Below are 57,185 nucleotides of genomic sequence, written 5' to 3'. Positions count from 1 at the left end.
TGTTACCGTAAGAAACACCCGACTTACCAGCCGTACCATTTTGGTTACCAGCCAGATCCAGCGTAGTTTCAGCCTGGAACAGGGCCTTAACGCCGTTGCCCAGATCTTCACTGCCCTTGAAGCCCATCAGCGAGGAGTTCGACTGAACTTCCATAACGCTACCGTCAGCGTTGTAACGAGCCTTGCTGTTCGAAGCCGTAATACCCTGAACCGACAGGTCAGCAACACCGTAGATGGTCACGTTGGTTTGTGCGAAGGCAGCGGTCGACAGGCCGGCAACTGCCAGAGCAACGATTTTCTTTTGCATTAGAGATTCTCCTCTTAAGATTGATGGCACCAGCTGCGCTGGAACCAGGAACCTCTCATCGGATGAGTGGTTGATCGGATTGTGGAACACCGCGCAGGGCAAAGCAACTTAAATACAACAGATTTGGTCTGAGAGTGTTGTTTTGTTGCAACAATGCAACACTTGTGGCTTTTAGACCCCAGGCGCATTCGCCAACGTGCCGGGTGCCCGATCAAAAGCAGCCTTTTCTTTAAGCCAACCTTTAAGCCCTTCAGACAAGCCCATGGCTTCAGCCAGCCGCTTTAATCTATTCTGGTTCAGCATGCTTATATCTAGGTCTAGCGGTGGCGGTGTCATGTGGCTTCTGCTGGTTGCACCCAGATACAGCCAATCCAGAAATGCTTTTTCTGGGGTGGCTCGCTGGTAGGGCAGCTGTTCAAGACAATCGTCCAGCAAGCCGGCCAGATGAATCAGATCGAATGGCATGGCCTGAAATGTAAATAGGCCACCCTGCGTTTCAACCGTGCCGGTGCTGGGTCGGGCAAAACCGTAAGTGCTTTTTCCGCTTTTTAGCTTTGCGGGCGGCAAGGCAACCACGCAGGTGACCCAGGATGTGTAGTTATTCAATACACCGGCATCGCCCAAAACTTTTTGTAGGCTAACGATGGCGCCACGACAAATGGCACCGGCCGCTTCATCTAACTGCACTGCAGGATTAACCAGCGCATTGATAAACAAGCCGCGGCGCACGGTTTTGAGGAGGCCGCTTTTTTTCATGTAGGCGATCCAGCGTTTTTGGGTGGCTTCAGAAGCGGCGATACCGGCCATTGCAAACCACTGCACGAGCTCACCGCTCGTTAATACCCGAGGACAATCCGGGTCGCGTAGAATCTGCAACGCGAGGTCGAGCTTAAAAGCCATGGCAAATCTGCTCAATCGCGCCAGCGACATCAGCACACCAGGTCGCCCATGTTTCTTCGGTGACCTCGTCTGCGGTGGCGCGCCCGACGAACGGCAACAATTCTGTTTTGAAGGCGTTGTAATGAATGCCGCCAACCTTGGCCCACACCGCTGTAGCAAATTCATGCAGCGGCTCAGGCTCAACCAAGTCATGCAGACCTTCTGGTGTCGCGCCTACGTCAAGCATGCGTTTGATGTCGTACACATCACGGGGCACATTCCGCTCCGGACTCATGAGCGCCGCGATCTTGGTAGCCAGCAATACGTTGAGCGGGTAGACACTCATCGTGATGGGTGCCAGACGATAAGACGGCGGTGGCTTTAATGGCAGCGCTGTCTTATATTGATCGGCAAAGCTTTCGTGCCGACCAGAGGCTTCTGCCTTAAAGCTGAAAACGGTCCCGAGCAATGGCGAGCGGCTGAAAGCCTAATAGGGATGGGTCGATAACCTGCATTTTATGTAGCACTCAGGCGAACAACCTTGCCAGCTCGACACCCGGCTCTGGGGCACGCATAAAGATAATGAGCAACTTTTTTGATTAACCTTGATTTTGTAGCGCTAGACGCTACAATGCAACTCATGATTAAAGCATTCAGACACAAAGGACTCAAAATGTTCTTTGAGACCGGAAGCAAAGCGGGCATTAGACCGGACCATGCGCCGCGGCTCGCCCGTCAACTACGACAACTCAATGACGCAGCAGGCCCTGCAGACATGAACATCCCCGGCTGGCGACTGCTCCAACTTTCTGAAAACCGTGATGGCCATTGGTCGGTAACGGTTAATGGCAACTGGCGAATGACCTTTATGTTTGAAGCGGAAGATGCCGTTCTGGTTGATTATCAGGACTACCACTAAAAGGAAACCATAATGAGCAGAATGTTTAACCCACCCCACCCCGGTGAAACTTTGCGAGAGGATGTACTGCCAGCGCTCGGACTAACAGTCACTCAAGCAGCGCTTGAGCTCGGCGTTAATCGCGTGACACTGTCACGCGTTCTCAACGAAAAGGCCGGCATTAGCGTCGACTTTGCGCTACGCCTTGAGGCTTGGCTTGACGGGCCCAGCGCCGAAAGCTGGCTCAAGGGGCAACTTGCTTACGACCTATGGCATGCAACGCAACAGGCGAAGCCGACTGCCGTGGTGCGCCACGCCGAACTGGCTGCCTAGTCGTCGGCAAATAACCTAGCGAGTTCCACACCCGGCTCTGGCGCCCGCATGAAAGCCTCGCCTACCAGGAAGGTATTAATGTCGGCATCACGCAGCACCTGCACATCAGCCGGCGCCAGGATGCCGCTCTCGGCCACGACGATACGATCTGCCGGGATACGGTCTTTCAAAACCAACGTTGTATTGAGCGACACCTCGAAGGTGCGCAGGTTGCGGTTATTAACCCCAATGAGCGGGGTTTTAAGGGTGAGCGCACGCGTAAGCTCTTCCCCATCGTGCACTTCAACCAGCACGGCGAGACCCAGGCTCAAGGCATAAGCCTCCAGATCATGGAGCTGTGCATCGGTGAGTGCGGACACAATCAGCAGAACGGCATCCGCACCAATGGCACGGGCTTCGGCGATCTGCCAGCGGTCAATGATGAAGTCTTTGCGGATCACCGGCAGGTCACACGCGGCGCGTGCCTGCTGCAAATAGGTGTTGGCACCCTGAAAGTAATCCACGTCGGTCAGCACCGATAGACACGCCGCGCCATGCGCGGCATACGAGGCGGCAATGGCTGCCGGATCAAAGTCTGCGCGGATGACGCCTTTAGACGGGCTGGCCTTTTTAACTTCGGCAATCACCGCCGGCTGCTTAGCGGCAAGCTTGGCTCGAATGGCCCCGACAAAGTCATGCGGTGCCGGCTGCACTTTTGCCCGCGCTTCCATGTCGGCCAAGGAGTGCCGGGCATAACCGGCTTTGACTTCGACTTCTTTGGTGGCGATGATTCTGGCGAGGATGTCGCTTTTTGTGTTCATACTGTCTTCTTATAGGGTGTTCGTGCAGGCGACAAATTCGTTGAGTTTCTTCAACGCCGCACCAGAGGCGATGACTTCACGGGCTTGCGCCACCCCCGCAGCGATGCTGTCGACCCGGCCGGCCGCATAGAGCGCCGCGCCCGCATTCAACAGGACGATATCCCGCGAGGGGCCTGCCTCATTGGCGAGCACGGCGTTCATGCGGGCAATCGATTCAACCGGGTTGGCTACTTGCAGCGCACTAATGGGCGCCCGCGACAAACCAAAGTCTTCCGGCGCGATCTGATATTCGTGGACTTCGCCGCCCTTCAGCTCGCCGATCAGTGTGGGGCCGGCCAACGACACTTCGTCCAGACCATCCAGCCCATGCACCACCAACGCACGGCGGCTGCCCAGGCGTTGCAGCACACGTACCAGAATACCCACCAGATCGGTATGGAACACACCGAGCAGCTGCGTGCCGGCATGGGCCGGGTTGGTAAGCGGGCCGAGAATATTGAAGAGCGTGCGCACGCCCAGCTCTTTACGCACCGGTGCCGCATGCTTCATGGCGCTGTGGTGATTGGGCGCAAACATAAAGCCAATACCCGTTTGAGCAATGCTCTGCGCCACCTGCGCTGGGGACAGATCCAGTTTGGCCCCCAATGCTTCCAGCGCATCGGCACTGCCGGACTGGCTTGAGACGGAGCGCCCGCCGTGCTTGGCCACACGCGCACCCGCCGCGGCCGCGACAAACATCACGGTCGTGGAAATATTAAAGGTGTGCGCACCATCCCCTCCGGTGCCCACGATATCCAGCAAGTTATCCGCATCATCCACTGTGACGCCGGTGGCAAACTCCCGCATGACGGCCGCCGCTGCCGCGATCTCTTCAATACTTTCTTTCTTGACGCGCAAGCCGATAAGGATGCCGGCGATCATAACGGGCGAAACTTCCCCCGACATGATCTGGCGCATCAGCGAGGTCATTTCTTCATGAAAAATCTCGCGGTGCTCAATCAGGCGCTGCAGGGCCTCTTTGGGGGTAAAGACGGTATCGGTGGTCATGCCTAGTTTCCCTTGTGTTCCTTGAGAAAGTTATCCAGCATGCGGTGCCCCTGCTCGGTGAGAATGGATTCCGGATGGAACTGCACCCCTTCCACCGGCAGCGTTTTGTGGCGCACGCCCATGATTTCACCGTCTTCGGTTTCTGCGGTGATTTCCAGGCAATCCGGCAAAGTGGCGCGCTCAATGGCCAGCGAGTGATAACGCGTGCAGGTAATGGGGTTGGGCAGACCGCGGAAAACACCGAGATCTTTATGGAAGACCGGCGAGGTCTTGCCATGCATCAGCTGTTTGGCATGAATGATTTTGCCGCCGAAGGCTTCACCGATGGCCTGATGGCCCAGGCAGACGCCCAGCAGCGGAATCTTGCCGGCATAGGCTTTAATCGCGGCTAATGACACGCCGGCCTGAGCAGGCGCACAGGGCCCCGGAGAAATAACGAGATACTCGGGCTGCAGACGGCCAATCTCTTCCACCGTAATGGCATCATTGCGAATCACTTTGACCTCCTGGCCCAGTTCTCCAAAATACTGAACGAGGTTGTAGGTGAAACTGTCGTAGTTGTCGATCATCAGCAGCATGCTGTCCGTATCCCTTTGATTCTCATGGATCTCGATGCGAATATCGGCATCAATACCCACGTTAATACCTTCTTTTAAACTGCGTATCCCACGCCCTGCGTGAAGCAAGTATTATGCCCTGTTTCCGACACCTGATATCGTGCCTTTGAATTTCAGCTCGGTGATCCAAAGTGTTCAACGCGTGTTGGGTACTATGGGCCTTCAGACGGCTGTTACACTCTGTTACAAAAGCCTGGGGCAATGCCCAACCGTTTAAGTTGTAAAATTGAAACATCCGTGCCGTAGCCTTCTTAACGCTTTTCCCCATTATTTACTTTACAGAGATCTGACCAATGACATCACCGTCCTCCAAGAATACTGTCATGAAAGCTGCCATTTACGCGTTTGCCGCAATGTCATTGGTTGCTTGCGGTGGCAGCAGTGGATTGTCGCAATCCCAGAAATCCGGCTTTCTGACATCGGCTGAATACAATCGGCTCCAGGAAATTGACACATCAACACCTGGCGTAAAACTCTACCGTTACGTGAGTCCTGATTTTGATAGAAGCAAGGTCAAGGGCGTGATGATTGACCCGGTGATTCTGTATCAGACGGCACTCAAGCAGCAGGGTCAGAAGGGGCTGTCGGATGAAACCATCTACCAGACTCGTATGACACTTGACAAAGAGCTGAAGGAGCGAGCATCCAGAAGATTTAATGTCGTCACCGAGCCTGGCCCGGGCATTGGTCGGCTTACGATCGCTCTGACGGGTGCCGTTGTTGAAGGGGATAGCTTCAAGCCCTGGAACGTTGTGCCGATTTCTGCCGTGATGTTTGCTGCTCAAAAAGCCAGTGGCCTGGATTCGAAAACTCCGTCCTTCGTCGTTGAAGCCAAAATGCGCGATAGTGTGACCGGCAAGGTATGGGGTGAAGGCGTGTACGTGATGTCGGGCGAAACCTTCCGAATGGAATCCAGCTCGCCAGAGGCCTTCCAGAAGCTGGCCATTGACTGGGTCACCACCGCCGTTCGCATCTCGGCAGGCATGTCCGGAAAGTAATCATGACTCGCCGCTGCGTCTTCTTTGCGCCAATGAGGTCGCTCCGTTAGAAACAGTATCAATAACTGATCACTTTTATTATGGACTACCCCAAACTTGGCGCTTGGATAGGCGCAAGCGGCCTCCTTTCTGTTTTTATTTTCTTCAGTATCATCTCGGCCGTTTTTCTGGGCAGATACGTGGGGCACCGCAGTCATCACAAGAGCAACGGTGAGAAAACCGCCACGGATGACACCTTGATCAGTGCCATCCTGGGGCTGATGGCCCTTGTTTTGGCATTCACTTTTTCCGGTGCCGCAGGGCGAATGGATCAACGCGAGCGCCTGATCGCGGCCGAAACCAGTGCCATCACTAGCGCATATTCTGCATTGCGATACATCAACGCAACGGATCAGGAGACGATTAGACCCCTTTTCAGGGAGCTGGCCGCGCAGCGTGCCGTGCTTTTTAACCATGTGACGGACTCCCCTCTGTTTCTTGATCGTCAGAAAGATATTGATGCGACAATCAATCGGATACAGGATGCCGCGTATAGTGCTTCACTGAAGGTGGCACCGGAAGCAAAATCGCTGGCCACAGAGTTTGTTAAATTGGTCAACGCGATGAGCTCGGCATACTCTAACCAGTTGCAGGCCATGTGGTTCCACCCTCCCAGAATTATCTGGATGACACTCATACTGCTCATCCTTATCGGCTCTTTTCTGGCAGGGTACAAGATGGGCATCGCCCAGCGCCGTGAACGCTTACTGTCCGTGATGTTTGCCGCGTTAATTTCCTGCGCTGTTTACCTGATTCTGAGCCTGGAGTTTCCGTTGTTGTTCAATGTGACCCATCTGGAAAACGAAACCCGACAGGCCCGTGTTTTGCAGGACATGCTGGCTCGACCGGCCCCCTTACCCGCCCCCTTACCCGCCCCCGGAAACGCTCAGTGATGCAGCGGCTTTTTTACTCGGCACTCATCGGGCTTTTGTGTTTATCACTGGCTGGCTGCGGATCATCACCCCGCAAACCGGCAATGTCTGACTTGAACATTCAGGCAGCGCAGATTGATGGCCTGTCAGAGATCCGTTTTGTCCCCAGCACCAAAGCGGGCATCGATGCGTATATGCGGGAGTTGAAAATCATTGTGCCTAAACGAGGTCATGATGAAAGCCGCGCATCGAATTACTTGTCGTTGTCAGGCGGCGGAGACAATGGTGCGTTTGGCGCCGGACTTCTCTCCGGTTGGAGCCGCCAGGGATCTCGGCCTGAATTCGACCAGGTGGTGGGCATCAGCACAGGTGCCCTTGTCGCTCCATTTGCCTTTCTTGGCACCGCGTATGATGAACGCCTGAAGACCGTATTCACGACCACGACGCCCGCGGACATTTACAAGGACCGTAACCTGATCTCGGTCTTGATGGGCGAATCCCTGGCAGACAACACTCCCCTGTTTCATTTGATCCGCAAGACGATTGACGCGGATACGCTCGAACACATTGCTGCGGAATATGAGCAAAAGGGACGACTCCTGCTACTCGGGACCACCAACATTGACACAGGACAGCTGGTTATCTGGAACATGGGCAAAATTGCATCTTTGCGCACCGAGACCGCCGCATCCTTATTCCACCGGATCATGCTGGCGTCGGCTGCCGTGCCTGGGGTTTTTCCACCCGAGCTTTTTGAAGCGACCCTGGATGGTAAGGCGTACCATGAGCTCCATGTCGATGGCGGCTTATCCGTTCAAATCTATCTGTATCCCGCAGCCGTCAGTAAGGCCGCACAGGAAAGTGGCATCGTTAAACCACGCAAGCGTCAGGCTTACATTATTCGTAACGCCAGGATTTCTGTCGAACAGACCAACACGGAGGTCAGCAGCCTTGGCGTATTAAGCAAGTCCTACAAGAAAATTCTTCAGGCGCAGGGTGTGGGCAACCTTTATCAGATTTATCAGATTGCGAATCGCGACAAGGTGGGTTTCAACCTGGCGTTTATCGGTGACGACTTCAATGCGCCGCATCCCACCGAGTTCGATCAAGAATACATGCAAGCGCTGTACGACTATGGTTTTAACAAAGCGCTGGCTGGCTATCCCTGGGGCAAAAGCCCACCGGGCTTTGATCAAAGCACGCGAGAAGACATCGACGCACTAAGCCAGCAACCCAAAGCCAAGCCCTAACGCCCCGAACAGGGCGGTTGGTTACGTTGGTGGCACCCCATGATTGAATAACTTTGATTTCTTGGCCTTGACTTCGGGGATTTAGTCTCTATACTGTGAATTGTTGCGGTGCACAAAACGTATTTTCTGCTCTGCACCGCGAAAGATTTTTGCTTTGAAACCCACAGAAACATCCACTTTAGGAGCATGACCATGAACCAGAACCTGAACCTCGACCAGATCTTCGCCTCGAACAAGGCCAACATCGACCTGCTGCTGTCGGTTGCCCAGACCGCCCTGTCGACCGCTGAAAGCCTGGCCGCTCTGAACCTGCACACAGCTCGCGAAGTATTCGCCGACAACGCCAAGAACGTGAAGACCCTGCTGTCGGTAAAGTCGCCGCAGGAAGCCGCTGCACTGCAGGCCCAACTGGCCCAGCCGGCTGTTGAAAAGGCCGTATCGTACTCGCGCAGCGTTTACGAAATTTCGACCGGCGCTGCTGAAGAAATGAACAAGCTGTTTCAGGGCAAGTTCGGCGAGCTGAACAAGGCTGCCCAGGATCTGGCCCAGAAGACTGCCTCGGCAGCCCCGTTTGGTTCGGATGTTGCCATGGCCGCTGTGAAGCAGGCCGTTGCTGCCGCCAACTCGGCTTTCGACAACCTGAACAAAATGGCCAAGCAAGCTGCTGACGCTACGGAAGCCGGTGTGAACACGGTAACCAACGCTGCCGTTAAGGCCGCTGCTAAGGCTGCCAAGTAATCAGGCACTGCCTCATTAATGACAAGGGCTCGCCACGGCGAGCCCTTGTTGTTTCTGGTGCTGGCGATTAAACGCCCACACCGATCTTGGGTACCAGCCCGGCTTCAGCCAACTCGGCCGCACGAATGACGGCGCGCGCCTTATTCTGGGTTTCCTGCCATTCGGCATCCGGATTGGAATCAGCCACGATACCGGCACCGGCCTGCACGTTAAGAATGCCATCCTTGATTACCGCCGTGCGAATGGCAATGGCCAGATCCATATCACCACTGAAGCCCAGATAACCCACCGAACCGGCATACACACCGCGTTTGACCGGCTCCAGCTCATCAATGATTTCCATGGCACGGACTTTCGGCGCCCCGGATACGGTGCCGGCAGGGAAGCTGGCTTTGAGCACGTCAATGGCGCTCAGATCCGGCTGCAGATCACCCTCGACGTTCGACACGATGTGCATGACGTGCGAGTATCGTTCGATAAGCATGCGCTCGGTGAGTTTGACGCTGCCGGTGCGCGCCACGCGACCCACATCGTTACGCCCCAGGTCCAGCAATTGCGTGTGCTCGGCACATTCCTTTTCATCCGCCAGGAGATCGGCAGCCAATGCCGCATCAGCTTCGGGTGTTGCGCCACGCGGACGGGTACCGGCAATCGGGCGTAGGGTAATTTTTGCTGGCTGACCGGCGGCCTGGTTTTCCAGACGAACGAGAATTTCCGGGGACGAGCCAACCACGTGAAAATCACCGGCGTCCACATAGAACATATACGGTGACGGATTCAAGGCACGCAGAGTGCGGTAGAGCGAGAGCGGATGTGCATGGAACGGCTTGGTCATACGCTGCGACAACACCACTTGCATGATGTCGCCTTCGGTGATGTAGTCCTTAGCTTTGAGCACGGCGGCTTTGAAAGCCTCTTCACCAAATAGCGAAACCGGCGGCTGCGGCGCGCTCTGGGCTGGGCCAACTTCCGGCGCCACGGCCGGTGCATGCAGGCGCTGCTGCAGCCCTTCTAGCAGCTCACGCGCGGTGGCAAAGGCATGCGGCTGTGCCGGGTCGGCATAATGCACCAACGTCAGCTTGCCCGAGAGGTTGTCGACGATGGCCAGCGTTTCCACCAGCATCAGCAGAATGTCTGGCGTCCCCAGCGGATCGGGGTGCGATGCCTGGCTCAGACGCGGCTCGATATAGCGCACGGTGTCATACCCGAAAACACCGACCAGACCACCGCAGAAACGCGGCAGCCCGGGTTGGTGCGGCACCTTGAAGCTATTTTGATAGGCGGCAATTTCCGTCAGCGGATCAGCCACTGTGCGGGTGTCGATGACCTGACCGTTGTGCACCCGGGTCAGCTCGTGACCGGTAAAGCTCAAGCGTGTATGCGCCGGCAGACCGATAAAGGAATAACGCCCGAAACGCTCGCCCCCCTGTACCGATTCAAACAGAAAGGTATAGGGCGCATTGGCCAGTTTGAGATACAGCGAGAGCGGGGTTTCCAGATCTGCCAGGGTTTCCAGCGTCACCGGAATACGGTTGTAACCCACCTCAGCCAGGTTCTGGAAGGCGGCTTCGGCGCCCGGATCCGTCACACACAACAGATGATGGTGCGAAGTCGTTGTCATACAGCGTCTCCTTGCAGTCGCGAGGGCAACAGACGCGCCAGCGCCTCCAGGCTATCCACCAGCACATCGCAATCTTCGGCTTTGATCGGGTAGCCTTCCGCATAACCGTAGGTCACGCCGGCCGCGGCACAGCCAGCGGCTCTGGCTGACTCGATGTCATTGGCCGAATCACCCACATGCAGGTTGTGCGTCAGGGAAACATCCATCTCGACACAGGCACAGATCACGGGATCGGGTGCCGGTTTTTTATGCGGGGTCGAATCACCACCGACAACGGCCTTGAAATACGGTGCCAGGCCCGTCGCCTGCAGCAGCGGCAAGGTAAATTTGACGGGCTTATTAGTCACCACGGCCATGGAATAACCCGCCGCCTGCAACAGCACCAGGCCTTCACGCACGCCTGGGTATACCTGAGCATGACGGCCATTGATATGGGTGTAATGACGCAGATAGGCTTCGAGACCCTGGTCGAACAGCGCCTCATCCGGCACGCTGCCGCTGGCATCGTCCGTCAGACAGCGGCGCACCAGCGTCTGGGTCCCACGGCCGACAAAACGGCCTATCTCATCGATTGAGCGATCCGGCAAGCCCAGTTCGGCAAGCATGGCGTTGCAGGCCTGGTGCAGATCAGCAATGGTGTCGACCAGCGTACCATCCAGATCAATGGTGAGGCTACGGACGGCACTCAGCGGTTCACGGGAAAATGACATCGCTTAGACTCCGGCCAGCTGTGCACGCATGGCGGCGATGATAGCGGCGTAATCGGGTGTATTGAAGATCGCAGAACCGGCGACAAAGGTATCGGCGCCCGCGCGCGCGACTTCAGCGATGTTATCGATCTTGATGCCACCGTCGATTTCCAGCTTGATGGCCCGACCCGTCTGTGCGGTGTAGGCATCCAGCTTGGCGCGCACGGCTTTCAGTTTGTCGAGCGTCGCCGGAATAAAGGACTGGCCGCCAAAGCCGGGGTTCACCGACATCAGCAGCACCATATCCAGACGATCCATCACCCAATCCAGCACATCAATGGGCGTTGCCGGATTCAACACCAGACCGGCCTTGCAGCCCTGCGCACGAATCAGGCTCAACGAGCGATCCACATGGGCAGAGGCTTCCGGATGAAAACTGATCCAGTCAGCACCGGCCTTGGCAAAGGCTTCAATCAGACTGTCGACCGGCGACACCATCAGATGCACATCAATCGGTGCCTGGGTATGCGGGCGAATGGCTGCGCAGAACATCGGCCCCATGGTGAGATTGGGGACGTAATGGTTGTCCATCACATCGAAGTGAATCCAGTCCGCACCGGCAGCGATGACGTCACGAACCTCTTCACCCAGACGGGCAAAGTCGGCAGAGAGAATACTGGGCGCGATGGTGTACATGAGAGGCTCGCTGTCGATTGCGTGAGTCGTTTCGTGATACGTTAAGTCGCTAAGCGCTTAGCTACGGTAGTCCGCATTGATCTTGACGTAGTCGTAGGAGAAATCGCAGGTCCACACCGTGGCCTGTGCCGCGCCTCGTGCCAGATCAATGCGGATGGTGATCTCGGCATCGGCCATGATGGCAGCGCCCTGATCTTCGGTGTAAGCCGCCGCACGACCACCCTGCTCGGCCACCAGCGTTTCACCCGATTGACTGGCCAGCCAGACACGAATGTTATCGACATTCAGATCGGTAATACCGGCATAACCGATGGCCGCCAGGATCCGGCCCAGATTGGGATCGGAGGCAAAGAAGGCGGTCTTCACCAGCGGCGAATGACCGATGGCATAGGCCACGGCACGACATTCTTCGCGTGTTTGACCGCCGCTGACGGCGACGGTCATGAACTTGGTCGCGCCTTCACCATCACGCACGATGGCTTGCGCCAACGTCTGGGCAACGGCCAGCAGTGCTGCGGACAGCTCGGACCAGCCGGCTTCCTGTCCGGTGCTGAACTGCACGCCAGATTGACCGGTGGCGATGGCCACAAAGGAATCATTGGTCGACGTATCGCCATCCACCGTGATCGCGTTAAAGGACTCGTCGGCGATGCCTTTCAGCGTTTCGGCCAGCAGCGCCGGTGCAATACCGGCATCGGTACCCATGAAGCCGAGCATGGTCGCCATATTCGGCTTGATCATCCCGGCGCCCTTGGAGATGCCAGTGATCGTGACGGTTTTGCCGTTGATGCTCAGCTGACGCGATGCGGCCTTGGCGATGGTATCCGTGGTCATGATGGCATGCGCTGCCGCATGCCAGTGATTCGGCGCTAGGTCCGCCATGGCTCCCGGCAGACCGGCCACCAGCGTATCGACCGGCAGCGGCTCGAGAATCACCCCCGTGGAAAATGGCAGAATCTGGCTGACCTTGACCTGCAGTAGCGCGGCCAGTTCAGCACACGTTCTATTCGACGCGGCCAGACCCGTTTCGCCCGTACCCGCATTGGCAATGCCCGTGTTGATGACCAGGGCGCGGATATCGGCATTACCGTGTTCGGCCAGATGTGCACGGCACACCTGCACGGGTGCCGCACAGAAACGGTTCTGTGTGAACACGCCGGCCACGCTGGCACCAGCGTCAATCGCAATGACGGTCAGATCCTGGCGGTCTTTCTTACGGATTCCTGCGGCAGCCACACCCAAACGGATACCGGCCACCGGATGCAGCGCCTCAGGCGCCGGCGTCTGGTAGTTCACAGGCATTACAGCAGTCTCCCGTGGCAATACTTGAATTTCTCGCCCGAACCACAGGGGCAGGGCGAATTACGATTAATGGTTTCCGGGTCATACGGATTGCCGTCCTGATCCACGAACACGCCCGGCTCGCCATGCTGATAATCCAGGTTTTCCGGCGCAGCGGCATTGGCTGCCGCCGCGGCTGCATCAATCTCTTCTGCCGACCCGATACGCACCGTCATCAGCACGCGCGACACTTCACGACGCACGGCGCTCAGCAGGCTGTCGAACAGCTCGAAGGCTTCACGCTTGTATTCCTGCTTCGGATCTTTCTGTGCATAGCCGCGCAGATGGATCCCCTGACGCAGATGATCCAGCGCCGACAGATGCTCACGCCAGTGCGAATCCAGGCTCTGCAACATGACACTGCGTTCAAATCCGGCAAAGGCTTCGGCATCGACCAGCGCCACCTTGGCGGCATAGACGTCATCAGCAGCGGCAATCAGGCGCGCTAGCAAGGCTTCGTCATCCGGCGCATCGTCGGCTTGGGCCATCTCGGCCAACGGCACACGCAGCTGATACTCGGCTTCGAGCAGATGCGCCAGCGCCGGCAGATCCCACTGTTCATCGATGGAGCCTGCCGGCACGTAGGTGCGGAACACTTCTTCCAGCAGCCCGTGACGCAGCGCGGTCATGGTGGCGCTGATTTCGGCCGTTTCCAGCAGTTCGTTACGCTGGGTGTAGATGACGCGACGCTGATCGTTGGCCACGTTGTCGTATTCGAGCAGCTGCTTGCGGATATCGAAGTTGCGACCTTCCACCTTGCGCTGCGCCGATTCCAGCGAACGCGTCACGATGGCGTGTTCAATCGGTTCCCCTTCCGGCATCTTCAGGCGATCCATGATGGCCTTGATGCGATCACCCGCAAAAATGCGCAGCAATGAGTCATCCAGCGACAGGAAGAAGCGCGAACTGCCGGCATCGCCCTGACGACCCGCGCGACCCCGCAGCTGGTTGTCGATACGGCGCGACTCATGACGCTCGGAACCGATAATATGCAGGCCGCCGGCCGCAATCACGGCGTCATGGGTTTTCTGCCATTCGGCACGTAGCGCGGCAATCTTCTGCTCTTTGGCATCGGCCGACAGTGATTCGTCGGCATGGATGGCATCGATGTCTTTGCTGATATTGCCACCCAGCACAATGTCAGTACCACGGCCCGCCATGTTGGTGGCAATGGTGATCACCCCCGGCTTACCGGCCTGGGCAACGATCTCGGCTTCGCGCTCGTGCTGTTTGGCATTGAGCACCTGGTGAGCCAGCTTTTCACGCTTGAGCAGATCCGACAGCAACTCCGAGTTTTCGATCGAGGTGGTGCCCACCAGAATGGGGCGACCCGCCTCATGCTGGTGACGGATATCGGCCACGATGGCGTTGAACTTTTCCTGCTCGGTCCGGTAGATCTGATCCTGGTGGTCTTTGCGGACCGCCGGACGATGCGTCGGAATCACCACGGTTTCCAGGCTATAGATCTGCTGGAATTCGTAGGCCTCCGTGTCAGCCGTACCCGTCATACCGGCCAGCTTGCCGTACATGCGGAAGTAGTTTTGGAAGGTAATCGAGGCCAGCGTCTGGTTCTCGTGCTGAATTGCCACGCCCTCCTTGGCCTCAACGGCCTGGTGCAGGCCGTCCGACCAGCGACGGCCGCTCATCAGACGACCAGTGAACTCATCGACAATCACCACCTCATCGTTCTGCACGACATAATGCTGATCGCGATGGAACAGGTTGTGAGCGCGCAGTGCGGTGGTCAGGTGATGCATGAGCAGAATGTTGGCGGCTTCGTACAGGCTATGGCCTTCGGCCAGCAGCCCGGCTTCAATCAGCACGCGCTCGGCGCTTTCGTGGCCTTCTTCCGTCAACAGAATCTGATTGGCTTTTTCATCCACCCAGAAGTCACCCGGGCCATCTTCCTGTGCGCAACGTGTCAGCCCCGGTGCCAGGGCATTCATACGCACATAAAGCTCGGTATGATCTTCGGCCTGGCCAGAAATAATCAGCGGTGTGCGTGCTTCGTCAATGAGAATGGAGTCGACTTCATCGACAATGGCGTAATGCAGCTTTCGTTGCACACGGTCCTGCACGTCGTAGACCATGTTGTCGCGCAGATAGTCAAAACCGAATTCGTTGTTGGTGCCGTAGGTAATGTCACAGGCGTAGGCCTCACGCTTTTCGAGCGATGACATCTGCGCCAGATTGCAGCCCACCGTGAGCCCCAGCCAGGTATGCAGGCGCGCCATCCATTCAGCATCGCGGCGCGCCAGATAATCATTGACAGTCACCACATGCACGCCGTTGCCGGCCAGCGCATTCAGGTAGGCCGGCAAGGTCGACACGAGGGTCTTGCCTTCGCCAGTCCGCATTTCGGCGATCTTGCCGTAATGGAGGACCATGCCGCCAACCAGCTGCACATCGAAATGACGCATGCCGAGCACCCGCTTGCTGGCCTCTCGCACGACAGCAAAGGCTTCCGGCAGGAGCGTATCGAGGGTTTCGCCGCCGGCGAGGCGGGTGCGGAATTCAGGGGTCTTGGCTTGTAGCGCGGCATCATCCAGCGCTGCCATTGCCGGCTCGAGGGCGTTAATGCGTTCGACCTGTTTGCGGTAGGTTTTAAGCAGGCGGTCGTTACGGCTACCGAAGAGCGATTTGAGCAGGCCAGAAATCATGAGAAGGTTCCAGTAAATATCCTTGCAATTTTAGCATGTTGAGCGCCCCTTTCCTGCCAGAAAGCTTATGGCAGGCGCTTGGCAGAACATGGGGCCAACCCGGCGCTCATCGACTACGAAAAGCGTCGCAAATCGCGCCAAATTGCCCCCATATTCTGCCCGGAACCCTGTTTAGGGTTCTTCCAGAAAACCACAAACCTTGGCCCAAGGGCATCCTGATCCAAAGGTTAGCCCGATTTACGACGCTTTTCGTAGTCGATGAGGGCGCCTTTGGTCAGGATGCCCTCGGCTAAATACTGTTGGTACACCTTCTTTGATCACGGCTTGCCCACCCACTTACCGTGAGGCATACCGCAAGCCCGGCTTTCATGGGGCGCAAGCGCCCAAATCCAGCCAAACTTGCTGCATACCTCACCCTCAGCTACTCTAACCATATGTACCCCACCCGCAGCCAATTTAAGAAACCTGCCCTGCGCGCCCTCTCCGATGTCCTGGAATATGGCGGCAGCGCCCGCAGCCAGGCCGAAGCCACAGCAACGCTTGGCGGCCTGATGCAACACGCGCGGACGTTACAAACACTGCAGGATGTGCTCATTCGTACACTGCCACCCGCCATGGGCCGGGGATGTCGGGTGGCCAATCTGAGCGGCGACACGATCAGCGTCCTATGCAACCATCCCAGCCTGGGCGCTCGCCTACGTCAGATGGGCCCCAGCCTGGTCAACGGCTGGCGTCAGGCCGGCTTTGCCTGCAGCGCACTGGATGTCCGAATTCGGCCAGGGTTGCCGGAAGACAAGCCGCAAACCCCGTTTCAGCGGGCGCCGCTGTCGGCCAATGCCGCAGCCAGCCTTGAGGCGCTGGAAAGTACCATTGGGGATTCGGACCTCAAAGCGGCGCTGGCGCACCTGCGCCAATCCGCCGACAACCACTGATCAGGTGGTCAGCGCGTAAGCCTGCTGCATCCAGCGCGTCACACCTTCCGGGGCAACGGCCGGCGGCACGAAAGACACGATCTCGTAAGACTCGGCATCGGCCAGTACGGCGCGCGCCAGTTTGTTGTTGAGATCGTGGCCGGATTTATGGGCGGTAAATTCGCCAATGATCGGATGGCCGATCAGATACAGATCGCCAATCGCATCCAGCACCTTGTGCTTCACGAATTCATCGTTGTAACGCAGACCATCCGGGTTCAGGATGCGGTATTCATCCAGCACCACGGCATTTTCCAGGCCACCGCCCAGCGCCAGACCATTCTCGCGCAGGAATTCGACTTCCTGTGTAAAGCCGAAAGTACGGGCACGCGCGATATCACGCGTGTAGCCCTGCTCGGCAAAATCAAAGCTCACCTGCTGACCGGTTCGGTCGATCGCCGGGTGATTAAACACAATGGAGAAATTCAGTTTGAAACCATCGTAGGGTGACAAACGCGCCAGTTTGTCGCCTTCCTGAATTTCAACAGCCTTTTTGATGCGCAGAAAACGCTTGGGCACCGGCTGTTCCAGAATACCGGCCGACTGGATCAGAAAGACAAACGGCGAGGACGAGCCATCAAGAATCGGCACTTCGGCCGCGTCGATATCCAGCCAGACGTTATCGATCCCCAGACCGCACAACGCCGACATCAGATGTTCGATCGTACCGACGCGGACACCTTCCACATCCAGGCACGAACACATGCGGGTATCGCCAATCAGCAGCGCACTGGCTTTAATCTCAACCGGGGTTTCCAGATCCACACGACGGAAGACGATGCCCGTATCCGGCGCTGCGGGACGCAGCGTGAGCGTGACTTTGCGACCCGAGTGCAAACCCACGCCACTGGCGCGGATGACTGATTTAACGGTGCGCTGACACAACATCTGGGACATGGTTGCTGAATCCGGACAGACTACTTGAAACAAAGCGTTGACAAAAACTTGGGGGGACGGAGCCCTAACTGGCTAATTCTAGCACAGACCAGGGCCCCTTCCGACGGAGGCACAACAGATTACTGCTTTAACTTCAGCAGGTTAACCATCGATTCGGGGGCCTGCGCAGGGCCCCGGACCGGAGACAGTTGACCTGTTTAGAACAAGGCCGAGGATTAATCGGCTTGCTTACGCAGAAATGCCGGGATGTCGTAGTGATCCACACCCTGCGAGACAAAGGCTTCGACCTTCAGATTGCTGGCAGCCGGTGCGGCCACCGTGGTCTGACGTGCCGAACGCATACCCGGCGGCAGATCGTACTGGCTGAAATCACCAAACGGCGTGGCATCACCGGTACCCGTAGCGCGCATCGGCTCAATCACCGTGAACGATTCACGGGTCGGCTTGGCGGCGCGGGCTTTCTGACCTTCCAGACCCGTAGCAACCACGGTCACGCGCAGCTGGTCACCCATCGATTCATCAAATACGGCACCGAAGATGATTTCGGCCTCGTCCGACACGTGATCACCGATGGTGGCCATGACTTCGTTGACTTCACGCATCTTCAGCGATTTGGAGGCAGTGATGTTGACCAGCACGCCCTTGGCCCCCGCCAGCTCGACGCCTTCCAGCAGCGGGCAGGCCACAGCCTGTTCGGCGGCGAGGCGCGCACGATCCATGCCTTCAGCGACCGCGGAACCCATCATGGCGCGGCCCATGGCCCCCATCACGGTACGCACGTCTTCAAAGTCAACGTTGACCAGACCCTTCAGGGTAATGATCTCGGCAATACCGCCTACGGCGTTACGCAGCACATCATCCGCCGCATGGAAGCAGGCTTCCATTTCAGCATCGTCACCCAGCACATCCATCAGGCGATCATTCAGAATCACGATCAGCGAATCCACATGCTGTTCCAGTTCGGCGATACCCGATTCGGCAGCCTTCATACGCTTGCCTTCGAACATGAACGGCTTGGTAACCACCGCAACGCTCAAAATACCCAGTTCACGCGCCACTTCGGCAACGATCGGTGCCGCACCCGTGCCCGTACCACCGCCCATACCGGCGGTGATGAACACCATGTGGGCGCCACGCAGCATATCCTTGATCTGCTCGCGCTGCTCTTCGGCAGCGGCACGACCGGCAGCTGGTTTAGCGCCAGCGCCCAGACCCGAGGCGCCCAGTTGCATGCGATGACCGGCCAGGCTGTTGTTGAGCGCCTGGGCATCGGTGTTGGCGGCAATGAACTGCACGCCATGCACATTCTCACGGATCATGTGGTCGATGGCATTACCGCCCGCGCCGCCTACACCGATCACCTTGATGATTGTGCCGTTTTCTTCTTTCTCGATAATTTCAAACATAACTGCCTCCGTTATTAAAGCGATAAATCGTGTTGGGTAAGAACTACCTGGTATGACTGATGCTGTTGCTTGCTACGTTGCTGCCTTTGCTACGACTTCCCGATCCCGAACTGCGCATACGGCACCGGAAATTCTTGGATTAAAAATTTTTCTCGAACCAGGCGCGCATCGACGAGAAGACGTCCTTGACACCGCCGCCCTGCTTTTCACGCACCTGCTGTCCACGCTTGCGCTGGTTATAGGCTTCGAGGATCAGACCAAAGGCCGTCGCGTAACGCGGCGACTTGATCACATCGACCAGCGGGCCGCTGTACTTCGGCTCGCCCAGGCGCACCGGCATGTGGAAAATCTCTTCACCGAGTTCGATCATGCCCGGCATCGACGCTGAACCGCCGGTGAGCACGATGCCCGATGACAGCACATTTTCGTAACCAGAACGACGCAATTCAGCCTGCACGATCTCGAACAGTTCTTCGACGCGCGGCTGGATCACATCAGCCAGTGCACGGCGCGACAACTTGCGGCTGGGGCGATCATCCACACCCGCCACTTCGATGACTTCTTCCGGGTTAGCCAGATCAGCCAGCGCACAACCTGAACGACGCTTGATGTCTTCGGCGTCGCGCGTCGGTGTGCGCAGCGCCATGGCGATATCGTTGGTCACCTGGTTACCGGCAATAGGGATGACGGCTGTATGGCGAATCGCGCCCTGAGCCCAGACGGCGATATCGGTCGTACCACCACCAATATCGATCAGGCAGACGCCTAGATCTTTTTCATCTTCGGAAAGCACCGCGTAGCTGGAAGCCAGCGGTTGCAGCACGAGGTCGTTCACATCCAGGCCACAGCGTCGGACGCACTTCACAATATTCTGCGCGGCTGAAATGGCACCTGTGACGATATGCACCTTCACTTCAAGACGCATGCCGCTCATCCCGATGGGTTCACGAATACCATCCTGACCGTCAATCACGAACTCCTGTGTCAGGATATGCAGGATTTCCTGCTCTGCCGGAATCGGCATGGCACGCGCGGTTTCGATCACGCGATCGATATCACCCGGGCTGACTTCCTTATCCTTGATGGCCACCATGCCGTTGGAGTTGAAGCTGCGGATGTGGCTACCGGCAATGCCGGTATACACATCCTTGACCTTGCAATCGGCCATCAACTCGACTTCCTGAATAACCTTGGAAATTGCCTGTACGGTGTCTTCGATGTTGACGACCACACCGCGCGACAAGCCGCGGGCCTCCTGGGCGCCAACCCCCAAGACATTCAACCGACCATCGGAAGCCACCTCGGCAACAACGGCGACAATCTTCGATGTACCGATGTCGAGACCGACAATCAGTTCTTTGCTCTCTCTGCTCATGACTTGCCCTTACGGTCAGAAGAAACGGAAGCAGCCGGCGCTGCGGGGTAACGCACAGCGACACCTGCCGGATAACGGAGATCAACCACCGACGGTGCTACCGCACGATTGCCAATCAATAGGGGATACAGTGCTACGAAAGTCTCTACCTGTTCATCGGCGCTATTCAGGGTGCGCTCGCGACCCAGTTCCAGTCGGGTCCCGTTATCGAGACGCAGGCTCCACGAGAGGCGCGAACTCAGATCCAGTTGACGGATCGTGCGGCCGGTTGGTTCGAGCAGTGCGCTATAATGCACGTAGCGCGCCATGAGTTCATTGCCGGTATCCAGGGGGCCTTGCAGCACAGGCAAATTCATACTCAGGTTGCCCAGTGAGCTCTCTGGTACTTCGAAGACTTCACCATCACGATTCAGCCACTCGGAAGTCGTCCGGGTGCCTTCGTTGCCCCAACGGGCCACCGGCGTCTGCTCATCGATATCCAGCGACAGACTCGCAAAGCCCTGTCGACGCACATCGGCACGATAAACCCAGGGCTGCTGTTCGACGCCCTGACGGATAGCCTTGAGATCCACCGTGAAGAAATTGCCGCCGATGTATGGCGCAATCCCGGCGCGGATATCTTCAACCTGGACACGCACCAGCGGCTTGCTTAACACCACGTCACGCACCGGAAAAAACGGCATCCGGATGACCATCAGTACGCCCGAAACGAGGATGAGCAGCAGCCCCAGGCCCCAGAGCAGGCCGGACAACCGGTTCATCAGGTCAGGACGGTTCCAGATCATGATGTCTGATTCCTCAAGCGCCTACCGGTACCGCATCGAGGGCTGCCATCGCAGCCACCGTCAGTACCAGATGGTCGTAATCCACACCGGCGGCACGTGCGGCCATCGGCACCAGGGAGTGATCCGTCATGCCGGGTGCCGTGTTGGCCTCAAGCACATAAGGTGCACCGGCCGTATCCAGCAGAAAATCAATACGCCCCCAACCACGGCAACCCAGTGCCTCAAAGGCATCGACGGCCAGGGATTGCATGTGCGCCACTTGCGCTTCCGGCAAGCCACAGGGCACGTTGTACTGCGTGTCGTCCCGGTTATACTTGGCTTCGTAATCATAGAATTCGGTGGCCGGGACAATGCGTACCGGCGGCAGGGCCTGCAAGCCGGCCGGCGTTTGCCAGACCGCTACCGTAAACTCGCCACCGAGCAGCGCTGTTTCTGCAATGACCGAGCTGTCATGTCGTGCGGCGTCCTGCCAGGCCGGCAAGAGCGCCTCGGGCGTCTTCACCTTGGTCACCCCTACGCTGGAGCCTTCATGGACTGGCTTGACGAAGAGCGGCAGACCCAGTGCATCAATCACTGCCTGCGCATCCGTGTCTGCGTCGATCAGCCGATAGCCGGGCGTTGGCAAACCAGCGGCTTGCCATACCAACTTGGAGCGCCACTTATCCATGGCCAGCGCCGATGCCAGTACACCGCTGCCGGTGTAGGGCAGGCCGATCATTTCCAGAAAACCCTGCAACGTGCCGTTTTCACCAATGCCACCATGCAGGGCGATGAACGCACGGTTGAAGCCGGCATTCTCCAGCGCGGACAGTGGCGTCTCGGCGGGGTCGAACTTGTGTGCATCCACGCCCTGACGTTGCAGCGCTGCGAGGACACGACTCCCACTATTCAGCGACACATCACGTTCAGCGGAAACGCCACCGAACAGGACAACGACCTTACCGAGCGATTGGGGATCGATCACGCGAGACATGATGTTAAGACCCTGAAACAGAAGTTGAAGACAGTGCGTCACCCACGATGCGCACTTCACGGATCAGTTCAACGCCGGTCGCTGCGGCAACACGTGCCTGCACCGTCGTGATCAGCATTTCGATATCGGCCGCCGTGGCGCTGCCATCGTGATTGACGATGAAATTTGCATGCTGCGTACTGACCTCAGCACCACCGATCCGCAAGCCCTTGAGTCCGGTCGCTTCGATCAGACGTGCCGCAAAATCACCCGGCGGATTGCGGAATACCGAACCGGCATTCGGCCAACGCAGCGGCTGACTGGCCACGCGCTTTTCGAGCAGCGTACGAATCGTTTCTCGCGCGGTGGCTTTATCCTGTGCCGGGAACTTGAACCAACCGGCTGCAAAGACTTCTCCTGCGGCAGGATCATTCAGAGCGACCACATGACGATAGCCGATCTCGTAGTCAGCCGCCGTGCGGATATGGCGCTGCCCCTGACGATCAATGGTGCACACCTGCACGACAAACGGCCAGGTCTCGGCACCATAACAACCCGCATTCATCGCCAAAGCACCACCCACCGTCCCGGGAATGCCCGCCATAAACGCGGCATTGCCACCCAGATTGGCGGCAAAACGAGCCACCTTCGGGCTGGCAACCCCCGCTTCGGCATAAATCACGTCACCCACCTCGGCCAGGGTTTCTACACGCAGTGTATTCAGTGCGGCGTGCAGGAACACGACCGTGCCATTAAAGCCGCCGTCACGCACCAGCAGATTACTGCCCAGGCCGGCAAACAACACCGGCTCTGAGGCCGGCAGCTGACCTAGCATGACGACCAGATCATCCAGATCCGCCGGCGTATAGGCCTGACGCGCAGCCCCCCCCGCCCGCCACGACACATGACTTGCCATGGCAACGTGCTCAGCCCACTGACCGCGTAAGGCGACCGGCGCTGGAGCGAAGTGGCGGGGTTCGTTCATCATCATTGCTCGGCAACCGCGCCCAGGGCTTCAAACAGTTTCGCTGCGGTGCCACCAATCGAACCGGCCCCCATGGTCAACAGCACATCCCCATCGCGCAGCGTATCAATCAGCGCCAACGGCAGATCATTCACCGACTCCACAAACAAGGGCTCTACCTTGCCGGCTACCCGCAATGCCCGGGACAGAGCACGACCATCGGCCGCCACGACGGGCGCTTCACCGGCGGCATAGACTTCGGTCAGCAGCAGTACATCCACTGTACCCAGCACCTGGACAAAGTCTTCAAAGCAATCGCGGGTGCGCGAGTAGCGATGTGGCTGGAAGGCCAGCACCAGACGGCGGCCCGGAAAAGCGCCACGCGCAGCGGCAATCGTGGCCGTCATTTCGACCGGATGGTGCCCGTAGTCATCGATCACGGTGACCTTGCCACCCGCAGTTAGCGGCAACTCGCCATAACGCTGAAAGCGCCGTCCAACACCGCGGAACTCACCCAGCGCCTTGACGATCGATTCGTCGGAAGCCCCCACTTCCGTCGCCACGGCAATCGCAGCCAGGGCGTTCTGTACGTAATGCACACCCGGCAGATTCAGGGTAATCGGCAGGCGCGACACCGAACCATTGCGGCGCACGGCCGTGAAGTGCATACGACCATTGTCGGCCCGCACATCCTCGGCACGGATATTGGCCTGTTCGTTGAGACCGTAGCGCACGATCTGCTTGGTCACCCGCGGCATGATGTCATTCACATTAGGATCATCGGTACACAGTACGGCCACCCCGTAAAACGGCAGACGTTCCAGAAAATCGACGAAAGCCTGTTTCAGTTTGCCGAAGTCATGGCCATAGGTTTCCATGTGATCGGCATCGATATTGGTGACCACCGAGATCACCGGCGACAGCCGGAGGAAAGAGGCATCGGATTCATCGGCCTCGGCCACCAGAAAATCACCCTTACCCAGACGGGCATTCGCGCCGGCGGCATTGAGGCGGCCGCCAATCACGAAGGTCGGATCAAAGCCGCCCTCACCCAGAATCGACGCAATCAGGCTGGTCGTGGTCGTCTTGCCATGCGTCCCGGCCACCGCAATGCCCTGCTTCAGGCGCATCAACTCGGCCAGCATCTGGGCGCGCGGCACAATCGGGATGCCCGCTGCACGGGCGGCAACCACCTCGGGGTTATCGGCCTGCACGGCCGTCGACACCACAATCGCATCGGCACCCGCAATATTGGCTGCCCGATGGCCAAGCACGATGCGTGCGCCCAGCGCACCCAGACGCTGGGTGACAGCACCGGCCTGCATATCCGAACCGCTGACCGTGTAACCTAGATTGAGCAGCACCTCGGCAATACCGCTCATGCCGGCGCCACCGATACCGATGAAATGCAGATGATGAATCTTGTGTTTCATGCGGCGAGCTCCTCACAAATCGTGGCAACGGCCTGTGCCGCTTCCGGACGCGCCAGCGCACGTGCAGCCGTTGCCTGTTGGGTCAGTTCGGTACGCGATTGGCGCAGCAGTTGTGCCAGGCCCGCCGGTGTCAGCGCGTGCTGCACCACGCAATGGCCAGCGGTCACGCCCTCGTGACCCCGCACCAGAAACTCGGCGTTCACGCGCTGGTGGTCATCCACGGCATGCGGGAAGGGCACCATCACACTGGCCACGCCAGCGGCGGCCAGTTCGGCCACTGTCAGCGCACCCGAACGGCACACCACCAGATCCGCCCAGGCCAGCGCTGCGGCCATGTCATCGATGAACGGCTGCACATCGGCATTTACGTTGATCGCCGTGTAGGCGGCACGCACCGACTCAAGGTCGCGCGTACCGGTCTGATGACGCACCTGCGGACGTTCAGCGTCGTTCAATTCCGCCACCGCCTGGGGCATCTGCTGGTTCAGCGCCTGCGCACCGAGGCTACCGCCCACCACCAGAATGTGCAGCGGCTGACCGTCACGTTCACGATAACGAACCGAAGGCTCAGCCAGTCCGGCAATATCGGCGCGTACCGGGTTACCCACCCATTCGGCTTGCGGCAGCGTTTCCGGAAAGCCGCTCAGCACACGTGTGGCGATGCGGCTCAACACCTTGTTCGCCAAACCGGCCACGGCGTTCTGTTCGTGGATGACCAGCGGCACCCCTGACAGACGCGCCATCACACCCCCGGGGAACGTAATGTAACCGCCCATGCCCATCACCACATCCGGACGCACCTCTTTGATCACCCGACGTGCGGCCAGACAGGCGCGCAGCAGATTGACCGGCAGCATGAGCTTGCGTGCCATGCCCTTGCCGCGCACGGCCGTGAATGCTACCCAGGCGCATTCGTAACCCCGGGCCGGCACCAGCTTGGCTTCCATGCCGTTCGGGTTACCCAGCCAGACAATGCGCCAGCCCTGCTGGCGCAGCACATCGGCCACGGCCAGCGCCGGGAAAATATGGCCGCCAGTTCCGCCCGCCATCACCAGGAGGGTTTTCTGAACCGTCATGGTCGACGCCCCCGCATCATCTGACGGTTTTCCCAGTCGATACGCAGCAGAATGGCAATCGACAGACAGTTCACCAGAATGCCCGAACCACCAAAACTCATCATGGGTAGGGTCAGGCCTTTGGTCGGCAGCAGACCCATATTCACCCCCATGTTGATGAAACCTTGTACGCCGATCCAGATGGCAATCCCTTGCGCCACGAGCGCCGGGAAGCAGCGATCCAGCTTGAGGCACTGTTTGCTGACCATGATGATGCGCTGGATGAGCAGACCGAACAGCGCAATCACGACGACCACGCCCACAAATCCGAGTTCTTCGGCAATCACGGCCATGAGGAAGTCCGTATGGGCTTCCGGCAGATAGAACAGTTTTTCAACGCTGGCACCGAGACCGACCCCGAAGAACTCACCACGACCGAAGGCGATCAGTGAATGCGACAGCTGGTAACCCCGGCCCAGGGCATCCGCCCAGGGATCCATGAAACCGAAGATCCGGTCTCGTCGGTAGGGCGACACGATAATCAAGATGGCAAAGGCGACCAGCAGCAGCAGAATCAGAATGACGAAGGGCTTGATCTTCATGCCACCTAGAAAGAGGATACCGAAGGCAATCGAAATGATCACGACAAAAGCACCGAAGTCCGGTTCTTTGAGCAGCAGCGAGCCAACCAGCACCATCGCTGCGAACATCGGCAGGAAGGCCTTCTTCAGGCTATGCATGACGTTCATCTTGCGTACGGTAAAGTCGGCGGCATAGAGCACGACAAAGAGCTTCATCAGCTCGGAAGGCTGCAGATTGACCACGAATAGGGGCAACCAGCGACGCGCACCGTTGACATCGCGCCCGAGCCCCGGAATCAGCACCAGCATCAGGAGCACAATACCGCCGAGGAACAGGTAGGGCGACCAGCGCTGCCAGGTCTGAATCGGCACCTGGAAGGCCGCACCGGCCGCCGCCAGACCGATGGTCAGGAAGATAGCGTGACGGATCAGGAAGTAGTTCGGATTACGACCGAAAATACGACTACCCTCGGCAAAGGCGATCGAGGAGGAATACACCATGACCAGGCCGATCAGCAGCAGCGCCAGGGCACTCCAGACCAGCAGCGGATCGACTTCGGACTGCTCTTCCGGAGAATTGATAATACGCATCAGACGGTTCATGCCGCCCTCCCGTCTTTCACTGCGGCACAGCTGCCCAGCGTCGCCACAGCCGCAACAAATACGGCGGCGCGCTCGGCATAGTTGCGGAACATATCCAGGCTGGCGCAGGCCGGCGACAGCAACACGGTATCGCCCGGTAGCGCCTGATCAGCCAGCCAGCGGGTGGCCGTCGGCAGATCTTCAAAGCGCCGTGCAGGCACATCGGCCGGCAGATGAGCGGCAATCGCTGCGGCATCCTTGCCGATCAGCGCCACGGCTCGGGCCGCGCGTTCGATCACCGCGGCCAACGGCGCAAAGTCCTGGCCTTTGCCCTCCCCACCCAGCAGCAAGGCGAGCTTCTTCGTGGGTTGCACCGGATCAAACAGGCCATCAATGGCCGCCAGGGTGGCGCCCACATTGGTTGCTTTCGAGTCATCGACGTAACGCACATCGTCGATCGTTGCCACCAACGTCACACGATGCGGCAGACTCCGGAACGAGCGAACCCCTGGCAGCAGATCGGCTAAAGATTTCCCGGTCGGCAGCACCACCGCACACAGCGCCAGCGCCGCCTGCACATTCAGCGCATTATGACGACCCAGCAGCGGCAACGCCGCGGTTTCAATGAGACGCTCGACGCCACGCACGATCCAGCCGTCCGCCAGACCAAAATCAGCGGCGCGGGTCGGCGTATCGTCGCCGATGCTCTGGGCCAGCGACTGATTCAGGCCATAGGCATCGGCCCACGGATCCGCCCGGTTCCGGACCGGATGGGCGCAATGCTGGTACACATGCGCCTTGGCGGCCGCATAACCCGCCATGGTGACATGGCGATCCAGGTGATCTTCACTCAGATTGAGAATGATCGCGGCGTCACTGCGCATACACTGTGTCGCTTCCAGCTGGAAGCTCGACAATTCCAGCACCCAGACCTGCGGCCAGACACCATTTGCCGCGCGTACCATGAAGGCATCCAGCATGGATGGCGAGATATTGCCGCAGGCCACCGCATCGACACCTGCGGCATTGAGCAGATGGGCCGCCAATGCCGTCGTCGTGGTTTTGCCATTCGCACCGGTGATCGCCAGAATCTTGCTGACAGGACAGCACGCGTTACAGGCAACCAGGAAGCAATCCACCTCGGACCAGACCGGGATACCCCGTGACTGCGCAGCAACCACCAGCGGGCTATCAAAGGCGACGCCTGGCGAGAGTGTCAGCAGATCAACATCCGCCAGACAACTTTCGATCAACACCCCTTCGAGGTCCACACCGCGGCTGCGCCACTCGGCATCCGGCACGTTTGCGAGCAGTACGGCAACGCCGGGCGGCTCGGCCCGCGTGTCCACCACCGCCACCTGCGCACCCTGCTGATGCAACCAGCGCGCCATGGCCAACCCGGATTCACCGAGGCCGACCACCAGCACGCGACGACCCTGTAGGTCTGCCGGTTGGGTTTGTGAGGAAGGAAGCGCGAGCGTCACGATGATGGCTTTAAAATTAACGGAGTTTCAGGGTGGAGAGGCCCAGCAGGACCAGAACGATGGTGATGATCCAGAAGCGCACAACCACCTGGGTTTCTTTCCAGCCCCCCAGCTCGTAGTGGTGATGCAACGGTGCCATCCGGAAAATGCGTTTGCCCTTGGTGGCCTTGAAATAACCGACCTGCATCATGACGGAGACGGTTTCGGCCACGAAGACACCGCCCATGATGAACAGCACGATTTCCTGACGGACAATCACCGCCGTGGTACCGAGCGCTGCACCAATCGCCAGCGCGCCCACATCCCCCATAAAGACTTCCGCCGGATACGCGTTGAACCATAGGAAACCCAGGCCCGCACCAACCAGTGCACCGAGCAGGACACAGATCTCACCGGCACCCGGCACATAAGGCATGAACAGATATTTGGCATACACGGCATTACCGGCTACATAAGCAAAGATCGTGAGCGCCGCTGCCACCATACAGGCCGGCATGATGGCCAGGCCATCCAGACCATCGGTCAGATTCACGGCATTCGACGTACCAACGATCACCAGATAGGTCAGCACCATAAAACCCACCAGCCCCAGAGGAATCGCCACGTCCTTGAAGAAGGGCAGAATGAGTTCGAACTGTACCGGCGTGTTTGCGGTCAGACCGAGAAAAACGGCAGCGGTCAGACCGATCACGGATTGCCAGAAGAACTTCCAGCGGCTGGCCAGGCCTTTGGGATCGCGATACACCACTTTGCGCCAGTCGTCATACCAACCGACGGCACCCGTACCCAGGGTCACCAGCAGCACGATCCAGACGTAACGGTTTTCCAGATCGCCCCAGAGCAGCGTCGACAGACCGGTGGCGATCAGGATCAACACGCCACCCATGGTTGGTGTGCCTGATTTGACCAGATGCGTCTGCGGTCCATCGGTGCGGACGGCCTGACCGATCTTCTTGGCGGCGAGCCAGCGGATCACGGCTGGGCCCGCCACCCAGCTGATGACCAGCGCAGTGAGCGCTGCCAGCACGGTGCGCAGCGTCAGGTAATTGAAGACGTTGAACGCCCGCACATCCTGAGCCAACCATTCCGAGAGCCAAAGTAGCATCGTTATTTCCTACGCGTTTTCAATCAGTGCATTCACCACGTTTTCCATCCGTGCCGAACGCGAACCTTTAACCAGAACCCGTGAGCGCTTGCTCAGCATCGGCCGCAGCGCAGCGACGAGCTCTTCCTGTGTCTTGAAGTGTTTTGCCCTTTGCGGGCAGGCATTGCCGTAAGCGGCAACCGCCGAGACCGAGAGCGGACCAACGGCATACAGGGCACCCACACCCTGCTCGGCCGCATAACGACCGACTTCGGCATGCAGCGCTGCGGCGTCCGGACCAACTTCCCCCATGTCGCCGATCACCAGAACGGTGTCGCTATCCGAGGCACGGGTCGTCAGGACATTAACAGCCGCACGCATGGAATCCGGGTTGGCGTTATAGGTGTCATCAATCACCACCGCGCCGGCCACACCACACTTCTGTTGCAAACGGCCTGCCACGCCATCAAATGCCCTCAGTGCGCCTGCCATCTGCGCCACATCCAGACCCGCGGCATAACCGGCCGCCATGGCTTGCACTGCATTACTCGCGTTATGGCTACCCGCCAGCGGCAGATTCACCGCCATCGCGCCTTTGGGCGTCTGCACGATCAGGCTCTGCGCCGTCGATCCCGCCGCCGCTTCGATGGACGTGATGGCAAAAGCTGGTGCCGCTGCAACAGCGGCATCGGTGATCTCATGCGCACCGACCGTTGTGCCTAAAACTCGACGACCGGCACGGATCCGGTTGAGCCACGACGACGCGTGCGGATCGTCCAGATTGACAATCGCTGTACCGCCTTCCGGCAGCACATCGAAGAGGCTGCCTTTTTCATCGGCCACACTAGCCAGAGAACCCATCCCCGCCAGATGCGCACGCTGCGCATTGGTCACGACGGCAATCGACGGTTCTGCCAACTGCGCCAGGGCGGCGATTTCACCCGGATGGCTCATGCCCAGTTCAATGACGGCATAGCGATGCTGCGGCCCCAGACGCAATAGCGTTAGCGGTAGACCGATCTCATTGTTGAAATTGCCCAAGGTACTAAGCACCGCCTCATCACCCGCTTCTTCGCGGAACAGATGACTGATCAGCTCCTTGGTCGTGGTCTTGCCGTTCGAACCGGTAACGGCGACCACTGTTAACTGATAGCGCTCCCGCCAGGCCTGGCCCAGCACACCCAGCGCATGGCGCGTGTCATCACACACCACCAGCGGCCAGCCATCCAGTGCCGGCGAACTCAGCACCGGATGCCCAGCCTCAACGACGGCCGCAATGGCTCCGGCCTCGCGGACATCTTCGAGAAATTCGTGGGCATCAAATTGTGCACCACGCAACGCGACAAACAGATCCCCCGGCTGCAAGGTGCGGGTATCGGTTGAAACGCCCTGCACCATCTCACTGCCACAACCCTGCGGCAGATGTGCCGACAACCAGTCGGTCACCAGCGACAGCGGTACCGCTTCGGCCAGACGCACGGAGCGCATTGGTTTATTCATGGCGCTCATATCAGACCACCTCCCGGGCTACCGACGGGGGGCGGCTTGCCCACAACGCCAGCGCCTTGCGCGCGTGTACCGTATCGTCAAAGGGATAGCGCTGACCGCGGATCTCCTGATCCAGCTCATGGCCTTTACCGGCCAGCAGCACCACATCGGCTTCTGTCGCCTCGGCGATCGCGTTGGCAATCGCTGCCGCCCGGTCTTCGATCACCACCGCCTCCGGCACACCGGCAACAATGGCGCGAATAATCTCGGCAGGGACTTCCCAGCGCGGATTATCCGAGGTCACCACGACATGATCAGCCCCCTGGGCGGCGGCACGCCCCATCTCCGGACGCTTACCCGGATCACGATCACCACCACAACCAAACACACAGACCAACCGACCACCACGCGCCGTAGCAACATCACGGAGCGCCGCCAGAATATGACGCAACGCATCTGGCGTGTGGGCATAATCCACCACCACCAGCGGCATATGTTCGCCCCCCTGGCAGGCCATACGGCCGGCCGGCGGCTGCAGACGCGCGAGGTGCACGACAATTTCTGCCGGGCTCAGGCCCTGGGCGATCAATACTGCAGCAACCGCCAGCAGGTTCGACAAGTTATGACGGCCAATCACATGCGCCACCAGCGGGAGGCGCTCGTCACCGAACACCAGCGTGGCACTCAGGCCCTGCGCCGTCGGCACCACCGCATCGGCGCCCACCCAGTGCACCGATGCCGGCAGATCCGCCGGACGCGTACTCAACCCATAGGCCAGCACCAGGGATGCCGTTGTGCCATCGAGCAACTCACGGCCAAAGGGATCATCGTAATTAATCACGGCAGCCCGCAGATCCGGCCAGCCGAACAGACAGGCCTTGGCCGCCGCATAGGCCTCCATGGTCTTGTGATAGTCGAGATGATCCCGTGTCAGATTGGTGAATACGGCGCAGTCCACATGGCTGCCAGCCATGCGCGCCTCCGCGATCCCGATCGAGCTGGCCTCAACCGCACAGGCCGTGGCACCGTCTTCGACAAAATCGGCCAGCAGATGGGCGTATTGCGCAGCATCCGGCGTCGTGAAGCCGGTCGCCACCATGGCCTCCGGATAACCGGCGCCCAGGGTACCAATCACTGCACAACGGCCCGGCATGGTTTGTGCCAGCCATTGTGTAATCGTCGTTTTGCCATTGGTGCCGGTTACCGCCAGCACGCGCAGCTTTTCACTGGGGTTGCCGTAAACCTGCTGGGCAACGGGGCCCACCAACGCATGTAGCCCACTCACAGCAACGACCGCCGCACTTCCAAACTCGGCGGCGCACAAGGGCAGATCATCGGCCCATAGCACTGCACAGGCACCATTGGCCAACGCATCGCGCACATAAACCGCACGCGCACCGGATTCCGGCACTTCCGCCACATACAGATCACCGGCACGCACACGACGGCTATCGGCACAAACACCCGTAGGGCGCAGACCTTGCGCCAGCAACCAGCTCAGCACGTCTTCACGGGTCGAAAGCGGCGACATCAGCGCGCCCCTTTCTTTTTGTCTGGCGCTGTAGCATGCGCTGTCGCCGCCCCATACGATGCACTCTTCACGATCGCCGGCACCGTGTCCTGGTCCTGTGGCACGCCGAGCGTGCGCAACGCGCCGCCCATCACTTCCGAAAACACCGGACCGGCGACTTCACCGCCGTAGTGCGCACCCACCGGCTCATCAACGACGACACCGACCACCAGCCGCGGGTCGGACATGGGGCCAATGCCGACAAAGGACGCCAGATATTTATTGGCGTAGCGACCATTCACCAGCTTGTGCGCTGTCCCGGTCTTGCCGCCCACACGATAACCAGGCACAGCCGCCTTGCGCGCCGTCCCTTCCGGGCTGACCACCATCTCCAGCATCAGGCGCAACTGACGGGCCGTTTCCGGCGAGAACACGGGTTGGCCGGCAACAGCACCCGTCGTCTTGAGCAGCGAGAGCGGCACCACATCCCCGTCACGCGCAAACACCGTGTATGCATGCGCCAGCTGGGCAACGGTCACCGAGACCCCGTGACCGTAGGACATGGTCGCCTGCTCAATCGGCTTCCAGGTCTGCCATGGGCGCAAGCGGCCACCGACCTCACCCGGGAAACCAAGGCCCAGCGGTTTACCGAAGCCGACCTTGCTCATCATGGTCCACATATCTTCGGATGGAAAACCCAGGGCAATCTTGGTAGCACCGATGTTTGACGATTTCTGGATCACCTGCGCCAGCGTCAACGCACCATAGGGGTGTGCATCACTGATCGTTGCCGACCCGATCGTCATTTTTCCCGGCGCACAATTAATGATCGAGTCAAATTTATATTTGCCGCGATCCAGACCCAATGCCGCAATAAAAGGCTTCATGGTGGAGCCCGGCTCAAAGCTATCGGTGACAGCCCGGTTACGTAGCTGACCACCCGACAACTGCGAGCGGTTATTCGGGTTATAGGTCGGCCAGTTGGCTAGCGCCAGAATCTCGCCAGACTTAACGTCCGCCACAATCACACTGCCACCCTTGGCATGAAACTTTTCGGCGGCATTACGGAGCGCATTAAAGGCAATGAACTGGATCTTCGAATCAATCGCCAGCTGGATATCCTCACCATCCTGCGGCGGCCGCTCCGAACCGATTTCTTCGACAATCTGGCCACGACGATCCTTGATCACCGTACGCTCACCGTTAGCGCCTATCAGGCGGGATTCAAACGCCAGCTCCACACCCTCCTGGCCTTTATCTTCTTTACCGGTAAAGCCCACCATGTGGGCCACCATGTCACCGGCCGGGTAAAAACGACTGTATTCGCGGTCCATCTGGATCCCGGGCAGCTTCAAAGCCGCAACACGGGCAGCGCTCTCTGGCGACACCTGATGCTTCAGATAGACAAAGTTTTTCTCGCCCGTCAGCTTTTTCTCGATCTGACGCGGATCCATTTCCAGCAACTCGGCCAGCGCTTTCAGCTGATCCTTATCCAGCTTGGCATCGGCGGTGGCCCATACTGCTCGCATCGGCGTCGATTGCGCCAGCATGTCGCCGTGACGATCCAGAATCTTGCCGCGCGAGGCCGGGATATCCAGTACGCGACGGTAGCGCGCATCGCCGCGCTCCTGCAGAAAATCTTCATTGATAATCTGCAGATAGAAGGCACGACCTACTAACGCCAGCAAAGCCCCGAAAATCAGGGCTGATACCAGATGAATGCGCCAGCCGGCCAGCTGATCCTTCAGCACCGGACTCTCGGTAAAGCGATGATCCTTGCGGCTCATTGCGCCCCTCCGAGTTTCTGCACCTTCTTCATATCCGGGGGCTGCATGCCGAGTTTTTCGCGGGCAATTTTTTCAATGCGCGTATGCGCCGCCCACGACGACATTTCCAGTTGCAGCTGACCGAATTCCACTTCCAGATTGTGTGAGCGCTCGCGCTCCTGCTCCAGCGCCTGCAGACGCTTGCGCGCCTGGTGCTGACTGGTGATCACGCCAATTGACGAGACCAGCACGACCACGATGAGCAAAAGATTGAGGCGGCGCATAATCGTCAGGCCGCCAGCTTTTCGGCAACGCGCATGATGGCGCTACGCGACCGCGGGTTCACCGACAACTCGGCAGCGCCGGCTTTCACGGGCTTGCCGATGATCGCCAATTCGGGCTTGGGCAGCTGGGCCACAGTCAGTGGCACGCCCTTGGGCGGCTCGACGGGCTTGGCACCCGCCTGCATGAAGCGCTTCACCACACGATCTTCCAGCGAATGGAAACTGATCACCACCAGACGACCACCCGGTTTGAGCAGCCCCATGGCCTGCGGCAACGTTAGCGCCAGCTGGCCGAGCTCCTGATTGAGATAAATCCGTACAGCCTGGAAGGTACGCGTCGCCGCATCCTTGCCGGGCTCACAGGTGCGCACGCACGAACGTACAAGCGTTGCGAGCTCCCCTGTTGTGGTGAGAGGACGCTCGGCCCGAGCAGCCACAATCTTCTTTGCAATCGAGACAGCAAACCGTTCTTCGCCATAATCTTTGATGACCTCCGCCAAAGTTTTTTCGTCGACTTCTGCCAGCCAGGCTGCAGCCGTCTGGCCGCGTGTTGTATCCATGCGCATATCGAGCGGCGCATCAAAACGGAATGAGAACCCACGGGATGCCGTATCAAGCTGGGGAGAGGAGAGCCCCAGATCAAACAGCACCCCGTCTACCCGGGCCACATCAAAACCAACCTGCGCCGCAGCGGCAGCCATGCCGTCAAACGCGGTATGCACCAGTGTGAAACGCGGATCGTTAACCAGCGCCCCAGCGGCAATCGCCTGCGGATCCCGATCCAGCGACAGCAGTCGGCCGTTCGGGCCGAGCTGCGACAGAATCTTGCGTGAATGACCACCTCGTCCGAAGGTGGCGTCGATATAGCAACCGTCCGGGCGAATCGCCAGCGCCTCAACGGCTTCGTCGAGCAAAACGGTCTCATGAAATTCGGACATCGGGCTGGCGGCTTCTGCGGTGGCGGAGACACTGGGGGCGCGAGGTGCCGGGCTGCTCACCTCGACGCGGGTTGTCACAGTGCGAAGTCCTCGAAACCGGCCGGCGGCTCGGCAGATTGCAGCACCTCAACGGCGGCGGCGTTTTGAGCTTGCCAACCGGCATCGCTCCACAATTCGAAGTGAGATCCCAGACCCACCATCCAGACTTTGCGCTCCAGGCCAGCAAATTCACGCAACTCTGGCGCCACCAGCAAACGGCCGGCCGAATCCATGCCTTCTTCGCGGGCATTACCAATCAGCACACGCTTCAGCGCTGCGGAACGGGTATCAAAACTCGGTGCTTTCAGGATGCGATCCCGAATCGGCGTCCACGCAGGCTCTGGATACAGCAACAAACACTTGTGCGGATGCGCGGTCAGGATCAGACCACCCGACTCCGCAGTTACTTCACGCCCAGCCAGCGCAGCCGACAGCGCGCCACGGTGACGCGCCGGAATGGCGAGCCGACCTTTGGCATCAAGCGTCAGAGCGATAGCACCTTGAAAGGACATGGAGCGTTTTCTGTGTCGTAAAACCGGTGAAGACAGGGAACGGGGACGGGCAGGAAATCACTGATATCCCACTTTTCCCCACTTTTTTCCACTTTAGAGAACAAAGAACCCTCGGTCAAGGGGTTTTTTCACATTTTTTCTAATGACAACAAGGGGTTAGCGCACTTTTTGTAGCCGATTGCCGCAAAAAATATTCATATAAATCAATGGGCCAAAATCGGCACTTAAAGTACCTGATGAAGAAAGCCCACAAAGTTATCCACAAAAATATTTTTCGCGGGACGCAAAAAAAATCGCCACCCCGTTTTGGGGATGGCGATTCATCGATTCAGCAAAATCAGCGTGGAAAGTCGCCCGATAAGCCGGGTTCTGTGCACAACCGGGAGACCCCGGCTGCGTGGCAGCCATTCCTCTAGGCGATCCGTTACCGGAACGCTCAAGCAACCTACCCGGAAGCGACGCGAGCCACGCCATGCTTCCCTATTTGGTCTTGCTCCGGATGGGGTTTACCGTGCCGTCCGGCGTTGGCCCCGGACGCGGTGAGCTCTTACCTCACCCTTTCACCCTTACCTGGCGTCTGACGCCATCGGCGGTTTGCTTTCTGTTGCCAGCAACAATGAGACGGGACGAACCGGACTCAGACACTCACTATTGCTGCCCACTGCTGCCAGTGGGACTTTCCGTCACCTTACGGTGCCCGGCCGTTAGCCGGCATCCTGCTCTGCGGAGCCCGGACTTTCCTCCCCGCACCTTGCGGTACGCAGCGGCTGCCTGGGCGACTTCCCACACGCATTATACGTGGGAAGCCAATGGACTCAGACGGCGAAACCGCCGAAGGTCCAAGGCAAGGTATTACCGGCCTCTAAGGGCACCAGCGTGTCGCCGTTGATATACGGATATCCGGCGGCCACTACGCTCGGTGCGCGACGCAATACCACCTTGCGTTCATTCACCGGCAAGCCGTAGAAAGCCGGCCCATGCAGGCTGGCAAAGCCTTCCAGCTTATCCAGCGCACCCACGGCATCAAAGGCCGTGGCATACATCTCCATGGCCTCACCCGCGGTGTAGCATCCGGCACAACCACACGAGGCCTCTTTCGTCAGCTTGGCATGCGGTGCCGAATCGGTGCCCAGGAAAAATTGTACCGAGCCTGAGGTCGCCGCTTCAACAAGCGCTTCGCGATGTGTCTCGCGCTTCAGCACGGGTAGGCAGTAGTAGTGTGGTCGCACGCCGCCCTGGAAGATGGCATTACGGTTATAGAGCAGATGGTGCGCCGTAATCGTTGCGCCCACATTGGCGCCCGCGCTGCGCACAAAGGCCGCAGCATCCGCGGTGGTGATGTGCTCGAAGACCACGCGCAGATCCGGGAACTTATGCATCAAGGGCTTGAGTACTTGTTCGATAAATTCGGCTTCACGATCAAAAAGATCAATCGCAGGATCAGTCACCTCACCGTGCACCAGCAGCGGGATGCCCTGTGCGGCCATTTCGGCCAATGCCGGATAGGTCTTTTCGATGGCCGTCACACCGGCATCCGAATTCGTGGTCGCGCCCGCCGGATACAATTTCACAGCCTTCACAAAACCGGAGGCTTTGGCTTTGGCAATTTCTTCGGGGCTCGTGGTATCGGTGAGATACAGCGTCATCAGCGGTTCAAAATTTGAGCCGGTTGGACACGCCGCCAGAATGCGCTCACGATACGCCCGTGCCGCCGCAACCGTAGTCACTGGCGGCCGCAAATTCGGCATGATGATCGCGCGGGCAAACTGGTGTGCCACATGCGGCACCGTTACCTTCAACGCATCATCATCACGCAGGTGGATATGCCAATCATCCGGTTGGCGAAAAATGAGTTCGTTAATGGCAGCGGTCACAACAGCATCCTTGAGCTTATTCGTTAATCACAGCATTTTACGCCCGCCACAGCCCTCTCGGACAATCAGTCTTTGAGCGCCAGCGCCCGCTGATAGAGCAGGTCTTTGGGCGCACCGGTCAGCCGCTGGGCGATCTGCGCCACCTGCTTGGTGGGCAAGCCGGCGGCAACCAATGTCTGTACAACCTTTTCAGCAGCTTCATCCAGACCAACGGCCGCCGCCTTCTGCTCCACCGGCGGAAAAATCACCAACACAAACTCACCACGCGCATGATTGGCGTCGCTTTCCAACCAGTCCACCGCTTCGCCCAGAGGCAGGCGTACCGATTGCTCGAAGACCTTAGTCAATTCACGCCCGATCAGGATTTCGCGCTCAGCGCCAAACGCTTCTGCCAGAGCAGCCAGCGTCTCATCAATGCGATGCGGTGCCTCATAAAAAACCAGTGCCAGATCATCGCTTGCGCGCGCTTTCCAATCCGCTAGCACCCGCAAGCGCTCTTGCGTTTTCGTTGGCAAAAAGCCCGCGAAAATCCAGCCGCCGCCCGCATGCGTTAAACCGGCAATCGACAAGGCCGCCGCCGCCGCACAGGCACCGGGCACCGCTACTACGGGCCAGCCTTCAGCGCGCAAAGCCGCAACGACCCGCCCGCCCGGATCAGAAATCGCCGGCGTACCGGCATCACTCACCAACGCTACCGACTGCCCTGCCGCCAGATGCACTGCAATCTTCTGGGCAGCCCGTTGTTCGTGATGTTCATCAGCCACCAGCATCGAAGCGCCACTACCCACATGACGCAATAGCGTTGCCGTGCGCCGCGTATCTTCAGCCGCCACCACCGCCACCTCGCGCAAAATGCGTGCCGCGCGTGGTGTCAGGTCTTCCAGATTGCCTATCGGTGTCGCCACGACAAAAAGTGTGGCCGTGCTGTTTCCCGGCGATTGCGTTAGAGTAGCCATTGAAATTTGAGAAATCATCTTGATTGGATATGCGGATGCCACAGCAAGATACCACGCTCACGCCCAGGCAAGTGACCGGCAACGCGGCCGAGGATCTGGCGTCCGCCCATCTGACGCGCGCCGGGCTAAGCATTCTGATGCGGAATTATCGCGTGCGCGGCGGCGAAATTGACTGCATCGCACTGGATGGCCAGACCCTCGTTTTTGTTGAAGTGCGGCTGAGACGCAATGCCCGATTTGGCGGCGCGGCGGCCAGCATCGACGCCCGCAAACAGCACCGCATCATTCATGCCGCCCGCTGTTATCTGCAACGCTATCCACGACAAGCAGAACGCCCTTGTCGCTTTGACTGTGTGCTGCTGGATAGCCTGGACGCCAATCAACTAACGTGGATTAAAGATGCCTTCCAAGCCGACTAAGTGCCGACACAACCGGAGGTGTCGCTGTATTTTGCACGCCTTGATCTTTGCCTTTGTACTTTCTGGCACAGCGCGTGCTTCCCCACCAGAGCAAACGCCAAACGCTTCCGTAACACAGCTGGGCCAGGCAACCTTACTGATTCAATCATCCCCGCTCGCGGGCAGCCAATTTCATGACTTACCCGAAGTGGTGTCGCAAATTAAGGTTGGCGATACGCTCACACTAAAGCGCGACCCCGCCAACCCACACGACCCTAACGCGATTCAGGTGCTGTGGCAGGGTCATATGCTGGGCTTTGTGCCGCGCCGGGAAAATAAAACCGTGGCGCGCGCCATGGATCGGGGTGAACCCCTGGTTGCTCGTGTCGTCGGGCTTCGCCCCGATGAGTCACCCTGGCGGCGCTTACGTTTCGAGATCGGCATCCGTCTCTCCCGTTAGCCAACCGCGCGGCCATGTTAAGATCTTGCCAACTTTTCAGCCCCAGCATCGGGTCATTTCAAGTGCTTGATCCCAGGCACGCCAGGACCCAGCGGCAATGGCCCACCCGTGACGGAGTTCCCCATGGATTTGCAAGCCCGCGTCAAACGCCACTTTGAAGACAGTGCCCAAACCAAACTCAAGGCCGCCGAAACCCTGAGCGCACCAGTCGCCACCGCGATCGACACCATGGTCCAGGCGCTGATTGCCGGCGGCAAGATCCTGGCCTGCGGTAACGGCGGTTCGGCCGGCGATGCCCAGCACTTTGCCGCCGAACTGGTGGGCCGCTTCGAACGTGAGCGCCAGGAGCTGGCCGCCATCGCGCTGACCACCGATACCTCGATTATCACCGCTATCGCCAACGACTACGCCTACGATGTGGTGTTCTCCAAGCAGGTACGCGCGCTCGGCCATCCGGGCGATGTCCTGCTGGCCATCTCCACCTCCGGCAACTCGAAGAATGTCATCGAAGCCATCAGAGCCGCCCATGAGCACGACATGACAATCATCGCCCTCACCGGCAAAGGCGGCGGTCAGATCGGTGCCCTGCTGCGCGATGGTGATGTACATCTATGCGCCCCTGCGGACCGCACCGCCCGCACGCAGGAAACCCACCTCACCATCATTCACGCACTCTGTGATGGCATTGACGTCTCGTTACTCGGAGAAGACGCATGAAAGTACCCGCCAAGCGCACCATCGTCACAGCCCTGGCGGCTGTCTGCCTGACCACCCAGCTAACGGCCTGTATAGAAACGGCTATCATCGGTGCCGTGGCCGCGAGTGCGATCGTGCTGGCTGATCGTCGGTCCGTTGCCGCCTACTCCAAAGATGCCTGGATCGATATTCAGGCCGCTTCGCCACTGGGCGAGATTGGCTCGGCGAAAGACACCCACATCATCGCCAACGCCTTCAATGATCGGGTTTTGCTAACCGGTGAGGTGGCAACCGACGCCGATAAACAGAAGGCAACAGATGCCATCAAAGTCATTTCGGGTGTCAAAGGCGTGGACAATCAGCTGGTCGTTGGGCCGGTGACATCGCTCGCGGTTCGTAACAACGATAGCTTTATCACTTCCAAAGTGAAAGCACGTCTGGTGAATGACCAACCGGAGCTAGGCAACGCCATGAAGGTGGTTACCGAAAACAGTGTGGTTTACGTTTTCGGGATGCTGACACAAAGTGAGCTGGAGCGCGGCGTTGAGATTGTGCGCACCACGGCAGGCGTTCAGCGCGTCGTTAAAACCTCGTTAATCACCATCCTCGAAGAACCCAAGGCTCAGGCGCTGGATCAAAACGCCCGTGATGATGCCGCAAAAACTCAGGGGACAGTGACACCGCTACCTGGCGGTGATGCATCAACACCGCCGGTCACGCAGCCAACCACCCAGGCCGTCAATTAAAACCGCGTCACAAAGCCGCGGCCCAACGCCCGGGGATCAAACGCCCTGCAGCAAGCGGGCTTCGGCCGCAGACACTGCATTCGGGCTGCCCAACAAAACCACCACATCGCCTTCCTGGATGCGGGTCTCCGGACCCGGTTCGAGGCCACGAATGCCATGGCGACGAATGGCGCTGACCTCCACCTCTAGCAGCGCCAGGTCCTCCAGGCTTTGACCCACCGCGAAGGCCCCCGGTTCGATCATCACCGAAAACATGCGGGCGGACTCGGCATCGGTTTCTTCCGGTTGATCCGACATCCCCTTAAAGAACCCGCGCAATAACCGATAGCGGGCATTCCGGGCGTCGCGGGCACGGCGCATCACGCGATTGAGCGGCACGCCCATCAGCAGTAAGGCATGCGACCCCAGCATCAGGCTGGCTTCCTGGGCATCCGGTACCACCTCTGCCGCGCCCGCCGCCACCAGCCGCGGCAGATCCCGTTCGTCTTCCGTCCGGACTAATACCGGCAGATCTGGTCGCAACTCGCGGCAATAATGCAGAATCTTTTCGGCTGTCGGCGTATCAGCAAAGGTAATCACCACCACGCTGGCACGTTTGACCCCGGCGGCAATCAGCGTCTCGCGGCGACCGGCGTCACCAAAGATCACCGACTCGCCGCCCTTGGCGGCCTCCCGCACCCGTTCCGGATCCAGATCCAGCGCCACATAACCGATATGTTCCTGCGCCAGAATCCGGGCCAGCGACTGACCGCTGCGGCCAAAACCGCACAGGACCGCATGTTTCTGCGTTGCCAGGGATGCCGCCGCCAGCTGCGTCAGTTGCATGGAACGGGCCAGCCATTCCCCGGCCGAGAAGCGGATCACAATGCGATCACACCAATACACAATGATCGGCGCCAGCATCATCGAAATCAGCAATGCCGCCAGCACAACCTGAATAATCGGCCGTGGTGCCAGCCGCGCCGTGGCAATTTCCGTCAGCAGCACAAAGCCGAATTCACCACCGGCCGCCAACCAGAGCGCCGAACGCAAGGCGGTCGACTGACTGCCGCCAAACAGACGGGACAGGACAAACACCACGAGCGCCTTGATCAGCACTACGCCCACCACCAGGGCCAGGACCAGCCACAGGTTTTTCCAGATCACGGTCGGGTTCAGCATCATGCCGATCGTCACGAAAAAGAGCCCCATCAGCACATCCCGGAACGGCTTGATATCCTCTTCCACCTGATGCCGGTATTCGGTTTCGGCAATCAGCATGCCGGCCACAAAGGCCCCCAGAGCCAGTGAGAGCCCCGCTTCTTCCGTCACATAGGCCAATCCCAGCGTCACCAGCAGCACGTTGAGGACAAAGAGCTCGGAGGATTTACTGCGTGCCACCACATGAAACCAGCGACGCATCCACTTCTGGCCAAGGAATAGCACCACGCCAAGCACCAGACCGGCTTTGAGGAGCGCCACACCGACCTCCACCGCCATATCGGCGGCCGGCTGACCCAGTGCCGGAATCATGATCAGCAAAGGCACCACCAGCAGATCCTGCGCCAGCAATACGCCCATCACTTCGCGGCCATGCGGTGCCTGCAGCTCCCGGCGCTCGACCAGCAATTTAGACAGCACCGCCGTCGACGACATGGCCACGGCCCCCCCCAGCGCCAGTCCGGCCTGCCAGTTGAGTCCCGTCAACATGGCCAATCCACCGGTCACCGTCATCGTTACCAGCACCTGCGACATGCCAAAGCCGAACACCGTCTTGCGCATGGTAAACAGGCGCGCGAGTGAAAACTCCAGCCCGATCGAGAACATCAGGAAGACCACGCCGAACTCGGCCAGTGTATTGGCGGCCTTCACATTCTTCAGCAAAGACAGGGCATGCGGTCCGATCAGCAGCCCCACCAGCAGATAGCCGAACATCGGCGGCATATTGATCCGACGTACGAGGATCACGCCAAACACCGAGGCGGCAAGCAGCATCAGAACCAGAGACAACGTAGACATAAAGGCAGCGGGACCAGAGGACACCGGATCCACGAATCCGGTTTGTTATACTCGAACACAATCATACCTCTGCCGCATGACATGTCTGCACACCCAGCCGCCAGTGCTTTAAATAAATTCACCCCCGCCGACCGCGACAGTCTTCTCGCGCTGGCGCGAGGGGTGCTGCGCACCGAGGCCGAAGCCCTGCTGGATCTGGAGCCCCGCCTGGGCGACGCCTTTCTGGCGGCTGTGGCACTCATTCTGCACAGCCCGGGCCGGGTCATCGTCTCCGGGATGGGTAAATCCGGCCACGTTGCCCGCAAAATGGCCGCCACCCTGGCCTCCACGGGGACCCCCGCCTATTTTGTGCACCCGGCAGAAGCCAGCCATGGCGATCTCGGCATGATCACCGGTGCTGACGTCTTTCTGGCGCTCTCGTACTCCGGCGAAGCCGAAGAATTGCTGAGCATCCTGCCCGTATTACGCCGCCGCGGCACACGCGTCATTGCCCTGACCGGCAATCTCGATGCCACGCTGGCCCGGGAAGCCGATATCGCGCTTGACGGCAGTGTCGTGCGCGAGGCCTGTCCGCACAATCTGGCACCCACCGCCAGCACGACCGCGGCACTGGCCCTGGGCGATGCCCTGGCCGTCGCCCTGCTGCAGGCACGCGGTTTCAGTCCTGAGGATTTTGCCCAGTCGCACCCGGGTGGTGCGCTGGGGCGCCGTCTACTGACGCATGTCCGCGACGTCATGCATCCGGTCGCAGCACTCCCCGTGGTAACACCAACCAGCTCGCTGGCGGATGCCGTCCTCGCCATTTCACGCGGCGGACTAGGCATGACGGTGGTCTGCGACGCCGACAACCGGGTCCTCGGCATCTTTACGGACGGCGATTTACGCCGCGCCTTTGAAAGACAACTGAGCCTGCAAACCGTCTCCGTCAGTGATGTGATGACGGCCAACCCCAAAGCCATCCGCGCCGACAAACTGGCCGTTGAAGCCGTGGCGCTGATGGAGCAGTACCGCATCAATCAGCTGGTGGTCACTGACAACGCCGGCCACCTGCAAGGCGCACTGAACATGCATGATCTCTTCCGGGCCAAGGTTGTCTGATGTCGGACGCCGTCAAAAACCTCAAATTCATGGCCTTCGACGTCGATGGTGTCATGACGGATGGCACCCTCACCTTTCTGCCGGATGGTAGCGAAACCAAAACCTTCTATACCCTGGATGGTGCCGGCATCCGCATGCTGCAGAAATCCGGCATTATCGTCGGCTGGATCACCGGCCGCTCGTCGCCAGCCGTCGAACACCGCGCCCGCAATCTGGGCATCACCCACCTGGCGCAAGGCGTCAGCGACAAACGCACGGTTTACCACACCTGGCTGACCGAAGCCGGACTGGACTTCTCTCAAGCCGGCTTTATGGGAGATGATCTGATCGATCTGGCGGCCATGCAGGCCTGCGCCTTTGCTGCCGCCCCGGTCAATGCGGTCAAGGTGATTCGCGAGGCCGCGACGCTGGTCACTGAAGAACACGGCGGCCGCGGTGCCGTACGCACCGTCTGCGAATACATCCTGCAGGCCCAGGGCAAACTGGACGCCTTTCTGACCAGTGGTATTCACTAGAATGTTCTGGCGCGCCCACCCTAACGTTGCTCACCCGGTACTCAGGGATGTGCTGACAGCCGCCTTCCCCATCGGGCTTCTGGCAATTCTGGCTGCAATGTCCTACTGGCTAGCCGTTGTATCCTCGGCCGACCCGGTCGATGTGGGAGGCCGTTTCCGCCACGACCCGGACATGTTTGCCAAAGACTTTGATGCGGTCAGTTACGACAGCACCGGACAACGGAAAGCCGGCCTGCGAGGTCGCGAAGCACGCCATTTTCCGGATGACGAAACGTCGCTCATTCAAAGCCCCTTTCTTCAGAGATTTTATAACGCCGGTCCGGCAACCACCGTCACGGCAAACCAAGCCATCATCAATAGTGATGGGTCTGAAGTGGATCTGACGGGCGATGTCCGTGCCTTCCGCCCAGCGCAGAGCGGTAAAGCCGCCATCACCCTGACGGCACCGCACATGCGCGTGCTGGTCGATGAAGAGCGCGCGCGCACCCCCGGCTTTGCCCGCATTCAACAGGGTAGCTCCTGGATCAGTGGCACCGGCTTTGAGGCTGATAACGTCACCCAGACCTACCAGTTCCGTAGTGATGTGACCGGTTCCTACAAACGCTGATGATGAAGAGTTCTCGTTTCTTGCTGACGCTCTGTCTGATCAGCCTGATGGCCAACGGCCAGGCACTGGCTGATCGGAACGACGGTACCAAGCCGATGAACTTCAGCGCTCAGAGTGCCAACATGGACGATCTGCGCAAAACCTATCATTACGTTGGTAGCGTGCGCATGACTCAGGGGTCGCGTCTGTTGACCTCGGATAAGGTGAGCATCAAACAGGACGCAGCGGGCTTCACTAAAAGCATTGCCTATGGCTCCGCGCAGAAACCGGCCCACGTCAAACAGCGCGAGAACGATGGCAAAGGCTGGATGGAGGGCTGGGGTGAACGCATCGAATACGATGATCGTACCGACAAGTTCATTTTCTTCGACCAGGCTCATATCAAAACATCGACGGATGACGCCAAAGGCGATGTCATCATTTACGACAATGTGACCGAGCGCTATCAGATCCTGGCCAAAGGCCAGCCGATTCCGGATATCAACAAGGCACTGCCCGCACAAGCCGGCGTGGCACCGCATCCACCAAAACCCTCCGGCTGGACCCCAGCACCGAGCAAAGCCACCCTGCCAACAGACAGCGTGCCGCCCGTCAGCACGACGCCGGACGGACGCGCCAAAGCGGTCATCACCCCCGGCAAATAATCATCGGGGGTGTGAACCAACCCTCAATCCGGGCGATAGCACCAGGTCAGTTGGCGCCGATCCACCTCGGCAATGATTTCGGCCAATGCCTGTTCAACACGTGCTGCCGGACCATTGACGCCCAGCTCCAGATGGCGTCGCACGCCATCTTCCGTAAGCGATGGCAACGAAAAGAGTTTCAGATCCGGATACGCCGCTACAATGCGCTCCATCAGATCCAGCAGCGCACTTTCATAGGCGCCCTCTCCCGTCAGCAGAATCGCCCGATCCACATCCGGCGCCGTGCTGAAGTAGGCACGGTAGTAGGTATCGAGCACCCATGCCAGCATCGGATGCGCCATCTGCGGAAAACCCGGCACAAAGTAGTGCTGATACATCATGAAGCCCGGGATGCGGTTAAACGGGTTCGGAATAATCGCCGAGCCCACCGGGAACGTGCCCAGCAACAGACGTTGCTGCGTCACGTCCTCGGCGGCAAAACGGGCGCGGATTTCTCGCTCGGCATCCGGATGCAGGGCGAGCCCCACGCCAAATGCCTCTGCCGCGGCCTGCCGGGTATGGTCATCCGGCGTATTACCGATCCCGCCAAAAGAAAACACCACATCACCCGCCGCACGGGTGCGCTCGAAAACCGACGCCAGGCGCGCACGGTCATCGCCCAGATACTCGACCCAGGACAACCGCAAACCACGCGCCGCCATCACCCCGGCCAGCCAGCTGAAATGCTTGTCCGTCCGCTTGCCGGACAGAATCTCGTCTCCAATAATCACCGCGCCAAATGTTGGCGTCTTGTGTTCCGGGTTAGGCACAGAGGGTTTCATGGCAGACTTTCACGGATTGTTTTTGTACTTGAGCGCATCACGACTTCACCTTCAACCACCTCGCCGGCGCCATCCGACTGACCACGCACCAGGCTCAGCGCTTCCAGCGCCGCGACGGCAAACATCAGCGCCGTAAACGAGGCCGCAAAAAAACCGAGAATCGGAATGTGCGCCATGAGCGCCCCAACCGCCCCCAGCACCAGGAAGCTGCCGCGAAAGCGTTTGCGGATGGCCGCCAGCTCCGTGTCATTGGCAAAATTGGTCAGCGCATCAAAGGACAGGGTTCGTGCATTGAACCAGGCCAGCCAGCCCACCGGCAGCACAAAGGCCAGCCCCGGCACCAGCCAGAGCGGCAGGGTCAACAGCCAGCCGGCCAGATATACGGCGGTACAGAACGTACTGACCCAGGCCGACTGTAGGACCCGATCCGAGCCGTGACGTCGTAATTGCGGATACGTGCTCTGGCCCAACCAGGCAGTGAGCTGCCCGACGATCAGCAAGCCTGAAACCAATGCCGCCAGCCCGTAACTGATGGCAAACAGCATCAACCAGGCCGCGACCCAGGCAAAAACATCCGCCACACCGGTCCAGCCGATACTCACCAACCAGGAGGCCGGTGCCATGCTCAGAAATTGTGCTGACAAAGGCTGCAAGGCCGTCACCAGCAACAGCACCAGGCTGCCCACGGCAATAGCCACCGGGATGGACAACAACTTCCACAGGGCCGGGTTACGCACCGCGGTCAGGCTGCGCCAGAACACCCGTGTCACAAATACCAGATCCAATCCGCTTTCCTTTCTAGGCATGGCTCAACTGCTGCCATGCTTTTTCCAGACGCTTCACCGACACCGGCAAAGGCGTTTTTAATTCCTGCGCAAACAGACTGACCCGCAACTCTTCGAGTTGCCAGCGAAACTGGTTCAACCGGTCATCCTGCACGCCATGACGCGCCAGATCACGCGCCCGCCGCTTATAAGACTGCCACAAATGGGTCCATTCAGCGAGTGCCGCCTGATCACGCGTCAGCGCTGCTGTCCCACCGCTTTTAAGACGATCCAGCCGGATACTATGCGCCTTGAGATACCGCGGCACGTGCTGCAAATGCTCCCGGTCGATCTCGCGTACAAAGCGCGGTGTGATCAGACGATTCAAATGGGCATCGATATCGGTCACCACCGCCGGCCAGGCTTTGGCCGTCAGCAATTTTTTCCGCAGGCTCGTCCACTCATCCAGAATCTGGCGCACCAGGCGCACCCGTTCCTGAATCAGCAAACCCAAGCGCTCCCGCCCCCGCTGAGCCGCTGCCGAAAAGGCTGCTGCATCACGCGGCCACTCGGCCTCTTTATCCGACAAGCAGGCTTGTTGTAGTGCTGCCCACAAAATCTGCTGGACCAGCGCTGCGACATCACCCAGTGGCATAAAACGCATGCCGAGCTCGCTATCTTTACGCAACTGCTTTTCGAAACCTTTCCAGGGTTCATGCAACGCCAGGGCAAAGAGGCGCAGCAAGCCCTGCCGATGGACCTGTCTGGCCGCGTCCGGCGAATCATAAACCCGGATGGAGACCGATTCGCCATCGTCTTGCAGCGCCGGGTAGCCAGTGACCGTCTGACCATCCACCACGAGCTCCATGAGCTCCGGCAGCGCGCCGAAACTCCAACTCGTGATACCCGCAGTCTGCCTCCCGGCAGTCGTCACATCACCGGTCGGTACCGACTCACGAATCGCCGCATCGTCGGGCACTGAATGCGACAGAGGGTTGTGGGCCTGCACCGCAGCCTGCGCCGATGCACTGAAGGCCTGCCGCGCCTCCTGCGCCCAGCGGGCGCGTAATTCACTCAGGCTGCGTGACTGATCCCGTTGCCGGCCATCGGCATCGACCAGACGGAAGTTCATGCGCAAATGGGCCGGCAGGGACTCCGGTGCAAAGGCATCCGGCGTCAACGTCCAGCCACGCGCATTCAAACCGCGCTCGAACAGTATGTGATGCATCAGCGCCGCCAGCAACCCTGTCCGGCCTTGATCGCGCTTTTCGCCCGTTGCGGCATGTGCCGCGATGAACTCGTCGGCGAATGTCGGTAACGGCACCAGCTTACTGCGATAAAGCTGTGGCAGCTGTTTAAGGAGTTGCAACACCTTGTCGCGCAGCAGACCTGGCACCAGCCACTCGCAGGCATCCGGCGAGAGACGGTTCAGGTGGGCCAGTGGCAACGTCAGCGTCACACCATCATCGGATGCACCGGGCGCAAAATGATACGACAGATCGTAGCGCGCGCCACCGATCTCGATCTCCGGCGGAAAGTTATCCGTCGTCACACCACCGGCCTCATGGCGCATCAGGCCATCACGGTCCAGATACAGGCATTTCGGATGCGCTTTTTCCGCCTCACGCCGCCAGGCATCAAAACCGGCACCGTTCACGATATCGGCGGGGATACGGGCATCGTAAAAAGCCTCGATCAGGGCATCATCGACCAGCACATCCTGGCGCCGCTGTTTATGCTCGAGCTGTTCGATCTCGGCAATCAGCTTCTGATTGTGCTTATAGAACGGCCAGCGATTGACCCAGGCCGCATCAATCTCGCCGGCGACCAGGCCTTCCCGGATAAAAATCTCGCGTGAGGCCGCCGGATCCAGCGGACCGAAATGCACGCGGCGTTTAGCCTGCAGCGTCAGACCGTAGAGCGTGGTGCGTTCATTGGCCACCACCTGCATGGCTTTCTTTTCCCAATGCGGTTCGCTGTAACTCCGGCGAACCAGATGTGCACCGATCTGCTCGATCCATTCCGGATTGACGCGCGCCACACACCTTGCGAATAGACGCGAAGTTTCTGCCAACTCCGCCGCCACCAGCCACTTGCCGGCTTTCTTTTGCAGATAAGAACCCGGATGCACGACAAAACGTACCCCGCGTGCGCCCAGATAATCGCCCTTCTCTTCCGACTTGCAACCGATGTTACCGAGCAGGCCGGTGAGCAGGGCACGATGAATCTGCTCATAGGTCGCCGGCGCGTTATTGAACTTCCAGCCAAGTTCGGCAGCCAGCGTATGCAGCTGGCCATGAATATCCCGCCATTCGCGCAAGCGCAGAATCGATAGAAAGTTTTTCTGGCAGAGCTGCGTCAGCTTGCGCGACGAATGGTGTTTCATCGCCTCGTCATACCAGGCCCAGAGTTTGAGCCAGGCCGTAAACTCCGACGTCTCTTCCGGGCCGAACATAATCCGCCGATGCGCCTCGTCGGCGGCCTGCTGTTGCTCCGGCGGTCGCAAACGCGGGTCCTGCGCGCCCAGCGCACTGGCAATAATCATCAGCTCCGTCAGACACTGGTTTTCGCGCGCCGCCAGCACCATACGCCCCAGCCGCGGATCGAGCGGCAAGCGCGCCAGATCGCGGCCACTGTGCGTCAGTTGCTGTCGCCCATCGGCAGCAACCGCCACCGCACCCAACTCCTGCAGCAGCAGCAAACCATCCTTGATGGCCTTATCGGGCGGCGGCTCGATAAACGGAAACTGCGTCACATCGCCGAGCTTCAGATCCAGCATGCGCAAAATCACGCTGGCCAGGGATGAGCGCAATATCTCCGGGTCAGTAAATTCACTGCGCGCTTCGAAATCCTGCTCATCATAGAGCCGGATACAGATGCCATCGGCCACCCGGCCGCATCGACCGGCCCGCTGGCGCGCCGCGGCCCGCGAGATTTTTTCGATCTGCAGCTGTTCCACCTTGCTGCGGTAGGAATAGCGCTTGACCCGCGCCAGGCCGCTGTCGATCACATAGCGAATACCCGGCACCGTCAGTGAGGTTTCCGCCACGTTCGTGGCCAGGATCACTCGGCGGCCGCTATGTCCGCGGAAAACACGGTCCTGTTCTTCGGCCGACAACCGCGAATACAACGGCAGAATTTCGGTATGGGGCGGATGCCGCTTGCGCAGGACTTCTGCCGTTTCACGGATTTCCCGTTCTCCGGGCAGGAAGACGAGGATGTCACCGCTGCCCTGACTCTGCCCGACTCGGGATAACTCATCCACGGCATCGCTGATGGCGTCGTAGAGTCGATCCTCATCTGCTTCGCGCTCCTCGCGGGCACTGCGCTCGCTACGTTCTCCGCGCTCCGATGCGGCACCGGGCTTGGCACTCATGCCATTGTTGCTACCCGATCGGTCCCGCGGATCCTCGATCGGGCGCCAGCGCACCTCCACCGGATACAGCCGCCCCGAGACCTCAATCACCGGTGCCGCTTTACCGTCCAGGGCAAAGTGCTGCGCAAAGCGCTCGGCATCAATCGTCGCCGATGTAATAATCACTTTCAGATCTTTGCGTTTCAGTAGCAAGCGCTTCAGATACCCCAGCAGAAAGTCGATGTTGAGGCTGCGTTCATGCGCCTCATCAATGATGATCGTGTCGTAAGCCTTGAGGAGCGGATCCTGTTGCGACTCGGCCAGCAGAATGCCATCGGTCATCAGCTTGACCAGTGAATCTGCCGCTGTCCGATCCTGAAAACGCACTTTGACACCCACGCCTTCACCGACCCGGGTATCGAGCTCTTCGGCCACACGCCGGGCGACGGAGCGCGCCGCCAGGCGTCGTGGCTGCGTATGACCGATCAGCCCATGCACGCCGCGCCCCAGTTCCAGACAGATCTTGGGTAACTGGGTGGTTTTACCCGACCCGGTCTCACCGCACACAATCACCACCGGGTGCGCGGCAATAGCTGCGGCAATCTCCTCTTTACGGCCACTGACCGGCAACGCTTCGGGAAACGTAATTTTCCCAGCCATCTGCGCCAGACGGGCCTCGCGTGCCACAATTTTGGCGGCCTGCCGTGCGCCATGCGGTGTGATCTGCGATGCTGCTCGCGCGTCTCCCGGTTGAGACGCGTTGGCATGAGACGGTGTGGCTTTCATAGGCTGTATTTTAGCGGCCGCAGGCGCTCTGACACGATGCGATCAGGTAAAATACAACGCAATATTTTTCTTTCTGCGACCCCATCGTGAGCCAAGCCCCACGCACGCCCTCCGCCGCCAAGGCCACCGCAACCGCGGAACATACGCCTGCCACCAACTTTCTGGTGCACGTGGTCGAACAGGATCTGGCCGACGGCAAATATGCCGATCGCCACTGGTCTGGTCACCCAGGCCCGGCAGCACAACAGCAAAGCGGACCGCTCGACCCTGCCGCCATCCGCACACGCTTTCCACCAGAGCCCAACGGCTATCTGCATTTTGGTCATGCCAAGTCGATCTGCCTGAACTTCGGCCTGGCCGAGCGCTTCGGTGGTGCCTGCCACATGCGCTTTGACGACACCAATCCGACCAAGGAAGAGCAGGAGTACGTCGATTCGATTATCGAATCCGTCAAATGGCTGGGCTTTGGCTGGCAGTTCCAGAACGAAACCAATCTATATTTCGCCTCCGACTACTTTGACTTCCTCTATGGCTTTGCCGAAAAGCTCATCGAAGCCGGGCATGCCTATGTGGATGAACAAAGTGCCGATGACATCCGTCTGAACCGCGGCACGCTGACGCAACCTGGCACCAACTCGCCATGGCGCGATCGCCCGGCTGCCGAGAGCCTGGATCTGTTCCGCCGCATGAAAGCCGGGGAGTTTACCGATGGCAGCCTGGTACTGCGCCTGAAAATCGACATGGCGTCCAGCAACATGAATCTGCGTGACCCGCTGGCCTATCGTATCCGTCATGCGCATCACCACCGCACCGGCAACGCCTGGTGCATCTATCCGCTGTACGACTTCACCCACGGTGTCTCGGATAGCCTGGAAAACATCACGCACTCCATCTGTACGCTGGAGTTCGAATCCCATCGACCGCTCTATGACTGGCTGAACGAGCGCCTGGCCGAGCTGGGTTGCCTCAACACGCCGCTGCCGCGCCAGTACGAATTCTCACGCCTGAACCTGACGTACGTCGTGCTCTCCAAACGTAAGCTGATCCAGCTGGTGGATGAAGGCCACGTGCAGGGTTGGGATGATCCGCGGATGCCCTCGCTGGTCGGTGCCCGCCGCCGTGGTTATACCCCGGCCGGTTTCCGTCTGTTTGCCGAGCGCATCGGTGTGTCGCGCTCGGATTCGCTGATTGACTACAGCGTCCTCGAAGACTGCATGCGCGAGGACCTCAACCTGGCCGCCGAACGCCGCATCGCCGTGCTCGACCCGATCAAACTGGTGCTGACCAATTACCCGGAAGGTCAGTCCGAAATCTGTCACGCGCCAAACCATCCGCTGAAGCCGGAGCTCGGCAAACGCGATCTGCCGTTCTCGCGTGAGCTCTGGATCGAACGCGAAGACTTTGCCGAAGTGCCCCCCAAAGGCTTCCATCGTCTCTATCCGGGCAACAAGGTACGCCTGCGCTACGGTTACGTCATTGAATGTACAGGTTGCGAGAAGGATGCCGATGGTAATGTGACCACAGTATACGCCACCACCTTCGAAGACTCGAAGAGCGGCACCCCCGGGGCCGACAACTACAAGGTCAAGGGCAACAGCCACTGGCTCTCCGTAGCACATGCCTGTGCCGCCGAAGTGCGCATGGTTGATCGCCTGTTCGCACGCCCCAACCCAGGCGGCAAGCTCCCTGACACACCGGAAGGCGTGGAACGTGATTTCCTTGAGGATCTCAACCCCAACAGCATCGCCACCATTCAGGCTCAGGTAGAAGGCGGTCTGACGGATGTGACACCGGAAACCGTGCTCCAGTTCGAACGGCATGGTTACTTTGTGGCGGACCGTTTCGACACACAACCGGGTAAACCGGTCTTCAACCGTACCGTGACCCTGCGGGATTCCTGGGGCAAGGCCTGAAGCCTGCAACCTTCAAGGCGCTTAGAACTGTTCGTCCGGCCCCAGTAAGCGCCACTGCCCCACTGGCAAGTTACCCAGTTTGACCTTGCCGATGCGAATGCGTTTGAGGCCAATCACCTTGATGCCAACCAGCTCGCACATGCGACGGATCTGACGTTTACGCCCTTCACGAAGTACGAAGCGCAACTGATCTTCGTTCTGCCAGTTCACCTTGGCCGGGCGCAATTTTTTGCCGTCGAGAGACAAGCCGTGGTTGAGTAATTTCAGCCCATCCGGCGCCAGGCGACCAGAAACCCGCACCAGGTACTCCTTATCCACGTTGGAATCATCGCCGATCAGATGTCGGGCAATACGTCCATCCTGCGTCATCACCAGCAGGCCGGTTGAATCCACATCCAGTCGACCGGCCGGTGCCAGATTGCGCAGCATGCCATGCGCGAAAGGCTGTTGCCGGAGCGTGGGATCTTCAGACCAACGCGAAGCCCCGCCAATGAGCTGTACGGCTGGCGTACAGCCAGGTTCCGGCTGCCCAGAGACATAGCCTACCGGCTTATGCAGCAGAATCGTGGCGCGCCGGGCCTGGGCGCTTTGCGCCGATTGCTTGAGTTCGATACGCACATCGGGCAACACCTTCGTACCCAGGGTGTCGACCACGGCACCATCCACCAGCACCCAACCGCGCTCGATATAGCTATCGGCCTCGCGACGCGAGCAGAGCCCGCGCTCGGCCATCAGCTTTGAGAGGCGGACAGGTTCAGTCATGCAACTGGAATTATTTTGTGCCCAAGAGTTCGACTTCAAAGACTAGCGTTGCATTTGGCGGAATCACACCACCGGCACCACGGGCACCGTAGCCGAGTTCCGGCGGAATCGTCAGCTTGCGTTTGCCGCCAACTTTCATACCGACCACGCCCTGATCCCAGCCTTTGATGACCATGCCCTGACCCAGCGGGAAGACGAACGGATCATTACGATCCTTGCTCGAATCAAACTTCTGGCCATCCGTCAGCCAGCCGGTGTAATGCACGGTGACCATCTGACCCGATTGTGCCTCAGCACCGGTACCGACTTCCAGATCTTCAATTTTCAACGACGACATCTTCTTCCTTTCAGAGCACGCGCTCAATACACCCCCCAGGCCAAGTGCCAGGGATCCTTTTAAAGTCTTTGACAGAAATAGACGGCGGTTCATCAGCAGGCACACCCATCATGCGATTTCGGTGCGCCTTCGGCATCCGGACCTTCGATCAGTACATAGGCCAGTGCAGCATCCATCGTTTGTGCATGCTGGTTGAACCAGGGAACCAGCTCTTCGGCCAGACGACGGCCTATGGCGTAATCACCACCGGCCACCATACTGCGCACCTGCTGCACAATCGCCAGAACCCGATCATGCTCGCCGATGTGGCAGCCTTTGGGTGGGAAATTGGTGCTTTCCATCCAATCCCGTTCCTGGTCGAAATGCGCCACCGTATGCGCAATGAACTGATCCACGGCGGCCAGCATCTCTTCATCGGGCACAGCAAGCATGTGGTTGATCTCGGCGATAAACTCATGGTGTGTCTCATCCATCTGCGGATGATTCAACGTCCATGCCTCCTGCCAGGGGATTGGCTTTACCGTCTGTGGCATTGTTGTTGCGTTTGTCATGAGCGCATTATCGCATGGTCCATCAAACGCCCGGCAGCCACCAACCCAAATACCGCCGTCACCGTGACCAGTGAGCCATAGCCGGCACAGGCCAACGGGGCACCGCCAGCTGGGTCAAAGGGTGCACAAGCCGCACCTTCCTGCAACGGGCGTTTCACGGCCTCCGTTGAAAAGACGGCTTCGATGCCGAAGCGGGATTTCTTGTTACCGGCGCATTTGCCTGAACTCGCGGGCTTTAACTGCCCGGCCGGAAAGCCATGATCACGGCGCAAACCGGTGCGCACCTTCGCCAGCAAAGGATCCTGCGTGGTTTCGCTCAGATCGGCCACCTGCACCCGTTCAGCGCGCAACTTGCCGCCGGCGGCTCCACAGGTCACCACGTGTTGCCGATGGCGCTTGCACCAGGCCAGCAAGGCCACCTTGGCCGCGACCTGATCTATCGCATCCAGCACCAGCGTGTGCGGATCTGTGCCTATAACCTCAGCCACATTGTCCGGCGTCAGAAAATCATCGACACAGTGCACGACACAGGCCGGATTAATCAACGCAATGCGTTCTGCCATCGCCTCGACCTTGGCTTGCCCCAGGCTGGGTGCAAGGGCATGGAGCTGGCGATTAAAGTTGGATTCGGCCACATGATCCAGATCCACCAGTGTCAGCCGTCCAACGCCACTGCGCGCCAGCGCTTCAGCGGCCCAGGAACCCACGCCGCCGATACCGATCACGATGGCGTGCGCGGACGAAAGGCGATTCAGTGCCGTTTCACCATACAGGCGGTTGATACCACCAAATCGTCGCTCTGGGCGCGGCAGATCGATAGAATCCGTCATCAGGTCGTTAAAAGGCCATCAGGCAGTTACCGCCTTTTTCTCTGCCTGCTGCTTCCAGTAGGCCAGGCCCTGGGCATTCAGATCCAGGTCCGTCGCAAAAATCGCTTTCAGTTCGGCATCCGGCAATATACAGCCATGCGCGCGCACCTCTTTGAGCAAGTACGCGGTCATCGCTGTCTCAATGGCCTGTTTACGCGCATCGCCTTCGCCGGCCGCCCTATTCGTCATATCCACAAAGGCATCGATGTGACGATGCAGATCGTCGGCCAGTTTATCCACTTCCGTCACCCGACTATAATGCGTCAGGTAAATGCCCGATGGCTTGAATGAGCGCATCAGTTCAATCGAGGCATGCATCGCATCCGGCTCAAAATTAACCGGCGTAGTTGTTGGGAAAATAAAGGCCTTACCGTCGACATCCAGTTCTCGATAAGACAAACCGAAAGTGTCGCCGGAAAAAATACCTTTGGCCGTATGATCCACGATGCTGATGTGATGGCGGGCATGACCCGGGGTATCCAGTATCTCGAGCGTCCGCTGGCCCAGGGCCAGCATGTCGCCATGGTTGCCGATCTGTACACGGGCCTCGGCTATCGGCAACAGATCCCCATAGAGACGCTTCGCCGTTTCCTTGCCATAGACCACTTCCACACCCGCATAGAGTTTGCTCGGGTCAATCATATGGCGCGCACCGCGCTCATGCACCACCAGTCGGGCATTCGGTAATTTGGACATAAATAGGCCGGCACCACCCGCATGATCCAGATGCACATGGGTCAGGATCAGCCACTTTACGTCTTCCGGCTTGCGGCCCATCTTGGTCAAAGCGGATTCAACCTGAGGCCAGGAATCGTTATGCGCACAATCAACAATAGCCACTTCACCCGAATCCTCAATGAGGTGGATGGCATCCAGGATCGGACGGACATAATCCGAATCCACTGCATAAATACCGTTCTTATAGTCGATCATGAACCGCTCCGGGCAGAAACGTTGAAGCTTAGAAAGCTTGAAGGCATCAAAGAAGAAGAGCAGAGATGATAAATCAAGCGCACCAAAGTAAAAACCCCATCCCTCTAAAGTGGAGGGATGGGGTTTTTAGAATGGGGTGCCTGGCGGTGACCTACTTTCGCGAGCGAAGTGCTCACTATCATTGGCGCTCACTCGTTTCACGGTCCTGTTC

General features: G+C 59.1%; 55 protein-coding genes and 1 other RNA gene (1 of these 56 running past the window's edge). 16 read left to right on the top strand and 40 right to left on the bottom strand.

Going from position 1 to position 57,185, the window contains the following annotated elements:
• The 3 genes from AC3GOJ_RS05075 to AC3GOJ_RS05065 all read right to left on the bottom strand — a co-directional run.
• Positions 1 to 307: the beginning of a porin gene (locus AC3GOJ_RS05075; protein ID WP_488236379.1), read on the bottom strand. Its footprint begins 917 nt before the window's first position; 307 of the gene's 1,224 nt are visible here — the first part of the coding sequence; it begins with the start codon at positions 305 to 307; its stop codon lies beyond the left edge, outside the window.
• A 171-nt stretch (positions 308 to 478) separates the two neighbouring features.
• Positions 479 to 1,207: a hypothetical protein gene (locus AC3GOJ_RS05070; protein WP_488236378.1), complete on the bottom strand. Its 729-nt coding sequence runs from the start codon at positions 1,205 to 1,207 to the stop codon at positions 479 to 481.
• Entirely contained in the window at positions 1,197 to 1,655 is a 459-nt protein-coding gene (locus AC3GOJ_RS05065) for a nucleotidyl transferase AbiEii/AbiGii toxin family protein (protein ID WP_488236377.1), read from the bottom strand. The genes AC3GOJ_RS05070 and AC3GOJ_RS05065 overlap by 11 nt, the downstream gene beginning before the upstream one ends.
• Positions 1,656 to 1,817: 162 nt before the next feature.
• On the opposite strand from AC3GOJ_RS05065, the gene AC3GOJ_RS05060 reads away from it, so the two are divergent.
• Positions 1,818 to 2,105, top strand: a complete 288-nt coding sequence (locus tag AC3GOJ_RS05060) for a type II toxin-antitoxin system RelE/ParE family toxin (RefSeq protein WP_488236376.1) — start codon at positions 1,818 to 1,820, stop codon at positions 2,103 to 2,105.
• A 12-nt stretch (positions 2,106 to 2,117) separates the two neighbouring features.
• Complete coding sequence (locus AC3GOJ_RS05055; protein ID WP_488236375.1) at positions 2,118 to 2,417, top strand: HigA family addiction module antitoxin; 300 nt, start codon at positions 2,118 to 2,120, stop codon at positions 2,415 to 2,417.
• On the opposite strand, the gene trpC is transcribed toward AC3GOJ_RS05055, so the two are convergent.
• From trpC to AC3GOJ_RS05040, 3 genes are read right to left on the bottom strand one after another with little or no spacing between them, the layout of a single operon-like run.
• Positions 2,414 to 3,217 carry an indole-3-glycerol phosphate synthase TrpC gene (trpC, locus tag AC3GOJ_RS05050; RefSeq protein ID WP_488236374.1) on the bottom strand — a complete coding sequence of 268 codons (804 nt, stop codon included), beginning with the start codon at positions 3,215 to 3,217 and terminating at the stop codon, positions 2,414 to 2,416. The two genes, AC3GOJ_RS05055 and trpC, sit on opposite strands and share 4 nt — an antisense overlap.
• 9 nt (positions 3,218 to 3,226) lie before the next feature.
• Entirely contained in the window at positions 3,227 to 4,264 is a 1,038-nt protein-coding gene (trpD, locus tag AC3GOJ_RS05045) for an anthranilate phosphoribosyltransferase (protein ID WP_488236373.1), read from the bottom strand.
• Positions 4,265 to 4,266: 2 nt separating this feature from the next.
• Entirely contained in the window at positions 4,267 to 4,842 is a 576-nt protein-coding gene (locus AC3GOJ_RS05040; protein ID WP_488236422.1) for an anthranilate synthase component II, read from the bottom strand.
• A 362-nt stretch (positions 4,843 to 5,204) separates the two neighbouring features.
• On the opposite strand from AC3GOJ_RS05040, the gene AC3GOJ_RS05035 reads away from it, so the two are divergent.
• From AC3GOJ_RS05035 to AC3GOJ_RS05020, 4 genes are all read left to right on the top strand, one after another.
• Entirely contained in the window at positions 5,205 to 5,879 is a 675-nt protein-coding gene (locus AC3GOJ_RS05035) for a DUF3313 domain-containing protein (RefSeq protein WP_488236372.1), read from the top strand.
• 80 nt (positions 5,880 to 5,959) lie between these two features.
• A complete protein-coding gene (locus AC3GOJ_RS05030; protein WP_488236371.1) occupies positions 5,960 to 6,811 on the top strand; it encodes a bestrophin-like domain in 852 nt (283 codons plus the stop codon).
• A gap of 83 nt (positions 6,812 to 6,894) precedes the next feature.
• The gene (locus AC3GOJ_RS05025) at positions 6,895 to 8,040 is read left to right on the top strand and encodes a patatin-like phospholipase family protein (protein ID WP_488236370.1); all 1,146 of its coding nucleotides are present in this window, start codon (positions 6,895 to 6,897) and stop codon (positions 8,038 to 8,040) included.
• 192 nt (positions 8,041 to 8,232) lie between these two features.
• On the top strand, positions 8,233 to 8,778 hold the full coding sequence (locus AC3GOJ_RS05020; protein WP_488236369.1) for a phasin family protein: 546 nt from the start codon (positions 8,233 to 8,235) through the stop codon (positions 8,776 to 8,778).
• 67 nt (positions 8,779 to 8,845) lie between these two features.
• Here AC3GOJ_RS05020 and trpE read toward each other — a convergent pair whose 3' ends face one another.
• The 5 genes from trpE to secA are packed head-to-tail and all read right to left on the bottom strand — an operon-like array spanning position 8,846 to position 15,785.
• Positions 8,846 to 10,399, bottom strand: coding sequence for an anthranilate synthase component I (gene trpE, locus AC3GOJ_RS05015; protein WP_488236368.1), 1,554 nt, complete (start codon positions 10,397 to 10,399; stop codon positions 8,846 to 8,848).
• Positions 10,396 to 11,109 carry a phosphoglycolate phosphatase gene (locus AC3GOJ_RS05010; protein WP_488236367.1) on the bottom strand — a complete coding sequence of 238 codons (714 nt, stop codon included), beginning with the start codon at positions 11,107 to 11,109 and terminating at the stop codon, positions 10,396 to 10,398. Before AC3GOJ_RS05010 ends, trpE begins: the two co-directional genes overlap by 4 nt.
• A gap of 3 nt (positions 11,110 to 11,112) precedes the next feature.
• Entirely contained in the window at positions 11,113 to 11,784 is a 672-nt protein-coding gene (rpe, locus tag AC3GOJ_RS05005) for a ribulose-phosphate 3-epimerase (RefSeq protein ID WP_488236366.1), read from the bottom strand.
• 57 nt (positions 11,785 to 11,841) lie between these two features.
• Entirely contained in the window at positions 11,842 to 13,086 is a 1,245-nt protein-coding gene (gene argJ / locus AC3GOJ_RS05000) for a bifunctional glutamate N-acetyltransferase/amino-acid acetyltransferase ArgJ (RefSeq protein WP_488236365.1), read from the bottom strand.
• Positions 13,086 to 15,785 (bottom strand): preprotein translocase subunit SecA, encoded by a 2,700-nt coding sequence (gene secA, locus AC3GOJ_RS04995; RefSeq protein ID WP_488236364.1) that lies wholly within the window; start codon positions 15,783 to 15,785, stop codon positions 13,086 to 13,088. The genes argJ and secA overlap by 1 nt, the downstream gene beginning before the upstream one ends.
• A 368-nt stretch (positions 15,786 to 16,153) precedes the next feature.
• On the opposite strand from secA, the gene AC3GOJ_RS04990 reads away from it, so the two are divergent.
• On the top strand, positions 16,154 to 16,717 hold the full coding sequence (locus AC3GOJ_RS04990; RefSeq protein ID WP_488236363.1) for a DciA family protein: 564 nt from the start codon (positions 16,154 to 16,156) through the stop codon (positions 16,715 to 16,717).
• Here AC3GOJ_RS04990 and lpxC read toward each other — a convergent pair whose 3' ends face one another.
• From lpxC to rsmI, 20 genes are all read right to left on the bottom strand, one after another.
• On the bottom strand, positions 16,718 to 17,644 hold the full coding sequence (gene lpxC / locus AC3GOJ_RS04985) for a UDP-3-O-acyl-N-acetylglucosamine deacetylase (RefSeq protein ID WP_488236421.1): 927 nt from the start codon (positions 17,642 to 17,644) through the stop codon (positions 16,718 to 16,720). It abuts the gene before it with no gap.
• 224 nt (positions 17,645 to 17,868) lie between these two features.
• Positions 17,869 to 19,059, bottom strand: a complete 1,191-nt coding sequence (ftsZ, locus tag AC3GOJ_RS04980) for a cell division protein FtsZ (protein ID WP_488236362.1) — start codon at positions 19,057 to 19,059, stop codon at positions 17,869 to 17,871.
• A gap of 139 nt (positions 19,060 to 19,198) precedes the next feature.
• On the bottom strand, positions 19,199 to 20,434 hold the full coding sequence (gene ftsA, locus AC3GOJ_RS04975; RefSeq protein ID WP_488236361.1) for a cell division protein FtsA: 1,236 nt from the start codon (positions 20,432 to 20,434) through the stop codon (positions 19,199 to 19,201).
• Positions 20,431 to 21,219 (bottom strand): cell division protein FtsQ/DivIB, encoded by a 789-nt coding sequence (locus AC3GOJ_RS04970; protein ID WP_488236360.1) that lies wholly within the window; start codon positions 21,217 to 21,219, stop codon positions 20,431 to 20,433. The genes ftsA and AC3GOJ_RS04970 overlap by 4 nt, the downstream gene beginning before the upstream one ends.
• 13 nt (positions 21,220 to 21,232) lie before the next feature.
• Positions 21,233 to 22,192, bottom strand: coding sequence for a D-alanine--D-alanine ligase (locus tag AC3GOJ_RS04965; RefSeq protein ID WP_488236359.1), 960 nt, complete (start codon positions 22,190 to 22,192; stop codon positions 21,233 to 21,235).
• Positions 22,193 to 22,196: 4 nt separating this feature from the next.
• Positions 22,197 to 23,156 (bottom strand): UDP-N-acetylmuramate dehydrogenase, encoded by a 960-nt coding sequence (murB, locus tag AC3GOJ_RS04960; RefSeq protein WP_488236358.1) that lies wholly within the window; start codon positions 23,154 to 23,156, stop codon positions 22,197 to 22,199.
• 2 nt (positions 23,157 to 23,158) lie between these two features.
• Complete coding sequence (murC, locus tag AC3GOJ_RS04955) at positions 23,159 to 24,568, bottom strand: UDP-N-acetylmuramate--L-alanine ligase (protein WP_488236357.1); 1,410 nt, start codon at positions 24,566 to 24,568, stop codon at positions 23,159 to 23,161.
• Entirely contained in the window at positions 24,565 to 25,644 is a 1,080-nt protein-coding gene (gene murG, locus AC3GOJ_RS04950; protein ID WP_488236356.1) for an undecaprenyldiphospho-muramoylpentapeptide beta-N-acetylglucosaminyltransferase, read from the bottom strand. The genes murC and murG overlap by 4 nt, the downstream gene beginning before the upstream one ends.
• Positions 25,641 to 26,807: a putative lipid II flippase FtsW gene (gene ftsW / locus AC3GOJ_RS04945; RefSeq protein ID WP_488236355.1), complete on the bottom strand. Its 1,167-nt coding sequence runs from the start codon at positions 26,805 to 26,807 to the stop codon at positions 25,641 to 25,643. Before ftsW ends, murG begins: the two co-directional genes overlap by 4 nt.
• A complete protein-coding gene (gene murD / locus AC3GOJ_RS04940; RefSeq protein ID WP_488236354.1) occupies positions 26,804 to 28,270 on the bottom strand; it encodes a UDP-N-acetylmuramoyl-L-alanine--D-glutamate ligase in 1,467 nt (488 codons plus the stop codon). The genes ftsW and murD overlap by 4 nt, the downstream gene beginning before the upstream one ends.
• Before the next feature lie 16 nt (positions 28,271 to 28,286).
• Positions 28,287 to 29,375: a phospho-N-acetylmuramoyl-pentapeptide-transferase gene (mraY, locus tag AC3GOJ_RS04935; protein ID WP_488236353.1), complete on the bottom strand. Its 1,089-nt coding sequence runs from the start codon at positions 29,373 to 29,375 to the stop codon at positions 28,287 to 28,289.
• A gap of 9 nt (positions 29,376 to 29,384) precedes the next feature.
• Positions 29,385 to 30,854 (bottom strand): UDP-N-acetylmuramoyl-tripeptide--D-alanyl-D-alanine ligase, encoded by a 1,470-nt coding sequence (locus AC3GOJ_RS04930; protein ID WP_488236352.1) that lies wholly within the window; start codon positions 30,852 to 30,854, stop codon positions 29,385 to 29,387.
• Positions 30,855 to 30,864: 10 nt separating this feature from the next.
• On the bottom strand, positions 30,865 to 32,373 hold the full coding sequence (locus tag AC3GOJ_RS04925) for a UDP-N-acetylmuramoyl-L-alanyl-D-glutamate--2,6-diaminopimelate ligase (RefSeq protein WP_488236351.1): 1,509 nt from the start codon (positions 32,371 to 32,373) through the stop codon (positions 30,865 to 30,867).
• Entirely contained in the window at positions 32,373 to 34,139 is a 1,767-nt protein-coding gene (locus AC3GOJ_RS04920) for a peptidoglycan D,D-transpeptidase FtsI family protein (protein WP_488236350.1), read from the bottom strand. Before AC3GOJ_RS04920 ends, AC3GOJ_RS04925 begins: the two co-directional genes overlap by 1 nt.
• Positions 34,136 to 34,402 (bottom strand): cell division protein FtsL, encoded by a 267-nt coding sequence (gene ftsL, locus AC3GOJ_RS04915; protein WP_488236349.1) that lies wholly within the window; start codon positions 34,400 to 34,402, stop codon positions 34,136 to 34,138. Before ftsL ends, AC3GOJ_RS04920 begins: the two co-directional genes overlap by 4 nt.
• 5 nt (positions 34,403 to 34,407) lie before the next feature.
• Complete coding sequence (gene rsmH / locus AC3GOJ_RS04910) at positions 34,408 to 35,340, bottom strand: 16S rRNA (cytosine(1402)-N(4))-methyltransferase RsmH (RefSeq protein ID WP_488236420.1); 933 nt, start codon at positions 35,338 to 35,340, stop codon at positions 34,408 to 34,410.
• Positions 35,341 to 35,414: 74 nt separating this feature from the next.
• Positions 35,415 to 35,891 carry a division/cell wall cluster transcriptional repressor MraZ gene (mraZ, locus tag AC3GOJ_RS04905; RefSeq protein WP_488236348.1) on the bottom strand — a complete coding sequence of 159 codons (477 nt, stop codon included), beginning with the start codon at positions 35,889 to 35,891 and terminating at the stop codon, positions 35,415 to 35,417.
• A 342-nt stretch (positions 35,892 to 36,233) separates the two neighbouring features.
• Positions 36,234 to 36,674: RNase P RNA component class A (rnpB, locus tag AC3GOJ_RS04900), an RNA gene on the bottom strand.
• A gap of 32 nt (positions 36,675 to 36,706) precedes the next feature.
• A complete protein-coding gene (gene pyrC, locus AC3GOJ_RS04895; protein ID WP_488236419.1) occupies positions 36,707 to 37,753 on the bottom strand; it encodes a dihydroorotase in 1,047 nt (348 codons plus the stop codon).
• Positions 37,754 to 37,830: 77 nt separating this feature from the next.
• Positions 37,831 to 38,721, bottom strand: coding sequence for a 16S rRNA (cytidine(1402)-2'-O)-methyltransferase (gene rsmI / locus AC3GOJ_RS04890; protein ID WP_488236347.1), 891 nt, complete (start codon positions 38,719 to 38,721; stop codon positions 37,831 to 37,833).
• A 35-nt stretch (positions 38,722 to 38,756) separates the two neighbouring features.
• Here rsmI and AC3GOJ_RS04885 point away from each other — a divergent pair, with 35 nt between their 5' ends.
• The 4 genes from AC3GOJ_RS04885 (at position 38,757) to AC3GOJ_RS04870 (ending at position 41,021) form a co-directional block, all read left to right on the top strand.
• Positions 38,757 to 39,140, top strand: a complete 384-nt coding sequence (locus AC3GOJ_RS04885) for a YraN family protein (protein ID WP_488236346.1) — start codon at positions 38,757 to 38,759, stop codon at positions 39,138 to 39,140.
• A 31-nt stretch (positions 39,141 to 39,171) separates the two neighbouring features.
• Complete coding sequence (locus tag AC3GOJ_RS04880) at positions 39,172 to 39,579, top strand: HIRAN domain-containing protein (protein ID WP_488236345.1); 408 nt, start codon at positions 39,172 to 39,174, stop codon at positions 39,577 to 39,579.
• A 123-nt stretch (positions 39,580 to 39,702) separates the two neighbouring features.
• Positions 39,703 to 40,296 carry a phosphoheptose isomerase gene (locus AC3GOJ_RS04875; RefSeq protein ID WP_488236344.1) on the top strand — a complete coding sequence of 198 codons (594 nt, stop codon included), beginning with the start codon at positions 39,703 to 39,705 and terminating at the stop codon, positions 40,294 to 40,296.
• Entirely contained in the window at positions 40,293 to 41,021 is a 729-nt protein-coding gene (locus AC3GOJ_RS04870; RefSeq protein ID WP_488236343.1) for a BON domain-containing protein, read from the top strand. Before AC3GOJ_RS04875 ends, AC3GOJ_RS04870 begins: the two co-directional genes overlap by 4 nt.
• 36 nt (positions 41,022 to 41,057) lie before the next feature.
• On the opposite strand, the gene AC3GOJ_RS04865 is transcribed toward AC3GOJ_RS04870, so the two are convergent.
• Entirely contained in the window at positions 41,058 to 43,019 is a 1,962-nt protein-coding gene (locus AC3GOJ_RS04865; protein WP_488236342.1) for a monovalent cation:proton antiporter family protein, read from the bottom strand.
• An 81-nt stretch (positions 43,020 to 43,100) separates the two neighbouring features.
• Here AC3GOJ_RS04865 and AC3GOJ_RS04860 point away from each other — a divergent pair, with 81 nt between their 5' ends.
• From AC3GOJ_RS04860 to lptA, 4 genes are read left to right on the top strand one after another with little or no spacing between them, the layout of a single operon-like run.
• The gene (locus AC3GOJ_RS04860; RefSeq protein ID WP_488236341.1) at positions 43,101 to 44,117 is read left to right on the top strand and encodes a KpsF/GutQ family sugar-phosphate isomerase; all 1,017 of its coding nucleotides are present in this window, start codon (positions 43,101 to 43,103) and stop codon (positions 44,115 to 44,117) included.
• On the top strand, positions 44,117 to 44,632 hold the full coding sequence (locus tag AC3GOJ_RS04855; RefSeq protein ID WP_488236340.1) for a KdsC family phosphatase: 516 nt from the start codon (positions 44,117 to 44,119) through the stop codon (positions 44,630 to 44,632). Before AC3GOJ_RS04860 ends, AC3GOJ_RS04855 begins: the two co-directional genes overlap by 1 nt.
• A gap of 1 nt (position 44,633) precedes the next feature.
• Positions 44,634 to 45,239, top strand: coding sequence for an LPS export ABC transporter periplasmic protein LptC (gene lptC, locus AC3GOJ_RS04850; RefSeq protein WP_488236339.1), 606 nt, complete (start codon positions 44,634 to 44,636; stop codon positions 45,237 to 45,239).
• On the top strand, positions 45,239 to 45,883 hold the full coding sequence (gene lptA, locus AC3GOJ_RS04845) for a lipopolysaccharide transport periplasmic protein LptA (protein ID WP_488236338.1): 645 nt from the start codon (positions 45,239 to 45,241) through the stop codon (positions 45,881 to 45,883). Before lptC ends, lptA begins: the two co-directional genes overlap by 1 nt.
• Before the next feature lie 23 nt (positions 45,884 to 45,906).
• On the opposite strand, the gene AC3GOJ_RS04840 is transcribed toward lptA, so the two are convergent.
• The 3 genes from AC3GOJ_RS04840 to hrpA are packed head-to-tail and all read right to left on the bottom strand — an operon-like array spanning position 45,907 to position 51,609.
• Positions 45,907 to 46,704, bottom strand: coding sequence for a competence/damage-inducible protein A (locus AC3GOJ_RS04840; RefSeq protein ID WP_488236337.1), 798 nt, complete (start codon positions 46,702 to 46,704; stop codon positions 45,907 to 45,909).
• Positions 46,701 to 47,510 carry an EI24 domain-containing protein gene (locus tag AC3GOJ_RS04835; RefSeq protein WP_488236336.1) on the bottom strand — a complete coding sequence of 270 codons (810 nt, stop codon included), beginning with the start codon at positions 47,508 to 47,510 and terminating at the stop codon, positions 46,701 to 46,703. The genes AC3GOJ_RS04840 and AC3GOJ_RS04835 overlap by 4 nt, the downstream gene beginning before the upstream one ends.
• Entirely contained in the window at positions 47,503 to 51,609 is a 4,107-nt protein-coding gene (gene hrpA / locus AC3GOJ_RS04830) for an ATP-dependent RNA helicase HrpA (protein ID WP_488236335.1), read from the bottom strand. The genes AC3GOJ_RS04835 and hrpA overlap by 8 nt, the downstream gene beginning before the upstream one ends.
• Before the next feature lie 86 nt (positions 51,610 to 51,695).
• On the opposite strand from hrpA, the gene AC3GOJ_RS04825 reads away from it, so the two are divergent.
• Positions 51,696 to 53,522, top strand: a complete 1,827-nt coding sequence (locus tag AC3GOJ_RS04825; protein ID WP_488236334.1) for a glutamine--tRNA ligase/YqeY domain fusion protein — start codon at positions 51,696 to 51,698, stop codon at positions 53,520 to 53,522.
• Between the two features lie 21 nt (positions 53,523 to 53,543).
• Here the strand turns inward: AC3GOJ_RS04825 and AC3GOJ_RS04820 are convergent, their stop codons facing one another.
• The 5 genes from AC3GOJ_RS04820 to AC3GOJ_RS04800 all read right to left on the bottom strand — a co-directional run bounded on the left by AC3GOJ_RS04820 (position 53,544) and on the right by AC3GOJ_RS04800 (position 56,974).
• Positions 53,544 to 54,284 (bottom strand): pseudouridine synthase, encoded by a 741-nt coding sequence (locus AC3GOJ_RS04820; protein WP_488236333.1) that lies wholly within the window; start codon positions 54,282 to 54,284, stop codon positions 53,544 to 53,546.
• Between the two features lie 10 nt (positions 54,285 to 54,294).
• Positions 54,295 to 54,621 (bottom strand): FKBP-type peptidyl-prolyl cis-trans isomerase, encoded by a 327-nt coding sequence (locus AC3GOJ_RS04815; protein ID WP_488236332.1) that lies wholly within the window; start codon positions 54,619 to 54,621, stop codon positions 54,295 to 54,297.
• Between the two features lie 92 nt (positions 54,622 to 54,713).
• Positions 54,714 to 55,172 carry a hemerythrin domain-containing protein gene (locus AC3GOJ_RS04810; RefSeq protein WP_488236331.1) on the bottom strand — a complete coding sequence of 153 codons (459 nt, stop codon included), beginning with the start codon at positions 55,170 to 55,172 and terminating at the stop codon, positions 54,714 to 54,716.
• A complete protein-coding gene (locus tag AC3GOJ_RS04805; protein ID WP_488236330.1) occupies positions 55,169 to 56,002 on the bottom strand; it encodes a tRNA threonylcarbamoyladenosine dehydratase in 834 nt (277 codons plus the stop codon). The genes AC3GOJ_RS04810 and AC3GOJ_RS04805 overlap by 4 nt, the downstream gene beginning before the upstream one ends.
• An 18-nt stretch (positions 56,003 to 56,020) precedes the next feature.
• Positions 56,021 to 56,974: an MBL fold metallo-hydrolase gene (locus tag AC3GOJ_RS04800; protein ID WP_488236329.1), complete on the bottom strand. Its 954-nt coding sequence runs from the start codon at positions 56,972 to 56,974 to the stop codon at positions 56,021 to 56,023.
• Positions 56,975 to 57,185 lie beyond the last annotated feature (211 nt).

The sequence above is a fragment of the Fluviibacter sp. genome, assembly GCF_057744235.1.
Note: the sequence above shows the minus strand (reverse complement) of the source record. Positions and strands in the feature narration are given on the sequence as shown.

Coding starts and splice junctions, on each gene's coding strand:
- AC3GOJ_RS05070 (WP_488236378.1), bottom strand. CDS start 1,207: ATGGCTTTTAAGCTCGACCTCGCGTTGCAGATTCTACGCGACCCGGAT.
- AC3GOJ_RS05060 (WP_488236376.1), top strand. CDS start 1,818: ATGCAACTCATGATTAAAGCATTCAGACACAAAGGACTCAAAATGTTC.
- AC3GOJ_RS05055 (WP_488236375.1), top strand. CDS start 2,118: ATGAGCAGAATGTTTAACCCACCCCACCCCGGTGAAACTTTGCGAGAG.
- trpC (WP_488236374.1), bottom strand. CDS start 3,217: ATGAACACAAAAAGCGACATCCTCGCCAGAATCATCGCCACCAAAGAA.
- trpD (WP_488236373.1), bottom strand. CDS start 4,264: ATGACCACCGATACCGTCTTTACCCCCAAAGAGGCCCTGCAGCGCCTG.
- AC3GOJ_RS05040 (WP_488236422.1), bottom strand. CDS start 4,842: ATGCTGCTGATGATCGACAACTACGACAGTTTCACCTACAACCTCGTT.
- AC3GOJ_RS05035 (WP_488236372.1), top strand. CDS start 5,205: ATGAAAGCTGCCATTTACGCGTTTGCCGCAATGTCATTGGTTGCTTGC.
- AC3GOJ_RS05030 (WP_488236371.1), top strand. CDS start 5,960: ATGGACTACCCCAAACTTGGCGCTTGGATAGGCGCAAGCGGCCTCCTT.
- AC3GOJ_RS05025 (WP_488236370.1), top strand. CDS start 6,895: ATGTCTGACTTGAACATTCAGGCAGCGCAGATTGATGGCCTGTCAGAG.
- AC3GOJ_RS05020 (WP_488236369.1), top strand. CDS start 8,233: ATGAACCAGAACCTGAACCTCGACCAGATCTTCGCCTCGAACAAGGCC.
- trpE (WP_488236368.1), bottom strand. CDS start 10,399: ATGACAACGACTTCGCACCATCATCTGTTGTGTGTGACGGATCCGGGC.
- AC3GOJ_RS05010 (WP_488236367.1), bottom strand. CDS start 11,109: ATGTCATTTTCCCGTGAACCGCTGAGTGCCGTCCGTAGCCTCACCATT.
- rpe (WP_488236366.1), bottom strand. CDS start 11,784: ATGTACACCATCGCGCCCAGTATTCTCTCTGCCGACTTTGCCCGTCTG.
- argJ (WP_488236365.1), bottom strand. CDS start 13,086: ATGCCTGTGAACTACCAGACGCCGGCGCCTGAGGCGCTGCATCCGGTG.
- secA (WP_488236364.1), bottom strand. CDS start 15,785: ATGATTTCTGGCCTGCTCAAATCGCTCTTCGGTAGCCGTAACGACCGC.
- AC3GOJ_RS04990 (WP_488236363.1), top strand. CDS start 16,154: ATGGGGCGCAAGCGCCCAAATCCAGCCAAACTTGCTGCATACCTCACC.
- lpxC (WP_488236421.1), bottom strand. CDS start 17,644: ATGTTGTGTCAGCGCACCGTTAAATCAGTCATCCGCGCCAGTGGCGTG.
- ftsZ (WP_488236362.1), bottom strand. CDS start 19,059: ATGTTTGAAATTATCGAGAAAGAAGAAAACGGCACAATCATCAAGGTG.
- ftsA (WP_488236361.1), bottom strand. CDS start 20,434: ATGAGCAGAGAGAGCAAAGAACTGATTGTCGGTCTCGACATCGGTACA.
- AC3GOJ_RS04970 (WP_488236360.1), bottom strand. CDS start 21,219: ATGATCTGGAACCGTCCTGACCTGATGAACCGGTTGTCCGGCCTGCTC.
- AC3GOJ_RS04965 (WP_488236359.1), bottom strand. CDS start 22,192: ATGTCTCGCGTGATCGATCCCCAATCGCTCGGTAAGGTCGTTGTCCTG.
- murB (WP_488236358.1), bottom strand. CDS start 23,156: ATGAACGAACCCCGCCACTTCGCTCCAGCGCCGGTCGCCTTACGCGGT.
- murC (WP_488236357.1), bottom strand. CDS start 24,568: ATGAAACACAAGATTCATCATCTGCATTTCATCGGTATCGGTGGCGCC.
- murG (WP_488236356.1), bottom strand. CDS start 25,644: ATGACGGTTCAGAAAACCCTCCTGGTGATGGCGGGCGGAACTGGCGGC.
- ftsW (WP_488236355.1), bottom strand. CDS start 26,807: ATGAACCGTCTGATGCGTATTATCAATTCTCCGGAAGAGCAGTCCGAA.
- mraY (WP_488236353.1), bottom strand. CDS start 29,375: ATGCTACTTTGGCTCTCGGAATGGTTGGCTCAGGATGTGCGGGCGTTC.
- AC3GOJ_RS04930 (WP_488236352.1), bottom strand. CDS start 30,854: ATGAATAAACCAATGCGCTCCGTGCGTCTGGCCGAAGCGGTACCGCTG.
- AC3GOJ_RS04925 (WP_488236351.1), bottom strand. CDS start 32,373: ATGTCGCCGCTTTCGACCCGTGAAGACGTGCTGAGCTGGTTGCTGGCG.
- AC3GOJ_RS04920 (WP_488236350.1), bottom strand. CDS start 34,139: ATGAGCCGCAAGGATCATCGCTTTACCGAGAGTCCGGTGCTGAAGGAT.
- ftsL (WP_488236349.1), bottom strand. CDS start 34,402: ATGCGCCGCCTCAATCTTTTGCTCATCGTGGTCGTGCTGGTCTCGTCA.
- rsmH (WP_488236420.1), bottom strand. CDS start 35,340: ATGTCCGAATTTCATGAGACCGTTTTGCTCGACGAAGCCGTTGAGGCG.
- mraZ (WP_488236348.1), bottom strand. CDS start 35,891: ATGTCCTTTCAAGGTGCTATCGCTCTGACGCTTGATGCCAAAGGTCGG.
- rsmI (WP_488236347.1), bottom strand. CDS start 38,721: ATGGCTACTCTAACGCAATCGCCGGGAAACAGCACGGCCACACTTTTT.
- AC3GOJ_RS04885 (WP_488236346.1), top strand. CDS start 38,757: ATGCCACAGCAAGATACCACGCTCACGCCCAGGCAAGTGACCGGCAAC.
- AC3GOJ_RS04875 (WP_488236344.1), top strand. CDS start 39,703: ATGGATTTGCAAGCCCGCGTCAAACGCCACTTTGAAGACAGTGCCCAA.
- AC3GOJ_RS04870 (WP_488236343.1), top strand. CDS start 40,293: ATGAAAGTACCCGCCAAGCGCACCATCGTCACAGCCCTGGCGGCTGTC.
- AC3GOJ_RS04865 (WP_488236342.1), bottom strand. CDS start 43,019: ATGTCTACGTTGTCTCTGGTTCTGATGCTGCTTGCCGCCTCGGTGTTT.
- AC3GOJ_RS04860 (WP_488236341.1), top strand. CDS start 43,101: ATGTCTGCACACCCAGCCGCCAGTGCTTTAAATAAATTCACCCCCGCC.
- AC3GOJ_RS04855 (WP_488236340.1), top strand. CDS start 44,117: ATGTCGGACGCCGTCAAAAACCTCAAATTCATGGCCTTCGACGTCGAT.
- lptC (WP_488236339.1), top strand. CDS start 44,634: ATGTTCTGGCGCGCCCACCCTAACGTTGCTCACCCGGTACTCAGGGAT.
- lptA (WP_488236338.1), top strand. CDS start 45,239: ATGATGAAGAGTTCTCGTTTCTTGCTGACGCTCTGTCTGATCAGCCTG.
- AC3GOJ_RS04840 (WP_488236337.1), bottom strand. CDS start 46,704: ATGAAACCCTCTGTGCCTAACCCGGAACACAAGACGCCAACATTTGGC.
- AC3GOJ_RS04835 (WP_488236336.1), bottom strand. CDS start 47,510: ATGCCTAGAAAGGAAAGCGGATTGGATCTGGTATTTGTGACACGGGTG.
- hrpA (WP_488236335.1), bottom strand. CDS start 51,609: ATGAAAGCCACACCGTCTCATGCCAACGCGTCTCAACCGGGAGACGCG.
- AC3GOJ_RS04820 (WP_488236333.1), bottom strand. CDS start 54,284: ATGACTGAACCTGTCCGCCTCTCAAAGCTGATGGCCGAGCGCGGGCTC.
- AC3GOJ_RS04815 (WP_488236332.1), bottom strand. CDS start 54,621: ATGTCGTCGTTGAAAATTGAAGATCTGGAAGTCGGTACCGGTGCTGAG.
- AC3GOJ_RS04810 (WP_488236331.1), bottom strand. CDS start 55,172: ATGACAAACGCAACAACAATGCCACAGACGGTAAAGCCAATCCCCTGG.
- AC3GOJ_RS04805 (WP_488236330.1), bottom strand. CDS start 56,002: ATGACGGATTCTATCGATCTGCCGCGCCCAGAGCGACGATTTGGTGGT.
- AC3GOJ_RS04800 (WP_488236329.1), bottom strand. CDS start 56,974: ATGATCGACTATAAGAACGGTATTTATGCAGTGGATTCGGATTATGTC.